The organism is Peribacillus sp. NPDC097284, assembly GCF_044761765.1.
GTDB lineage: Bacteria > Bacillota > Bacilli > Bacillales > DSM-1321 > Peribacillus.
In genome coordinates, this window is the sequence record NZ_JBIWCZ010000011.1 from 57,672 (window position 1) to 99,806 (window position 42,135).

Genomic DNA, 42,135 nt, shown 5'->3' on the forward strand with positions numbered 1-42,135 from the left:
TGATGATAAGCTAATGTGGAAACGGTTACAGATAACACATTGAGGTGAATGTATTGGCGACTATTCGGGATGTTGCGAAGGAAGCGGGATTTTCCGTAGCGACGGTTTCTAGAGTGATAAATGACAGCGGGTACGCACATGAAGATACAAGAAAAGCCGTCATGTTAGCTGTGGAAAAATTGAATTATAAGCCGAATGAGGTGGCTAGATCCCTCTATAAACGTAAATCTAAATTGGTAGGCCTTATTTTACCTGACATTACGAACCCCTTCTTTCCTGAGATGGCAAGGGGAGTAGAAGATTATCTCCAACAATATGGGTATCGGTTAATCTTTGGCAATAGTGATGAGAAGAGAAGTAAGGAAATGGAATATATAGATACTTTTTTGCAAAACAATGTAGTGGGAATGATTGCTTCTACAAGTGAGATAGGAAATGAAAGTTTTAGCAACCTGGAAATCCCCGTCGTCTTGCTGGACCGGACGGTAGAGGGACTGCCCGCGGTTTATTCCGACCAAAGGGCGGGTGGCCAACTGGCGGCCCGAATATTGATAGATAGAGGAAGTAAGGACATCGTTTTAATCAGGGGTCCTGTTGAAATAAAACCTGTGTATGACCGGTATGTAGCGGCAATGGAAGAGTTAAGGCTTGCAAAGGTGAAGTTCCATGTTGTGGACTCGCCGCTTACCATTCAAGGTGGTCAGGTCTGTGCGCAAGAATTATTTGAAAAATATCCACATGTAGATGGAGTCATTGCTTGTAATGATATAGTGGCAGCAGCGATTTTACAGGAGATCTTAAAAAGAGAAAAACGCATCCCTGATGACATCCAATTGATTGGGTACGATGATATTGCCTTCACAGCATTATTACACCCGCCTCTGTCGACTATTCGGCAGCCAGCTTATGAGATGGGAAAACAGGCAGCAGAGTTATTGATTAAAAGAATCAATCAGGAAGTAATAGAAGAGACACATAGAAAGCTTCCAGTTACATTTGTTGAAAGACTAACTACGAGAAAGAAGGCGGAGTCATGATAAAAATAGCAGTAGTCGGAAGTTCCTCGATGGACTTAGTCGTTACATCGCCTAAGCGTCCAATCGCAGGCGAAACGGTCCTTGGGGATTCTTTTGTAACAGTTCCAGGTGGAAAAGGAGCCAATCAAGCCGTTGCAGCAGCCCGTTTGGGTGCTGAAGTAACGATGGTCGGTTGTGTAGGAGATGATTTTTACGGAGAAATTATCCTCGAAAATTTAAAAAATAACGGCGTTTTTACCAATTTTGTGGAACCGGTTGCAGGTGAAGCTTCCGGAACTGCCCATATAACGCTTTCAGAGGGAGATAATAGCATTATAGTTGTTAAAGGTGCTAATGATTCCATCACCCCCGATTATGTCAAAAAGGCAATGAAAATTATAGAAGGGAGCGATATCGTCCTGGTTCAACAAGAAATACCGGAGGAAACTGTGGAGTTTCTTGCTGAATTATGTGAAAAGCTCCAGAAAAAATTACTGTTGAACCCTGCACCTGCACGTGAGATTAGTGAGCTTGTTATTCAGCGCTCATCCTTTATCACCCCGAATGAGCACGAATTCGACATTCTTTTCAAGGGAAGGGATCGGAGTGAAGTTTTGGCCGAATATCCTAATAAATTGTTTATCACAGAAGGGAAAGACGGAGTACGCTATTTCGATGGGGAACAAGAGAGAGTGGTTCCAAGTTTCGTGGTCGAGGCAGTCGATACAACAGGGGCCGGGGATACGTTTAATGCCGCCTTTGCTGTGGCTGTTGCAGAAGGGAAAGGTTTCGAAGAGTGTTTGCTCTTTGCTAACCGAGCAGCCTCTATTTCAGTAACGAAGTTTGGCGCACAGGGCGGTATGCCGACAAGGGAAGAAGTCGAAGGGAGCTTTAATTCATGAAGCGTCATGGAATCATCAATAGTTCAATCGCCAAGGTACTAGTCGATCTTGGACATACAGATTATATCGTCATTGGAGATGCAGGCCTGCCAGTTCCTGAGGGAGTGCTCAAAATAGATGTAGCATTAACACCGGGAACACCTTCTTTTCAAGATGTCGTTCGTGCCGTTCACGACGATATGGTTATTGAAAAGGTAATTGCGGCTAATGAAATCATAGAAAAAAATCCAGAACAGCATCTTTTCATGAAACAAGAATTCGGAGAATCGATTGATTATATTTCCCACGAGGAATTCAAAGTATTGACGCGTAAAGCAAAGGCAGTCATCCGTACAGGAGAAACGACGCCGTATTCCAATTGCATTTTGCAGTCTGGCGTATTCTTTTAACGAAATGAGGTGAAAAGTATGCAAATTGAAATGAGTAATATCTATAAGGCATTTGGCCAGAACAAGGTATTAGAGGGCGTACAGTTTTCTTTAGAGGCAGGGGAAGTCCACGCACTTATGGGGGAAAACGGAGCCGGAAAGTCAACCTTGATGAATATTTTGACCGGACTTCATAAACATGACCAGGGAACAATCATGATCAATGGCAAAGAGGTTTCCTTCAAGGACTCGAAGGAAGCGGAAAAAGCAGGATTGGCCTTTATCCGACAAGAGTTGAATATCTGGCCAGAAATGACGGTATTAGAAAACCTATTCATCGGTAAGGAAATGGTCAATGCTTTCGGTGTGTTGAAAAACAAACAAATGAAGGCTAAAGCCAATGAGATTTTTAAGACGCTTAATATTTCGCTTCCTTTTGATAAAGAAGCCGGTCTTTGCTCAGTTGGCGAACAGCAGATGATAGAGATTGCTAAAGCGCTGATGACGGATGCTGAGGTCATCATCATGGATGAACCAACCGCCGCCTTGACCGATCGGGAAATTGAGAAGTTGTTTGAAGTGATGAAAGGCCTAATAAAAAAAGGAGTATCACTTGTTTATATTTCTCATCGGATGGAAGAGATTTTTGCCATTTGTGACCGGATCACAGTCATGCGTGACGGTAAAACAGTGGATACCAAAAGAATCATAGATACCAATTTTGATGAAGTGGTCCAGAAGATGGTCGGTCGTGAGCTAGAGGACCGTTTCCCTCATCGTGAGGCATCCCCTGGAGAAGTGGTACTTGAAGTGAATGCACTCACTAAAAAAGGACTCTTTGAAGATATTCATTTTGCTGTCCGTCAAGGTGAAATTGTGGGTGTAGCCGGGTTAATGGGAGCAGGAAGAACGGAAATCATGCGTGCCATTTTCGGAATTGATCAAATAGGTAGTGGAGAGTTAAAGATAGAGGGTAAAAAGGTAGCCATACGTAAACCTACAGATGCAGTACGGCATGGTTTAGCCTTCATCACGGAAAATCGTAAAGAAGAAGGGTTGATCCTGGACTTTTCTATCCGCGAAAATATCGGCCTTCCAAACCTAAAGAGCTTTGCCCCTAACGGAATTGTAAAGACAGCTGATGAGAAAAAATTTGCGGAGATGATGGTCAAGCGTCTTCACGTGAAAACATCGTCTACAGAAGCGATTATTGGCAACTTATCTGGAGGAAATCAACAAAAAGTGGTCATTGCCAAATGGATTGGAACTTCTCCTAAAGTGTTGATCATGGATGAGCCGACAAGGGGAATCGATGTCGGAGCGAAACGTGAAATATATGAATTGATGAATGAATTAACAGAACGAGGCATCGCCATCATTATGGTTTCGTCAGAACTTCCTGAAATTGTGGGAATGAGTGACAGAGTTCTTGTTGTACACGAAGGTAAAATTGCCGGGGAATTGATGAAGAAGGAAGCAACACAAGAAAAAATTATGGCATTGGCAACAGGAGGAAACTAGGATGAAACTTGAGGCTGCAGGGAAAACTGGAATCTGGCAGAAATTTGGTCCATTACTTGCTTTGATTCTTTTATTTATCGTAATAACCGTTTTAAACCCATCATTCATGGAACCGAGTAACATCTTGAATCTATTGCGTCAAACCTCCATTAATGCATTGATTGCGTTTGGGATGACCTTCATTATTTTGACTGGCGGAATTGATCTGTCGGTCGGCTCCATTCTAGCACTATCCAGTGCACTTATGGCTGGCATGATGGTTTCAGGATTGGACCCTATTTTAGCTATATTAGTAGGCGTTTTATTAGGTACCATAATGGGTGTGATTAATGGGATTCTTATCTCGAAAGGAAAAATGGCGCCTTTCATTGTCACATTGGCAACGATGACCATTTTCCGTGGATTAACGCTTGTGTATACAGATGGTAAGCCGATTACGGGTATTGGTGACTCTTTGATGTTCCAATTGTTTGGTAGGGGATATTTCTTTGGAATTCCTGTTCCAGCGGTTGTGATGATCATCGCTTTCATCATTCTCTGGTTCTTGCTCCATAAAACATCATTTGGACGTAAGACGTATGCAATAGGTGGAAATGAGAAGGCTTCACGTATCTCTGGAATTAAAGTGGACCGGGTCAAGGTAGCTATTTATGGGCTTGCAGGCACAATGGCAGCGCTTGCCGGTGCCATTCTAACATCTCGTTTGAATTCAGCACAGCCGACTGCCGGTCAATCCTACGAAATGGATGCCATTGCTGCCGTTGTATTAGGCGGGACAAGCCTATCAGGAGGAAAGGGCCGGATGTTCGGTACGCTAGTCGGTGTCTTGATTATCGGTACATTGAACAACGGAATGAATTTACTTGGTGTGTCCTCTTTCTACCAGCAAGTCGTAAAGGGCGCAGTTATATTGGTTGCTGTTTTACTTGATCGTAAAAAATCATAAGTAGAGGTGTATCAAAATGAAAAAGGTTCTTTCGTTATTCATGGTTCTGTCTTTAGTGGTATTAGCAGCATGTTCAATGGAATCGGGATTCAATGATAATAAAAAAGAAGTAAAAGAGTCCATGAAAGACGTGAAGGTTGGAGTCAGCATATCTACATTAAATAATCCTTTCTTCGTTGCGTTGAAAGATGGGATTGAAAAAGAAGCGAAGGCAAAAGGCATGAAAGTGTCAGTGGTCGATGCACAAGATGATACAGCGAAACAAATAAGCGGGATTGAAGATTTGATTCTTCAAAACGTCGATATACTACTCGTCAACCCTACGGATTCGGCTGCGATTTCATCAGCGGTTCAATCGGCTAATGAAGCGGGCATTCCCGTCATAACAATTGACCGTTCTTCCGAGGAAGGCGACATTGAAACGTTCATTGCTTCAGATAATGTAGCCGGCGGAGAGACAGCGGCTGAATATCTTGTTAAACAACTTGGAGAACAGGCAAAAGTTGTGGAATTAGAAGGGGTTTCTGGAGCATCTGCAACGCGTGAGCGGGGGAAAGGGTTCCATAACATCGCAGATGAGCAATTAGATGTTCTGACAAGCCAAACGGCTGAATTTGACCGTACAAAAGGGCTTAACGTTATGGAAAACATCCTGCAAGGGAAAAAAGACATCCAAGCGGTCTTTGCTCATAATGATGAAATGGCATTAGGAGCAGTAGAGGCAATCAAAGCGGCCGGAAAAGACGTCATTGTCGTTGGTTTTGATGGAAACGAGGATGCTCTAAAAGCGGTTGAAAACGGTGAATTACAAGCAACCGTTGCTCAACAACCGGTCCTTATCGGTGAAGAAGCAGTTCATGCGGCTGAAAAAGTCCTGAAAGGCGAAAAAGTGGATAGTACGATTTCTGTTCCATTGAAGCTAGTGACTAAGGAATAAAAGTGTATGTAATAAAGGAGAGTGCCGGTATTTTGTCCGGCACTCTCCTTTGTTGTGGGATGTTACAATGAAGAGGAGGCGGTCCATTTGGACCGCCTCCTTCACTAGCTCTTAGAGTATTCCCTGAGTCATCATAGCGTCTGCTACTTTAAGGAATCCTGCAATGTTGGCACCGACAACTAAGTTGCCTGGAACACCATATGCTTCAGCTGCTTCTATACTATTTTTGTAAATATTTTTCATGATGCCATGCAGTTTTTCGTCGACTTCTTCAAACGTCCAAGGCATTCTGGCACTATTTTGTGCCATTTCAAGGGCTGAAACAGCTACGCCACCTGCATTGGCAGCTTTAGCTGGACCAAAGAGGACACCATTGTTAAGGAATACGTCAATCGCTTCAAGGGTAGAAGGCATGTTAGCACCTTCGCCGACCGCTTTTACATTGTTTTTGATCAGCAGTTTTGCTGCATCTTCATCAATTTCATTCTGTGTTGCACAAGGAAGGGCGATGTCGCATGGGATAGACCAAATTCCGTAACTGCCTTCAGTGTATTCCGCTTCAGGATGAACACTAACATAATCACATAGGCGTTTCCGTTCTACTTCTTTTAGTCGCTTAATCGTATCTAGGTTTAGACCGTTTTTATCATAAATGTATCCATTGGAATCACTGCAAGCGACTACTCTGGCACCTAATTGTGTTGCTTTTTCAATCGCATAGATGGAAACATTACCAGATCCCGAGATGACAACAGTACTGCCGTTGAATTGTAGTCCTTTATCTTTTAGCATTTCTTCAACGAAGTAAACCGTTCCATAGCCGGTTGCTTCTGTACGTGCTAGACTGCCTCCGTAACTAATGCCTTTACCGGTTAAAACGCCGGCATGGTAGCTTCCCTGCATTTTCTTATACTGACCGAACAGATACCCGATCTCTCTGGCTCCCACTCCGATATCCCCAGCCGGTACGTCGGTGTCTGGTCCTATATGTAATCCAAGTTCTGACATGAAGCTTTGGCAGAAACGCATGATTTCACCATCTGATTTTCCTTTTGGATCAAAGTCGGCGCCACCTTTACCTCCGCCGATCGGTTGACCTGTTAAAGAGTTTTTAAAGATTTGTTCAAATCCTAGAAACTTGATGATGCTTGCATTTACCGTTGGATGGAAACGTAGGCCGCCTTTATAGGGTCCGATTGCGTTATTGAATTGTACGCGGAAACCTCGATTCACGTGTACATTACCTAGGTCATCGACCCAAGGGACACGGAAGGTGATCATTCTCTCTGGTTCAACGATCCGCTCTAGTATCCCGTTTTTCATATAATCCGGATGTTGTGCAAATACCGGTACCAACGAAAGGAAGATTTCCTTTACAGCTTGTTGGAATTCACTTTCGTGGGGATTGCGTTCTTTCACTTTTGCATATACGTCGCTTACGTATTCTTTTGCAACTTGCAATTCATCTTGCTGGATTTCTTGGGATGTTATCATCTTCATTTAGCTCCCTTTTTTTTGTTATTTAGTAAAATAATTATAAGTAGTATTATCGATGGGTTCTTATGTGATAGTTTCATGATATAATTTAAATTCTAAAAGAACAATCTGAATATTAGATAAATTACATGCTGTTTTGATATGAAAGAAGGAACCAACATTGGAATTAAGACAAATCGAGTACTTCATTGAAGTGGCAAAACGAGAACATATGACTGAAGCAGCCGTGGCGTTGCATGTGGCCCAATCTGCGGTTAGTCGTCAAATATATAATTTAGAAGAAGAACTGGGTGTGCAGTTATTTATCCGTGAAGGACGGAAAATCAAGCTGACCCCCATAGGAAATACCTTTCTCATACATATGCAGAAGGCAGTCGACATGATTGAACGGGCAAAACGGGAGATGGCTGAAAGCTTGGATCCGGAAAAGGGAACGATTCGGATCGGTTTTCCGAGTAGTTTAGCTTCCTATATATTGCCAAAGGTCATTTCTGACTTCAGGGAAATATACCCGCAAGCTAAATTCACATTAAAACAAGGATCCTATCGCTACTTAATAGATTCTGTAATAAAAGGAAATATCAATATGGCCTTGATAGGTCCGTTACCACCGAATGAAAAGAAAATTCATGGAGAAACGTTATTTATTGAACAGCTAGTTGCCCTTCTATCGGAAAATCATCCATTGGCAAAGAGGAAGTCCATCAAGTTAAATGAATTACAGGGAAACCCATTCATTGTCTACCCTAAGGGATATGTTCTGCGGGAACTGGTCATGAAGGCGTGTAAGCTCAACGGCTTTGAGCCGGAGGTTGCCTTCGAAGGGAAAGACACCGATGCTATTAAAGGGTTGGTGGCAGCCGGGCTTGGCGTCACGCTGATACCCGAAATTTCTTTGATTGATAGCCTGCCTCGCTTCACGGTGAGATTGCCTTTAGAGGAACCTTCCGTAACACGTGCAGTTGGTGTTATCATTCCTACTGAAAGAGAATTAATGCCAACGGAAAAGTTATTTTATAAATTTCTTAGAGAAACCTTTGCTACCCTTGAAGGCTTTCAATAGTAGGAAAGGTAAGGACATAAACCTAAAAAAGGAGAATCCGCTGTAAAGTGGTTCTCTTTTTTGTTAGGAAAGAAAAAATCGTCTATTATAGTGAAATAACTAAGGAATCGGAGGAGTGAAGGGATTGATTATATGGATAATTTAACCATAAACCTTGTGCCAAATAGTCATGAAGATAATAAGTGGAAGCGAAATGGTTAGCGCTAAATGAAGAAATCATTCCTTTTTGTAAGCGTTTTTATTTTATTAGAATATAAATCCTGTTTACATTGTCAGAATATTCGTGTTACTATACGAACAAGCTCAATTAATGAAGGAGAAAATCAATTGTCTAACCTCTATCTTACGATGGATAGTTTGGGGTATATTCTACCTTTTATATAGGCTTAGCGTAGTCAGTTTTTTATTTGATATTTAATATTAGAATATTTAAAAAATAGGAGTGGAATCCAGTGAGCAGAAAAGAATACATCACAGAACGAATGTATAAGGCTTCAACGGGAATCGCTAATGCTGTATTGGTAACATTAGGGATCGGTTTATTGTTTGAATCAATAGGAGGGTATTTAGACTGGGAAGTCTTCCTTGCAATCGGCGGGGCTACTAAGGTCTTGTTGGCACCAGCTTTAGGAGCTGGAATAGCATACCAACTCGGGGGTAATTCGTTGGTCATCTTTAGTGCGATGGCTTCAAGTGCGGTCGGTGGAGCTGCAATTAACCGAACGGCAGAGGGGGCTTTTACGATTGTCACCGGTCAGCCGATCAGTGCTGTTCTGGCTGCATTGATTGCCACGTATGTCGGTAAACGTTTGATAGGGAAAACCAAGTTGGATATCATGGCCATCCCGTTGGCTGCTGTCCTTGTCGGAGGGGTGTCAGGTTATGGACTTGCGCTTGTTACGACACCGTTACTGACTTGGTTAAGCGGTCAAATTACCGCCGCTGTTTCCGGTTCTCCTTTAATTGGTTCCATGGTCATTGCGTTAGTCTTTAGCATTTTATTGATGACACCGGCTTCTTCCGCTGCTTTAGCAATTGCGCTCCAGTTGGATCCCGTTTCTAGTGCGGCAGCGTTAATTGGGTGCACTGTTCAGTTTGTTGGCTTTACTGTTATGTCTTATAAAGATAATGATATGGGCGGTTTTCTAGCCCAGATGGTCGTGACTCCAAAGGTTCAATTTCCCAACTTAATAAAGAATCCGTTATACGTCATTCCGCCATTCGTGGCAGCTATTGTCTGTGCTCCAATTGCCACGATGGTCTTTGATTTTCAAGTGTCTTATGAGCTTGGAGGAATGGGGCTAAGCTCCTTAATCGCTCCGATTGCCGTACTGACGGGTCAAGGGTTGTATACGTTTCTTATCTATGTGGCAGTAGGGATGGTGCTGCCCGCCTTAATTACCATCGTTTTACACCGGGCCTTGAAAGTGATGGGGAAAGCCCATGCCGGGGACCTTCACTTGAAAATCTCATGAATCGATAGAGTTTTAGAAACCAGCTTGGTCAGGGAACCAAGCTGGTTTTTATTTATGTGGGGATTAGGGTAAAATGGGGAGGAAAGCAATACCAAAGATAGGATGATATATTTGATAAAAGAAATAGATGTAAAAGTTAAAACTAAATTCGTAAGTAAAATCGCAAAAGGCTATCCTCTGATTGCCAAGGAGGCGATTGGCAACCTCAATGACCTTCAGGAAGAAGGATGCTTGTTGCGATTGGTCGACGAAAACAATCGCTTTCTTGCCAAGGGCTATTATGGAAGACAGAATAAAGGCTATGGATGGGTGTTGACGCACAAAGAGGGCGAAAACATTGACCAGGAGTTTTTTAATCAAAAAATCCAGGCTGCTTATGACTATCGAAAGCCTTTCTTCAAAGATAACGAAACGACGGCATTCCGCTTCTTCAATGGTGAGGGAGATGGAGTTGGTGGGATAATCATTGATCACTACGAGGGCAACTATGTCATCAACTGGTATAGCAAGGGAATCTATTCATTTAAAGACTATATTATTAAAGCCTTGCAGAATACGGTCAATGTCAAATCCATCTATCAGAAGAAACGCTTTGATACAAAGGGACAATATGTAGAGGAAGATGACTTTGTCATGGGTGTGCAGCCGGAATTTCCACTTATCGTCAAGGAAAATGGTGTTCAATTTGCGGTTTACCTGAACGATGGAGCAATGGTAGGCGTTTTCCTCGATCAACGTGATGTTAGAAGGACCATCAGGGATAAGTATGCAAAAGGGAAAACTGTCTTGAATATGTTCTCTTACACCGGTGCCTTCTCTGTATTTGCAGCTTTAGGCGGTGCCATTAAAACGACAAGTGTGGACTTGGCTAACCGCAGTTTGCCTAAAACGATTGAACAATTTAACGTGAATGGAATTGATCCAGAAGCGCAGAACATCGTCGTAATGGATGTATTTAATTACTTTAAGTATGCGATGAAGAAAGCTCTGAAATTTGATATAGTCATCCTGGATCCGCCGAGTTTTGCCAAATCAAAGAAGTTTACCTTTAGTGCTGGTAAAGACTATACGAACTTATTGAAAGATGCTATTGCCATTACAGAGGACAATGGAGTGATTATTGCATCTACGAACTGTAGCACCTTTGATATGAAAAAATTCAAAAGCTTCATTGACGCGGCATTTAGAGAAATGAATGGAAAATATGAATTGATGGAAGAGTTCACGCTCCCCACCGATTTTAGAACAAATTCGAACTTCAAAGAGGGCAATTATTTAAAAGTGGCATTTATCAAGAAAATCAAAGGATGAAATCCCTATGTAGGTATGCAACGGTCTGGAATAAGACTGTGCATACCTTTTTTATGTATCGAATAGGAATGAAATTAGTCGTATATAGTCGGTTCATCATACTTTCTGTTTATCAATGAAGGATAAGCATATTTTGGCCGAATGCTAGAAGCGATGAAGAATTGAGCTGTATAGTAGGTAAGCATGATCAGGGGACCGGCAAAGGTAATATCTTCGACGAATTTATTCCAGGATAAAATGGAGTCTGAAATGACAAACAGCAAACCACCGATAATGGCGGCTGCCTTCCCAGTCATGAATGCGGTCCAGCCCATGATGGAAATCACGGTTATATAGCAAATGACGGGAATGATCAAACTGCTCTCCCCCTTCTCAGTCAAAGAAAGAACTATTTCCCGGCCAATCCAAGTGGAATAGACCCCAATGGGAAGAATGCTTGCCATGCGCAGCCATGAAAAATTCCACTGGTTCAAGAATGCGGCAATATAGAAGATGTGTCCAATCAAGAAAGCCGTTAGGCCAATAACAAACCAGATTAATAAGCCGTCACCTAGCATGCAAAAGAATAGACCAAGTAATACAAGTTGTTGATAGCGGGTCATACGATCCATATTTTTGGTGTAGGCATAAAACAGGATCAATATCATGGGGATAATCTTGAATAGAATCTTTATAGCTAACGGTTCTTCAGGTATGAAAAATATATAGAGTAAGCCCATGATAAGAATTCCAGCAGGCAGCCACTTATTCAATATTCTACCCCTCCTCGCGTTCTTTCTCCTTTAATTCGATTTAAGGAAGGGAAAATCCTTTTCTGCTGAAAACTTGTTAGAAGACAATTAAGGAATAAAAAAATAGACTCCAAATCTCTTGGAGTCTATTTCATACGAAGCTTATATAGTAGGATCCTCTTTTACAAAGGCCTGTTTTACCCAGTTCTTACCCTCGACAAGCCGTGTGACAAGCATAGCGCACACGGTATTCCCTGTTGAGTTTAGAAGTGTAGCGGGTGCATCGATAATGGTAGAGATGACAGCAATAATTGGTAAGACTTCGATAGGGAAGCCAAACACGCTTAGAATCAACATTTCCCCAATCATGCCACCTCCAGGAATGGCGCCCATGACCGCACCGACTAAAAAGGCCACGGCAAGGATGCTTAGAATGCTGGAAATACTCGTCATATCTTTGCCGAATAGGGTGAAAAGGAAAACAATCTTCAAGACACCACCAAATACAGAACCATCTTTATGTGTGTTGGCCCCAAGTGGGATGATTGTTTCGGCAATATCCTTTGGTACACCCATTTTTCGGACGTATTCCAAGTTGACTGGAATCGAAGCCGCACTCGAGCAGGTAGCGATGGCTGTAATGGAAGGCGTGAATGCGTTTTTCCAGAACAATTTAATACCCTCTTTGCCACCAGCAAGAAAGGCATATAGAGTGAAGAACCCAAAATAATAGATCACGGTCAAAATGAGATAAAGAACGAATGTACGTGCATAACCTTCTAAAATTTGTGGTCCAAGCTGACCGATGATGGAAGCGAAGTAAGCGCCTAGACCAATCGGTGCATAATACATGACAATTTTAACGACTTTCATCATCACAGCCGTACCAGCTGATAAAAACACAGTAATCGGTTTGGCTTTTTCGCCGACTAATGCGGTGGAAAGTCCAATTAAAACAGAGAAGACAATTAACTGTAGCATATTGCTTCTTGAGAACAGTTCGGGAAAGTCGGAGACCGTAACCGTTTGAACGAGCTGGCTAAGTAATGAAACCTCTTCAACAGGCTCCTGTGAACCACCATTTTCCATTAGTTCTTTAATCGCAGTGGTATCTGTGCCTTCCAATGGATTGATGATAGTTGTCCCAACGAAGCCAATTACGGCAGCCAGCGCAGCTGTTGCTAAGAAAACGAAGACGATGCTGCCCATGATTTTCCCTAGACGATTCATCCCATTCATATTGGCGATGGCCGAAGAGATACTGAAAAATACCAGTGGCACAATTATTGTGAACATTAAATTTAGAAATAAGTCCCCCAGCGGCTGGATGATGGAGGTCTTCTCTCCAAATATCAGACCAGCTATACCGCCAATAATAATTGCCGTCAGCAATATTAAAGAGGATCGATAGTTTTTAAAGAAGCTTTTCATGAAATATTCCTTCCTTTCAGGATGTGGCTAACAATAATTACACGCTCAATTATCAACTTTAGAGCGTAGTTTGACAATAATTAATTAAAGGAAGTTTAGTTAAAAGAATAATCAGATAAAAATAGTGCGGTGAGTTAGCAGTTTGCATTTGAGAAATCTCTCATGTGTTATGCAACAATGAATATCAGAATCTTTGGAAAAATCGGTAGGACTAGGGGGCAATTTGGTTGACCATGACGGATTAGAAAAGGTGAATTCGATAAAATTACTGAAATAAGAGACATGTTCAATTGGCCAACGAGGTGGATATGCCTGTTACCAAGTACCGTGGATGTTGGGGCAGTTGAAAGTTTAGTGGGATTCCAGTCTTTAAGAACCAGCCCTTGCAGGATGTAGAAGGCTTGATGAGGTTACTAGGTGGAAAAGGGGGTACCCGTCGATTAGCGTAATGAGGAATATAAATAATAGGGAGCGATATGTTAGAATAATCGGCTTATTTAGGAAGGGTTAGCTATATCCTTTTTTCGAAAATTAGGCTATCATGGAATGAATTTGGAAGGGTTAGTTTTTACTTATAAAGCAAGCATTTCCTATATAGGAAGTAATGGAGAGGATACGATGGAAAGTCAGTTTCAGACGAATGAAATTATAGATGTTTGTTTGCTTGCAGGGAAAATCATGCTCCAAAACGGCGCGGAAACCTCCAGGGTGGAAGATACGATGGTTAGGATAGCGGCCGCTTTTGGTTGTGATGAATCGCATAGCTTTTCAACGCCGACAGGAATTATCTTCTCCTTGGATGGGGAACACCCCGCCTCTAAGCTAATCAGGGTTTCCCAAAGGTCCACTGATTTACACAAGGTGACGTTAGTGAACAGCATTTCCCGTAGCATATCAAGTCGGGAAATGACGCCACGGCAAGCTTATTCCCGTCTGAAGGAAATAGAAAAGGAAGGCATGGGGTATTCCGTGTGGGTACAGATTTTTGCAGCCTTCATATCAAGTGGTTGTTTTTTAATTATGTTCCAAGGACAGTGGAGTGATTTTATCTGGTCGTGTATCGCCGGAGGGTTAGGGTTTTCTTGCCTGCTGTATTTGCATTGGTTATTGGAGGTCCGTTTTTTTGCCGAGTTTATCGCTTCGTTAGTTGTGGGCATGGCCGCTATGTTATTTGTGCAATTCGGTTTGGGTAGTCAATTGGATAAGATTATTATTGGAGCCGTGATGCCACTTGTGCCGGGATTATTAATTACGAATGCAGCAAGGGATTTAATTGCAGGGCATTTAGTTTCAGGGCTGTCCAAAGGAGCAGATGCAGGTTTGACCGCCTTGGCCATTGGTACTGGGATTGCGGTTGCCTTTGTTTTCCTATGATGTTGGGGAGGTAGAAAAATGATTGCACAGTTAATTACAAGTTTTATTGCCTCTGCTGCATTTGGAGTCATTTTCAATGTGCCAAAAAAATCGTTGATTCAATGTGGTACGGTTGGAATGGTAGGTTGGTTTCTCTATTATTATCTGGTCGAAAATGAGATAAATAGCATTGCTGCTACATTGGCAGCGGCATTCCTCGTAGCAGTTATCAGCCAATATTTTGCGAAGAGGTATAAAACACCGATTACAATCTTTAATGTGTCAGGGATTATCCCACTCGTGCCTGGGGGACTATCCTATGATGCGATGAAGCATTTTGTGGAAAATGATTTCAATATGGCCGTCCAACTGGCAGCAAAAGCATTTATGCTAGCGGGAGCGATTGCCATGGGTTTGATTTTTGCTGAGGTTATGAATCAGTTAGTGAATAAATACAATAAAAGAAAATTAAAGAGGCTAAACAAGATATAGAAATAGCTGGAATGTTACCAAATCGAAAAGAGGGGGAAGATGATCCCCTCTTTTTCAATTTGGGTTAAATTGAATCCTTCATCCCCGTATTAGCCTTGACTAATATTTCATCATATTTCTTGGCATCCGCTTTTTTACTGGACAACAAGGTTCCTACGATTGCAGCGATAAAGCCAATCGGGATGGAGATGATTCCTGGATTTTCAAGAGGAAAGAGCGGATTCCCTACAAAGATGGCATTCCCATCCGGAGACCAGACATTCGGGCTTAAGAACACGAGCAACAGGGAGCTGATTAGGCCGACAAGCATGCCTGTGACTGCTCCGGCTGTGTTGAAGCGTTTCCAGAATACCGTAAAGAGAATGATGGGAAGATTGGCGCTAGCGGCAACGGCAAAGGCAAGGGATACAAGGAAGGCAACATTCATATTTTGGGCAAATAGAGCAAGGATGATGGAAAGGATGGACACCCCGATGGATGCCCAACGAGCGGCCACGACTTGTTCTTTATCAGTGGCTTCACCTTTACGAATGATATGACCATAAAAGTCATGGGCAAAGGCGGAGGCGGCAGATAGAACAAGACCGGCCACAACCGCTAAGATGGTAGCAAAAGCAACGGCTGATACAAAGGCGAAAAGGAAATCCCCGCCTAGGGCTTCAGCAAGCAAGGGAGCAGCCATATTGCCAGCAGAATTCGCTCCAACGATTTTGTCATATCCTACGAAGGCTGCTGCCCCGAATCCAAGGAATATGGTCATGATATAGAAAATTCCAATGATCCATGTAGCATAGACCACGGACTTTCGCGCAGTGATGGCATCTTTCACTGTAAAGAATCGAATGAGTATATGCGGAAGTCCAGCCGTTCCTAGCACGAGGGCCAGATTGAGTGATAAAGTGTCCAATGGATCTTTAAACTTGTTTCCTGGGTTCAGGAAATCACCTCCGAGAGGAGTGGCTGTTTTCATCTGCCGGAACATCTCCAACACACTGAAGTCGAATTTTGCCAGTACGATAATGGAGATGATGAATGTCCCGGCCATCAATAAAACGGCTTTGACGATTTGCACCCAGCTAGTTGCGGTCATCCCACCAAATACGACGTATACGGTCATTAAAACCCCAACAATGATAACGGAGTATAAGTAATCGATTCCAAGTAATAATTTTATGAGGGCGCCTGCACCGACAAGTTGGGCAATCATATAAAAGGTAGAAATGGAAATCGTATTTAAAGCAGCCACGCCGCGTACCTTCTTTTCATTGAAGCGTGCAGCAATCATGTCGGCAAGAGTGTATTTCCCAAGATTACGAAGGGGCTCGGCTACAATATAGAGTACGACGAGGTAAGCGACTAGAAAACCGATGCTATAGAAGAAACCATCGAATCCAGAGAGTGCGACCATCCCCGCAATTCCCAGAAATGAAGCGGCGGACATATAGTCCCCGGCTATTGCCCAGCCATTTTGCCAACCGGTTAGACTGCTATCCGCCGTATAGAAGTCAGCTGTCGTTTTGGTGCGGCGTGAGGCAAAGAAGGTTATGACCAAGGTTAGACCGACTATGAGAAGAAATAAGACAAAAGCAAGTACATTCATGCCCTCTTCACCCCCTTCCTTTCGCTTCTTTTAAAATATGTTCGACAAGCTTGTCGAAAGTTGCAGCCTTTTTGGAGTAAAGCACACATAGGGTCCATGTCATGATGAATTGTGCGAAGGCAAGCACCCAGGCCCAACTGATAGCGCCGAAAGCATTTGAATTCAGGACTGTAGAATAGGAAGTGAGAATGGGTAAGGAGAAATAAAAGACCATGAAAAAGATGGAAAGTGGAACGATGAACTTACGTTTTTTTCTAAGGAGATCTTGAAATGATGGTGATTGGACAATTTCGGTGTAATTTGTGGAAGCGCTTACTTTTTGATCTTCAGCCATTGATTCATTTGATGGCAATGTGGTTCCCCCTTTATAAATCAAGATAATTTACCTAGTGGAGCCCGATAACACTCTCAGTATATATTTATTGGAATATTTTGTAAATTTAATTTTAAAAAAATCCCCTTTTTTTGTTCGACATAGAATTTAGTAAAGCGAAGAAAAGAAATCTTCGTTCATTTTTTGTTACATATAAAGGCAGCCATCATTAAGGAAAAGTTAAGCTTCTTTCGTAATACTGATTTCATCATACATCTTTAAAAAAGCAGGCTGATGTTGTCAGGTTTTCTTTTATATATATAAAGGGGTAGGATTACAATATATTTACAGGAGAATTTTGTCGGGAGGGAGACTTTTGATGAAGGTATTAGTGGTAGAGGATAATGCTTCATTATTAGAGTCAATGAGGCAAATTTTAGAGGATGAATATGAAGTGGATACAGCTGATAACGGGGAAGATGGGCTTTTTTTGGCCCAGCAACGTATATACGATATCATTCTTTTGGATGTAATGCTTCCGGGTATGGATGGATTCGAGATCATCCGCCAAATGAGGAACGCCAAAATTGATACGAGTGTTTTATTTTTAACCGCAAAAGATTCCCTGGAGGATCGGGTAAAGGGCCTGGAACTTGGAGGGGATGATTACTTGGTCAAGCCATTTCAGGCAGCCGAGCTTAAGGCAAGAATACGGGCTCTTCTGCGTAGGAGTGGAATTCTTTCGCTTGAGCAAGGTTGGAAGTACCGAGGAATTCAATTGTTGGAGAAGGAAAAGGGTATTTTGGTAGAGGGTGAGGCGGTAAGACTAACGCTGAAGCAATATGAATTGCTCGAATACCTCATTCAAAACAAAGGAAAAATCCTTACCCGTGAACAGATTTTTGACCGCATCTGGGGGTTTGACTCCGATACGACGATCGCAATCGTTGAAGTGTTTGTGCACCATTTAAGAAAGAAATTGGAACCCTTTCAATACCATAAGGACATACAGACTATCCGAGGAATTGGCTATATGTTAAAACAACCTTAAGGGGGGGTTAGCATGTTTCAAAAAACGAGGCTTCAGTTGACATTATTGAATTCAATCGTCTTCATAGTTCTTATTGCGATATTAAGCAGAACAATTTATTTCTATACGGAAAATCAGATTTATAAAGAAGTGAATGACTCCTTACGTGAGCAAAGGATTGGGGGAATGCCGGGGGGAATTCGTCCCCCAGGTGAATTTCAGTTAGGCCCAGGTCCGAGTGTGATCGTTTGGGGTCCGAATGAAACAATCATTGAGCCAAGGTTAAACGAAAACAGTTTCTTCAAGGTCAATGAACCAGAGTTTTTCCCGAAAACGTTTGATGAGATTGAAGAAATTTCTGTCGATGGTGCTACATACCGGGCGGTTTCCACACAGGTAGAAACAGAATACGGAAAAATGACGTGGCAATTCATTCGGAATGTAGATTCGGAAAAAGCTATGCTCAATCGCTTATTGCTCATATTGCTCATGGGTGGAGGCATCGGAAGCCTTTTGGCCATTGGAGCTGGGTACCTTTTAGCGGGGAGGGCCCTCATCCCGATAAAAAAATCATGGGAGCAACAGCAGCAGTTCGTTTCCGATGCTTCCCATGAAATCAGGACACCTCTTGCTGTCATTCAATCGAAAGCTGATTTGTTGTTTCAATCACCTTCCGCGACAATCGAGGAAAAAGCGGTTGATATATCGATCATTTCCAAAGAAGTGCGACGTTTGAATAAGTTAGTTACAAACCTTTTAACCTTGACACGAACGGATTCCAATCAAGTGGAGGTTACAAAAGGAAAGTTTTTCTTAGATGAAGTCATTAGCGAAGTTGTTGAACAGTATATTGATATAGCTTCTTTTCAGAATAAAACAATGGTTAGCTTAGTACCGGAGCAGGTTGAGTTTTTTGGTGACAAAGAAAGAATTCATCAATTATTGGTGATATTAGTGGATAATGCATTGAAGTTTACGGAAAAAGGCGGGAAGATTTCGATAACCTGCGTCAAGAGCGCTTCGTCCATCATTCTATCTGTAGAAGATGATGGGAAGGGGATTCCTCAAGAGGAACTATCGAAAATCTTTGATCGATTTTATCAAGTGGAACAATCCCGTTCCTTAAACGAAGGGTCAGGGCTTGGTCTCTCTATTGCCAAGTGGATTGTCCAAATGCATCAAGGGATTATTAAAGTGACGAGTGAAGAGAGAAAACGCACGCGTTTCGAAATTACCTTTCCCAAAAAACCAAAGATATAAATAAAAAGATAGGCTCTAATTTCCCCTTTTATCTTAAGGGAAAGTTAAGGGTCTTTTTTAACCCTAAGTTTTTTTTGATCGTTGCTGTTTCGTTAGATGTGGATATAGAGAAACCAGTTGGGGAAACTTTTAATAAAATGGGTTTGTCAGTTACCAAATATTGTATTGTTCTTATAGAAAAAAATTAATTGCACTACAAAAAATATTAGTATAGTATATAAAATTGAAGAGGTACGGACAAGGTATTTTGGCTAAAAGAGAAAACGCTTGCATAATTCTTTTAAGGTACCAGTTAAAATAAATTAAATTCACCTAAGTGGAGGCCGCATAATGAAATTTCTTATAGCAATTTTAGGGCTGATCGTCGTTTTTGGACTTGCTGTATTAGTGAGCAGTGACCGTAAGAAAATCAAAGTTAAACCAATCATCATAATGATCCTGATTCAGCTTATCTTGACGTATATATTATTAAATACGAAGTTTGGTCTTGTCATCATCAATGCTATTGCTGACGCATTTGGAATGCTTTTGAAATGGGCCAATGAAGGGGTAACATTCGTCTTCGGCGGAATCGTCAATGAAGGCGCATCACCGTTCTTTTTAAATGTTCTTCTTCCGATTGTCTTTATATCCGCCTTAATTGGTATTTTACAGTATTTAAGAATCCTTCCATTCATTATGAAGTGGATTGGTTTACTAATCAGTAAAATAAATGGGATGGGTAAGCTTGAATCCTATAATGCGGTTGCTTCGGCTATCGTTGGTCAATCAGAAGTATTCATTACTTTGAAGAAACAGCTGGGTGCCATACCGCCTTCACGTATGTACACGCTTTGTGCATCGGCCATGTCCACTGTATCCATGTCGATTGTAGGAGCTTACATGACTATGGTTGAGCCAAGGTATGTGGTGACAGCCATTGTTATTAACATGTTTGGTGGATTTATTATCGCTTCTATCATCAATCCATATACAGTTTCCGAGGAAGAAGATATTCTCGCTGTTGAAGAAGGGGCAGAAAAGCAATCCTTCTTCGAGATGCTCGGAGAATATATCATGGATGGATTCAAAGTGGCGATAACTGTTGCTGCCATGTTAATTGGTTTTGTCGCATTAATCGCTGGTATAAACAGCTTATTCGACTTGATTCTAGGTATTAGCTTCCAAGAAATCCTAGGATATATCTTTGCTCCATTTGCCTTCATCATGGGTGTTCCGGCATCTGAAATTGTATCTGCTGGTGGAATCATGGCCACTAAATTAGTGACGAATGAATTCGTTGCCATGTTGAGCTTAGCGGATGCTGGATTCAGTGAGAGAACTTTAGGTATTGTATCGGTGTTCTTGGTATCTTTTGCAAACTTCTCATCAATCGGGATTATCGCTGGTGCAGTTAAAGGACTAAATGAAAAGCAAGGGAACGTTGTGGCACGATTTGGCTTGAAGTTACTTTATGGTGCGACGCTTGTCAGCATTCTATCAGCCATCATTGTAAGTGTCATCCTTTAATGGATTCCATGGCAATAATTAATTAATGATCATGTAAGGCACTTAGGTTGATTCCTAAGTGCCTCTTTTTATAGAATGGCATGAAATGAAAGAGTTAGTTTGTTGTTTGGGTCTGTAATAATATAACAAAGTAAATAGTAGGAAAGGGTGCCATGTGTGACAGTGAATGATAGAGAGATCGCGACCTTTGCAGGGGGATGCTTTTGGTGTATGGTAGCTCCCTTTGATGAAATGGATGGAATGATTGAAGTGACTTCGGGTTATACGGGCGGGAAGGTTCCCAACCCCCGTTACAAGCAGGTGATTTCAGGTCAGACCGATCATGTAGAAGCGGTTCAGCTTGTGTTTGATCCTCGCCTCATTTCTTATAAAGATTTACTTCGGATATTCTGGCAGCAGATTGACCCTACCGATGTTGGTGGACAATTTTCTGATAGGGGTAATCAATATAAATCTGCGATATTTTATCATAATGATCGTCAACGATTAGAAGCCGAGGAGTCTAAGAAAGAATTAATGGAGAATAATCTGTTCGATGACCCCATCGTAACGGATATTTTACCGGCCATGGAGTTTCATCCTGCCGAGGAATATCACCAGGGTTTCCATAAAAAGAATCAATTTAGGTACGCCTTGTATCGTAAGGGTTCAGGCCGCGATGCTTTCTTAAAAGAAAACTGGCCTAAGGATCAATCCCACCTTAAGGAAATCTTGACTGAGAGGCAATTTTTCGTTACACAGGAAAATGGGACAGAGCCACCTTTTGACAATGAGTACTGGGATCATTTTAAAGAAGGCATCTATGTGGATGTCGTTTCTGGAGAGCCCCTATTCAGCTCCAGGAATAAGTATGATAGTGGATGTGGATGGCCAAGCTTTACAAAGCCGATCATGTCTACCAGTGTTCATGAAAAGATTGACGTAAGCTATCGATCTACCCGTACTGAGGTGCGGAGCAGGGAAGGCGATTCCCATCTAGGACATGTGTTTTCGGATGGTCCTGCCCCCAAGGGAACTCGTTATTGCATCAATTCGGCTGCACTTCGGTTCATCCCTAGAAATGAAATGGAAGAGGAAGGATACGGCGACCTATTATTGCTATTTCAAATGAAGTGATGTTGTTGAGGGATGGAAGATGCAAGATAATTCATAAGCATATGAAAAGGACCAAACTCCATTATGGAATTTGGTCCTTATCATTAGTTTTTATAATTTAAATGAACTCTTCAAGCTAACGATTTGATTGAAGACGAGCTGATCGGATGACGTAAGTTTAGGATCGACATTGTAATAGCCATGTCTGAAAAACTGGAATTTATCCTGTGGCTTGACGTCTTTCATATTAGGCTCAACAAATCCTTGTAAGACTTCTATGGAATCAGGGTTAACCCGCTCTAAAAATGATTTTTCTTCTTCTTCATTTTGCTCATTATCCAAGATTAAAGGTTGGAAGTTACGGAATTCTGCTGAAATAGCTTGTGTAGCTTCGACCCAGTGAAGTGTCCCTTTCACCTTACGGCCGGTGAAACCAGATCCGCTCTTTGTTTCAACATCATATGTGCAATGAAGCTCAATGACATTTCCAGCCTCATCTTTTATCACGTCTTCGCATTTAATGAAATAAGCGTGTTTCAAACGGACTTCATTACCCGGGAAAAGACGGAAGTACTTTTTCGGTGGATTCTCCATGAAATCATCTTGCTCGATGTATATTTCACGTGAAAATGGAATTTGTCGAGTACCCATCTCAGGTACTTCGGGATTGATTTCAGCTTCAAGCATTTCAACTTCACCTTCTGGATAGTTGGTGATGACGACTTTAAGTGGCTTTAAAACACCCATGGTACGTGGAGCCTTCAGCTTCAAATCCTCACGGACAAAGTGATCAAGCATTTGGGAATCGACGACACCACTCGTTTTAGCAACACCTATTTCCTGGCAGAAAGCACGAATCGCTTCCGGTGTATATCCCCGTCTCCGTAAACCGGAGATGGTAGGCATACGTGGATCATCCCAGCCGTCGACAAATTTCTCATCGACAAGCTGTTTCAATTTACGCTTGCTCATCACCGTATTCGTCAGGTTTAAACGGCCAAATTCATATTGTTGTGGTTTGCTTTCCATTTCACAATTATCAACGATCCAGTCATAAAGCGGACGTTGATCTTCAAACTCCAACGTACAGATGGAATGAGTGACGCCTTCAATGGCATCCTCAATTGGGTGAGCAAATGCATACATCGGATAGATGCACCATTTATCTCCTGTATTGTGGTGTTCCGTATGGGAAATACGGTAAATAACAGGATCCCGCAGGTTAATATTTGGCGAGCTCATATCGATTTTTGCACGCAATACCTTTTGGCCATTCTCAAATTCGCCGTTACGCATCTTTTCAAATAGCTCAAGGTTTTCCTCAACCGTTCTATTGCGGTAAGGGCTATCTTTTCCAGGTTCCGTTAATGTTCCACGATATTCACGGATTTGGTCTGCATTTAGGTCATCCACATAGGCTAGACCTTTAGTGATTAGCAATACAGCCTTTTGATACATCTTATCAAAGTAATCGGAAGCAAAGAAAAGGTTATCCCAGTCATAACCAAGCCATTTGACATCTTCCTTGATGGAATTGACATACTCAATATCTTCCTTCAATGGATTCGTGTCATCGAAACGCAGGTTCGTTTTCCCATTGAATTCATCAGCCACACCAAAATTCAGTATGATGGATTTTGCGTGCCCGATGTGTAAGTAACCATTTGGCTCAGGAGGGAAACGGGTGACGATATGCTTATGTTTTCCGGACTCTAGATCATCGTTTATAATATTTTTAATAAAATTTGAAGAGTTATGTTCCAACAGAATTCGACCTCTTTCATTTATATACTTCTTTTAATTTTACCTGTATATATACCATAAATACAGACATTTTTCCATGTTCGAGCCGGAATGGGGGGAGTGAGGATATATTCTGAAACAATTCATCTAGTATTTAGTTTGCACATTTGGGAAGAATATATCCCTGAAACTTTGGTGGCAACTGATAAATCTATATATCTAGTATTGTTCAGAAAAGAAGCAATGCAGAGTTCTCTGCATTGCTTCGGATGATGTCATTTAAAATACAGTCGTTTGTAAAAATTCCTTCGTCCGTTCTTCTTTTGGATTGGAGAAAAATTCCGTAGGTGGGCCGCTTTCTATCACACGTCCGTTGTGCATGAAGACAATCCAGTCTCCTACTTCACGGGCAAAGCTCATCTCATGGGTCACGACGACCATTGTCATGCCTTCAATGGCCAGTTCCTTCATTGTCGCTAATACTTCACCGACAAGTTCCGGGTCGAGAGCGGAAGTGGGTTCGTCAAAGAGTAGGATATCCGGTTTCATGGCTAGTGCCCGAGCTATGGCAACCCGTTGTTTTTGCCCACCCGATAGTTTGCTTGGGTAGACATCCGCTTTATCCGAGAGTCCCACTTTAACCAATAACTCTTTTGCTTCCTTAATGGCTTGGGCCTTAGGGACCTTCTTGACGTGAGTAGGTGCTTCTATAATATTCTCAAGCACTGTCATATGTGGGAAAAGGTAAAAATGCTGAAAAACCATGCCCACTTTTTCCCGAATCTTATTAATATCATGTTTTCCAGGCTGAATCTCTGTTCCCTCGATCAGGATCTGTCCACTGTCCTTTTTCTCTAAATAGTTCAAGCAACGGAGCAATGTACTTTTACCAGAGCCACTAGGGCCTATCAGGCAGACTACATCGCTATCCAGCACCTTCATATCGATATCCTTAAGCACATGAAGATCTCCATATGATTTATTCAAGTTTCTTATGCGAATCATTTCTTTTTGTTCCATGTTCATTTCCCCCTATCGATCGCTAATGGACAGTTTCTTTTCGAATGCATTGACGGCTATGGTTAAGATTGCTACAAGTATCAAGTAATAGACGGCTACAATCAGAAGGTAAGTCATTTCATCAAAGTTATTAGATCCTAACGTAGTGGCAACGTTAAAGAGCTCATTCATTGAGATGAATGCGGCTAATGAGGAATCCTTAAGGCCGATGATGAATTGATTGCCTAGTGGTGGCAGTGCACGGCGGAAAGCCTGTGGCAGGATGATTCTTCTTAATGTGAGAGACTTGCTCATTCCTAGCGAGCGACCAGCTTCCACCTGTCCTTTGTCGATGGATTGAATCGTTCCACGAAGTATTTCCGAAATATAAGCACCGTTATGGAAGGCGAGTGCAAGAGATGCTGCCCAAAAATCAGGAAGCAGGAAGATGTTACTAATACCAAAGTAAAGGATGAATATTTGTACGATCAATGGTGTACCCCGGACTAGGAATACATAAGCATCTGAAATCCATGCGAGGATCTTAATATTAGAAATTTTTAAGAGTGCAAAAAGTAATCCGATGACGGTCCCCACTAAAATGGATACGACAGTAAGCTCCAAGGTGAGGAGCATGGCTCGGATGAACACATCCGAAGAGCTAAATAATGTATCAAAGAAATGTGAAAAACTTGGCAATGGAACAACTCCCTTTCTATCTATCTTTATTCAGGTTTGGTCGTGATATCTTCACCAAAGTACTTTTTGCTGATTTCAGCAAGCGTTCCGTCTTCACGGAGATTGTCGAGTGCTGCATTGACACGTGCGAGCAACTCAGGGTTATCTTGTGGCAGTACAATCGCCTGCTCACTCCGTTCAATCAATTGTCGTCCTTCAATTTCAAAGCCTTCTTTCACGGCTTCTTTTCCGGTGACAAAATCCGTTATGACAGCATCATGACGCCCCCCGCTCAACGCTTTAAGGGCCGTGATGTCGCTATCATAGGTTTTTACATTGGTTGTATATTCTTCAGCGGTGTTTGCGTATGTAGAACCTTTAGACGCGGCTACCTCTTTTCCTTTTAAATCCTCGATTGTCTCGATATCACTATCAGGGCGCACAAAGATTTGAGGACCAGAGTAGTAATAGGGAGTAGAGAAGGAAACGTGTTTACTACGCTGTTCATTGATGGTATGACTGGCAACAGCTGCATCTGCCCGACCAGTCTTGACCCCTTCAACAATTCCTTTGAATTTTATTCGCTTAGGAACTGCTTCAAGTCCTAATTCTTTGGCAATGGCCGTTCCCACCTCGACATCAAATCCAGTTACAGTCATGTCATCATTGACATAGCTGAATGGTTTGAATTCACCTGAGGAAGCGAAGATAAACTGATCCTCATTAATCAGCTTACTACCATCTTCAAGCTGATCCTTCTCAGCACAGCCGGACATGAGACCAAGAATGACCAATAATGCAAGAATGAATTTTACTGATAATTTCATGATTATTTCTAATCCCCCTTTTAGGTACTGATAAAGTGTTTTATACCCAACATGTCTTCTGTCATAACCTCCAATTTTGGGAAGAACGTCCCAAAATGTCCAAATATCAAAAAAAATCGTCCTTAATCAGGCCGACTCTTCTCTTTTAATCTCTTTTACTATGCAATTCTTAAAGGTTCTGGGACTTTGCATTTACTTCTTCTACATTTCCCGTTATGTTCAAGTCACTGGATAGCTGGGCGTCTATCAAGTCATTGAAAATCCAATCGAAAAAAATCCCCCTTATTAAAACGGTACGCAAGTGGAAACCGCCGAAGAAATAATAAAAAAACCGGTATACGGGGATGTATTACCTTCCAATCCGGAGTGGGTGTTGAAATCAGTGCAGGTTTCAGACAAGGATTATCGTGCTTATTAATCGGGGAGTAATGGACTGACTTTAACATTGCTGACGAAATAAAGTATAATAGAGCCAAAAAGACGAAGGGCAGTTGGGATAATGGTGAACAACTTTGTGCAAGAGCAATTACAGGCATACCGTGAAAAAAATGAAGATAGAGGACGTTTGATAATAAAATGTCCGGATCAACCAGGCATAGTCGCAACGGTAACGGCTTTTTTAAAAGAATATGAAGCGAATATTGTTGAATTGAGTCAGTATTCCATGAATCCAAATGGCGGGACTTTTTTTACTAGAATTGAATTTGATTGCCCCAACTTAAAAGCGAAATCAGGAGACATGGAAAAAGATTTTCAAGAAATTTCAGAAAAGTTTTCCATGCAATGGACGTTCAATTACGTTAGTGATTTAAAGAGGACGGCGATTTTCGTTTCGAAAGAACCACATTGTCTACTTGAGTTGTTATGGGAGTGGCAAAGCGGCAATCTACTGGCAGATATAGCGATGGTCATCAGTAATCATGAAGATACTAGGGAAATTGTCGAATCCATGAATATTCCTTTTTATTATATTCCGGCAAATAAAGAGATTCGTAAAGAAGTGGAAGCGCAGCAGCTTAAATTGCTGGAGGACTTTAAGATTGATTTAATCGTATTGGCTCGATATATGCAGATTTTGACACCCGATTTCGTGGCAGCCCATCCGAATAAAATCATCAACATCCATCATTCATTCCTACCTGCATTCATAGGGGCTCGACCTTATGAACGCGCATATACCCGCGGTGTTAAGTTGATAGGGGCAACATCCCACTATGTGACAAATGATTTAGATGAAGGTCCCATCATCGAGCAGGACATAGAACGTGTCGATCACCGTGACTCTGCAGAAGAGATGAAGAAAATTGGTCGTTCTGCAGAACGCAGGGTACTTGCTCATGCTGTGAAGTGGCATTTGGAAGACCGCGTTCTTGTTCATGAAAACAAAACAGTCGTCTTTTAAAAACAAAAACCCTCTATTGGCAAGTAGCCTTGCCAATAGAGGGTTTTACTTTGGAAACCGGCAACTTAGTAAGTATATTCCACTCTTACTGTAGCGGTAATGTTCAATTCACCAGGTTGGATGGGGGTAGTGGCTGCTTTGGTGTAGGAACTGGTTTGGAAAAGAACAGGAGGAGTCGTTTCCGACATTTCTTCAACGAGAGTGGGAATGGGGTTCAAGGTAACTCCTATCGTTCTCGCCATGGAGAGTGCTTTTTCATAAGCATTCTTTAAAGCTAGTGAAAGGGCTTGATTGTAATAGACCTCTGGAGTGGACAAGGAAAAACGGATATTGGAGATGGAATTGGCCCCATTGCTGACAGCCGTGTCAATTATGATGCCAATGGCCTCAATCTCAGTTGTTTGGACTTGGATTATATAATGGACCTTATAATTTTTAAACTGTTCTTTTCCACCAACATAATCATATTGCGGGTCAATCCTATATTCACTCGTTTTCAATTGATCTTCGGAAATGCCAATGGACTTCAGTCCAGCAATGACTCGTGCAATGCTTTGTGAATTGGCTTGTTGAGCCTTCCGGGGGTCCTCATCCTCTGTTATGACCCCCAGGGTAATGGTCGCCTGATCAGGGGCAGCCTGAAGCGTCTCAGAGCCGGACACCTTTAAAGCGTGAGGGTTATCAAGATAATTTCGATTGGGGGTGCTAAATTCCTGATTCATAAGACACCAACCTTTTATAAAAGTGAGTTTATCCTATTGTACGGGACCGTAAGGGAAAACATGCTCCCTTTTGTTGAAGGATTGATCGAAAGAATAAGGATATAAAAAAACACTCGGTTTCAAACCGAGTGCATGTTATTTATGAATGACCTGGACCCTGCCAACTTGGCCGTCTGTCAACCGTACTTTTATTCCATGTGGGTGACTGCTAGAGTTTGTTAAGATGTCCTTTACTGTACCACTTGTTAGTTTTCCGCTTCGTTGATCTGCTTTCAGTACAATGTCTACAGAGGTTCCTGGAGTGATATCTTTTCGGTTTTTACCGTTCATTTTACTTCAATCCCTTTTAGAGGTATTTGCAAGTTACTGCAGTCCCTTCAGTATAAGGAAAACAGTTGTTATAGTCGAGAATAATAGGGCAATGTACGCTAGGTATCCGTTATTACCGAATTTTCTTGAGGGGCTCGACTGCAGGACCTTCCATAACTTCTCCAGTAATAGAGTAACGTGAGCCATGGCACGGACAATCCCAAGTCCTATCCCCACTGTTCCACGCGACTTCACATCCCATATGGGTACATGTCGAGTCCACGATGAATAGTTGACCTTCTTTATCTCGGTAACACCCGGCCTTATCCCCATTCACTTTGACAATGGCCCCTTCATCCAATCCTAGGTCGTCTGGCTTTTTATGAAGGATGGAAAGCTTGCCCTGAATCATATGCTTCGCGACATCCGCATTATCTTTCACCATGTTTTTCATTCCATCTAATCTGGCGGGATCATACAAGTCCGCATATCGGTTATCCTTTTGTAAAATGCGGTCAGTCAAGATTTTTGCGGCAATGGTTCCATTTGTCATGCCCCATTTTGCATAACCGGTTGCAATGAGCACCCGGGGATGATTGGGGGTTGCCGGGCCAACGAATGGCAGGTCATCAGGCGTCACGATATCCTGAGCCGACCAACGGTAAGGGATGTCCTCCACTTTGAAATAGTGGGAGCCAAAATCCTGTAAAGCCTCATAATGGTTTATTGTTGATATACCTTGCCCGGTTTTATGCCCTTCTCCGCCTACAAGAATCAGCTTTTCACCATTGTCGTTTTCCGTATAGCGAAGGGAACGGGAAGGGCTATCCGCGCTATAAAACATGCCTCCCGGATATTCCTGTTTCATCCTAATGCCAAGGACATAGGATCTTTTTACATGGACCCGTGCAAAGTATAAACCCATCTCATCATTAAAAGGAAAATGAGAAGCGACGATGACATGGTTGCATTTAATTTTATGACCATCCTCAGTCAGAACGGTCGGATTCTCTCCATCTTCAATCTTCATGGCTGTCGTATGTTCAAAGATTTTCCCGCCACCATCCAGAATGGGGGAGGTAAGTCCCAGTAAATATTTCAATGGATGGAACTGTGCCTGGTCCTTCATGATTACCGCGGCTTTGCATGGAATGGAGAAGGGTATAGTGTCGGTATAATCACCGGGAATACCGAGTTTACGATAGGCCCTCAATTCTTTTTGAATCTTACTAACATATTCTTCAGTATTTGCATACACATAAGCATCTTGTTTAGATAAATTACATTCTATAGAATGTTCCTCGACCAATTCCTTGATTAAATTCATTGCTTCAGTATTTGCTTCATAGTATAGTTTTGCCTTTTCCTCGCCATGCGCTGCAATTAGCTTGTCATAAACCAGTCCATGCTGGGCGGTAATCTTGGCTGTTGTATGTCCTGTGGTTCCGTTTAGGATCTCGCTCGCCTCAATGAGTGTGACTTGAACTCCTTGCTTGGCTAATAGATAAGCGGAAGTTATGCCTGTGATCCCGCCCCCAACAATCAAGACATCTGTTTTAATATCTTCTTCTACCTTGGGGAATGAAGGAAAAGTCAATGTACTTCTCCAGAAGGGTTCAGGATACTGTGGGAGTTCTGTATTTTTTTCAGTCATTTTTAAATTCCTCCAGACGTTTAGGAATGGTTTCCGTTTATTACCATTCCCTTTCACCTAGCTTTTTATCCTCTTTTTGGTAGATGGATGTTATAAAAAGGAAATGGTTTGCATTGTATACAAAAATGTATACATGTAAACAAAATAAGATAGTTTGTAAACAATATAGTAAACATGTTTACAAACACGTATACATGGCTATATACAAGGTGTGTACACACTTGTTACTAATGTATACAAAATGAATACATATTTTAGGAAAAGGTATATCTATCGAATCATTGACTATTATGGTATTTTTTTCTATTCTTATTAAAGTACACTGTCTGGCATTTTTTTAAAAAAAGGGGATGTTTTAAGATGAGTTCTAGAATCGCAGCAGTAGATGTAGGTAATGATGCTATCAAAGCTATTTTTGGAAAACTAGAGTCTGAACTATATATACCGAATGTCATTGCAAAAGATATTGAGGACCGGCCGGTCATCGGGATAGAGGAACTGGATGAGAATAACCCATTGGATGGAATTCATATAAGAGTTCACTCACCAGCACTTCAAGATAATAATGCTATTTACCGTGTTGGGAATTTAGCGACAAAAAGTGATAACCCTACAGAATTGGATTTAGGCAGCAGTAAATCGGAAGAAGACCAAACGTTGATCATGCTTTTTGCGGCACTGGCATTGGATGCGGCTAAACAGGGGAACAATGATCGCTTCAAAAAGGTTAATAATGTCGTCGAAGCGAACTATACGTTGGGTACGGGCCTTCCGCTCCGTGAAGTGAAGGAAGGGAAAGATGTCGGATATCGCTCGAAATTAGTGGGTTCGGTTCACCAAGTGGAATTTTTAATCACGCCTAAATATCAGGGATTGAAAGTGAATATTAAATTTGATGAAGTGAAGGTCTATCCTGAAGGGTTTGCAGCTTATATCAATCTAGTAATGGACAATGATTTGAACATCATTAACCGTGAGCTGATCGACAAAAGAATTCTTATTCAAGATATCGGCGGACTTTCGACAGATATCGCGGTCATTAAGAACCGTAAAGTGGATGATGATAAAGCACAAGGGTTTAACCTTGGTGTGGCTGAAGCACTCGAATCAATTCGTGAGGAAATCAGGAAGAAACATGGTGTCGAATTGGACAGCAGACGTGACGTGGTGGAGATTATCACGAAAAAAAACGACCGGAACCATATAATGGTCCGTGGAAGTCGGACAAGTGTGCATGATATTGTCGACCGCATTTTAGGGGAGCTTGCAAAAAAACAATATCGTCATCTTCGCAACGTTTGGAAAAAGAATTCACAGACGGAGATTTGCTACTTCGTAGGTGGGGGTTCAATTGTACTGAAGGATTACTTGAAAACACTCAATCAAAACTTTGATGGGTACAATATCGACTTTTTTGAAGATGAAAGAGAAAGCGTTTGGATGATGGCCAACGCCTATTACAAGCTGATTTCCGACTTTAAACGCCGGAATTCAAAGGAAGAGCAACAATCTCAACATAAGAAGAAAGAACAACGTACAGGTTCAGTTAAATAGGTGAGAAAATGAAAAAAACAGCTTCTTCTGAAATCAAAAGAGGACAGGCCATCACTTTTCGTATCCCTTCAGATGTATCCGATTATACGTTAAGGCAGCTGCAGAAATTAAAGGAAACGGAAAGAAGAAATTTTTCCAGTAAAATTGCTGAGTATGTTCTTGATGGCGTTGGGCAATCCTCTCATCAGGAACGGGAGATGGTTGCCTTGCCCATGCCGAATAAGCTTAGTAAATCTCAGCGTGACTGGCTAAAGCATTCCCACTCAGAAGCAATGCTTGGAACGATTTTGTACCATCTTTTATCCGATCCTTTACGGGCTACGGCCTTGTTGGCCTCACTAAACAGCAATGGAATCAATGAGGATGTCTATGTAAAGGAAGAGGAAGAATTGGTGGAGAGGAGTTTGGAAGAAGAACCGAAGGAATTACCCGAAATGGATCTGGATGATTTTGATTGGAGTTTCGATGAGACTTCAGAACAGTCAGAGCAACCGGAACCAGAAGAGGAAAATCTGGATGATCTTCTTGGCGACTTTCTTGATCAAATGAATCAGTAAAAGAGGAAGGGTATCTGACAACATGTTGGATATCCTTTTTTTTGATAGGATTCGAAGGGGGTTAAAGGCGAGGATAAGACATGAAAAGAGGAACCGTGATGTCACGGTTCCTCTCTTTTATGCTAAGAAAATGAGTTGGTAAAGAAAAAGAACGGCAAAGATGTATACTAACGGATGGACTTCTTTGAATTTCCCTCTTGCGATTTTTAGTATTGGATATGAGATGAATCCAAGTGCTATACCATTGGCGATACTTGAAGTAAGAGGCATCGTAACAATGACCAAAAAGGCTGGGAAAGATTCGTCGAAATGGGTCCATTCAATCTCATTGATGCTTTTGATCATCATGCTACCAACTATGATCAAGCTAGGTGCAGTGATGGCCGCAATATCTGATACTGCCCCGATAAGTGGGCTGAAGAAAGCAGTGACCAAGAAAAGAATGGCTACGACAAGAGCGGTTAACCCTGTTTTACCACCTGAACCTACACCGGCCGAGGACTCCACGGAGGCGGCAGTAGGGCTTGTACCGAACATGGCTCCGATTGTTGTCCCAACGGAATCCGCGAAGAAAGCACTTCCTGCTTTCTCCAACTTTCCGTCTTTCAATAACCCTGCTTGGCGCACAATCCCGATTAGGGCTCCGGTGGTGTCGAATAGCATAACGAGAAGGATGGAAAACACTACACCATATAGGCCGTAGTTTACAACATCCGCAAAAGAAGTGATTGGATTAGCAACAATGATGCCCTCGGGTAACGATGGCACCGAAACAAAATGTTCAATTTTAAGTTGTCCAGTAAATAGGGCAATGATCGCTGTAATGATCATCCCGATGAAAATGGAACCCTGAATCTTACGGACCATTAAAATGATGGTTATTACCAAACCGATTAAGGTAAGTGCCACTCCTGGGTCTCTGAAGCTCCCTAGGGTCACCAGGTTCGATTCATGACTCGTTACGACCCCAGATAAACGAAGCCCGATAAAGGTGATGAATAGACCAATCCCGGCGCTGATAGCATGTTTCAGATTATTGGGGATCGCTTCAATCAGTTTAGACCGGAAAGAAGTAAGCGATAATATGACGAAGATAATCCCTGTAACAAAGACTGCCGAAAAGGCAACCGTGTACGAGATATCATGCGTGCCTAGGACAGAGTACGCGAAATAGGCATTCAATCCCATCGCAGGAGCAATGACAATCGGATAATTGGCTAGAAAAGCCATGAAAAGAGTACCGACTAAGGTAGCGATGATGGTTGCTGTAAAAGCCTGTTCAAAGGGAACACCAGCATCAGAAAGAATTTTGGGGTTTACAACGATGATATAAGCTAATGTTAAAAAGGTTGTAAGCCCTGCAAGGACTTCTGTCTTAATATTCGTTTTCCGTTCTTTTAATTTAAACATGCGGCCACTCCTTCTTTTTATATACAAAAACTCCTTGTACGGACATTTACAAGGAGGAGACGCCCACCTTTTTCCAGGCAAGTAGCTCAAATAGTATAGTTAGTCAGAAATTTAAAATCTTATAAATTATATTAGAAAAACATCTAAAGCACAATACCATGAAAAATTTTCTCTCAAAAATAGATAATGATATACTAACAAAGAACTTGGAGTAAAGGAAATTGCCTTAGTGTAGAATCAATAATAGACAATGGATGTAATGATGATTTAAATAAGATATCACAAATATAGAGAGTAGGCCGATACATGACAAATTTCATCGAGCTTGGCATAAGCCCAGAAATTAACACGATATTGAAGCAAACTGGCATAACCAGCCCAACCCCGATACAGGAAAAATCGATACCTGACATAATGGCGGGACGGGATGTCATCGCGAAAGCACAGACAGGAACAGGGAAGACATTGGCATTTTTGCTTCCAATATTAGAAAAAGTCGACCCAAAAGCTTCCCACGTTCAATCATTAATCGTCACACCGACTAGGGAGTTAGCGTTACAGATAACGGCTGAGCTGAAAAAGTTCGCCAATGAGATCGAGGAATTGCAAGTGCTAGCCGTGTATGGTGGACAAGATGTGGAGCAGCAAATGAAAAAGCTGACACGGAATATTTCTGTCGTGGTAGCTACACCGGGCCGATTATTAGACCATTTACGAAGGGGAACCATTGATTTATCCCAAACCGAAACGCTTGTTTTGGATGAAGCGGACCAAATGCTCCATATTGGATTTTTACCGGAAGTGGAAGAAATCATGGGACAATTGCCAGAGACAAGACAAACGCTGCTCTTTTCCGCGACGATGCCAGAACAAGTCCATCAGTTGGCGAAGCGTTATATGGATAGACCATTGACAGCTGCTGTTAAAGCTGAGCAAGTGACGGTCGAGCAGATCCGTCAACTTGTCATTGAAACGACGGATAGGGCCAAACAGTCCTCACTGATCAGCATCATAAAGGAAGAACAGCCATATCTGGCGATTGTTTTTTGCCGGACAAAGCGCCGTGTTTCTGTTTTGAACGATGCTTTAAAGGCGGCTGGTTTCAACTCGGATGAACTTCATGGAGATCTGTCGCAGGCAAAACGAGAGCGTGTCATGAAAAACTTCCGGGATGCGAAGCTTCAATATTTAGTGGCCACGGATGTTGCTGCGCGTGGGCTGGATGTTGAAGGCGTGACACATGTTTTTAACTACGATGTTCCTGAAGATGCCGAAAGCTATATCCATAGGATAGGACGTACAGGAAGGGCCGGTGAGCATGGATTAGCCGTAACCTTTATTGCTACGAAGGATCTTCAGCTTTTGAGTGATATTGAAAAAGGTATTTCCATGAAAATTGAACGGAGAAAGATCGAAGGGGTTAAGATGTTCCAGCCGGGCGAAGTCGAGAATAAACGGAAGCGTCATGACCGCGACTTATCTGAAGGGGAAGCACGTCATCCACGTTCGGGTGGTGGACGCCGTCATAGAGAAAGAATCGATACGCGAGGTCCGAACCGAGGAAGTCACCGCTCCGCTAATCAGGCCGACAATCGTGAGTTGAGTCTAGAGAATACACGTGAGGGCTTTGCAAACCGAGGTCCTAAACGCGAGAACACACGAGGAGATCAAAGGGATGAAAGTCGGGGACGTAGTCGCGACAATGCCCGAGGAGAACGACAAGGAGGGAGTCAAGGCAGAAGGGGGAATACCCATAGTCCGAATGGGAACCGTCGCAATGATTCAGGAGGTTCACCTAGCAGGGGCAGAAACCGATAAAGGGGGAAGGAGAATTGGACAAACCATGGTTGGCAGAATATCCAGTTTCCTTAGAACTTGCAAAGAATTTGATAAAGCATCAGTTTCCCGATGTTGGCTTGGAAAAGGTGAGGCAAATCGGGGAAGGGTTTGACAATACGGTCATTCAGTTGAATGAGGAGTATGTATTCAGATTTCCCCGAAGACCCATTGCTGTTACCTTAATTCAAGTGGAAAACAAGCTTTTGCCTTCATTGGCCGGAAATCTTCCGCTAGCCATTCCTGAACCGGTCTTTTTTGGAGAGCCGAGCAGTAGTTATCCATATCCCTTTACTGGCTACAAAATGGTGAAGGGACACTTACCTGTGAAGGAAACCATGGAAAGTAAGATTTCCTCGGCAATAAAGTTTGCCCACTTCCTGAAAGTGCTTCACGGGTTTCCTGTGCCAACGGCGAAACAATTGGGTGTACAGCCTGATGGAATGCGGAGACTTGATGTTTCTTTCCGGCAGGACAGCCTTGATGAGCAACTCTTAGCATTAGTGGGACTAGGTTATTCTGAACAGGCCCATGCCGTTTCGACGTATTTGAAAGACCTGGATGCATCGTATGAAGGGACATGCGACACCCTTGTCCATGGTGATATTCATGTCCGGAACGTCTTGCTCGATGCCCAAGGTGTACTAATGGGCATCATTGACTGGGGGGACGTTCATATCGGGCATCCAGCTATCGATTTTTCTTTTTTATACAGCTACTTTCCAAAAGAGGCGAGACGGTCCTTTTTTGAAATCTATGGTGAAATTGAAACCGAAGTCAAAAACCTGGCAAGATTTAGGGCGATTTACATGCTCGTCAGGCTGCTTGTGTATGGAATCGATCGAGGTGACAAAGAACTGATCTCCCTCACGCGCACAGGTTTGTCGTTGGCTATGGAAGATTGATTCTACTGATTTTTACTGATCTAGGAGGTTCGCATGAACGGAAACTATTTACATACAATTACATGGATAGGGGAATTGCTTGAGGATGGAAACATTCCCTATCAATTTACGGGACCCTCCGCTTTATTTATACAAGGGGTTGAAATAAAGGGTACTATAAATGTCACGGTCGACGTGCAGTGGGATGTTTTTGATGAAACATTTGCCCTTTTCATAGATCATGCTCCTTCACAGCCTGAAAAGAATCCTGAAACAGCCTTTTTCCAGGTTGAAAAGGATGGAATACTGATTACGGTCCGCTGTTTATTCAATAGGACAATTAAAACGGATCCTTACCGATTACTCATACCAGTAGGGGAAACCGAGCTTTGGTGCCAATCCCTATACAGCTACCTTTACAATGCTGAAATGCAGAGTAATCGTGATGAAATCCATGCGTATCTATTATCGGCACAAAAGGGCTTTACAGCTGAAAATGAACAGGCATGGAATCAAAATAATTATCTAGCCCTTGTGAACCGTTACGGGAAACCGGATGAATTGGCAGGGAAGATCAAGCACAACCCGCGATGGAGATTGCATCCATTTTATAAATATATGGGAGACATAGTGGGTCGGAAAGTCACACATTTAATGGGATCGAATGGGGTCAAGGCAGTCGCCATGGCGATGTTGGGAGCTGACGTTAAGGTCGTGGATTTCTCTCGGGAAAATGCTGCTTTCGCGAACGAACTGGCTGAATCAGCCGATGTCAGCATTGAATATATTGTCTCGGATGTGCTGTCCTTGCCGCCCGAACATGCATTAGGAGACCGGGACTTGGTCTTGATGGAACTGGGTGTCCTTCACTACCTCATAGATCTGCAGCCATTATTCGAAACGGTAAAAAGGATGTTGAAGCCGGGGGGACGATTCGTGCTGCATGAGTTCCATCCAATTTCGACGAAACTCATAACCTCTTCTGGCAAAAAACATAAGGTGACAGGCAATTATTTTGCTCCTGCCATTGAAAATAACGAGGTGGCTTTCTCCAAACATATGCCTGATGAAGATAAACAAAGCCTTTCGAAAGTGGTCCAACGCAAATGGACCATGGGTGAACTCATAACGGCAGTCGGAGAATCCGGTTTGATCATCAAAGTCCTTGAAGAAGAACCAAACCACAAAATCCATGACATTGGGATACCTAAAACGTATACGTTAGTAGCTGAACGTAGTGGGGGCATGCATTAATCATTGAGCATGACCACTCCCGTTCAAAAATAAAGAGGGTGCCCACAACGTATGCGGCACCCTCTTTGACCGTTCATTTAGTTGTTGTTCGACCATTCTTCGACGTCCCATACTTTCGTGACCCAATCTTCGTAGAAATCGGGTTCATGGCAGACAATCAGAACCGTTCCTTTATATTCTTTCAATGCACGTTTCAATTCTTCCTTGGCCACCACGTCTAAATGGTTTGTTGGTTCATCGAACAGAAGCCAGTTGCTTTCTGTAAGCATCAACTTACACAAGCGGACCTTGGACTGTTCCCCACCACTTAAATGGGCCATCGGACGAGTGATATGTTCATTTTTTAAGCCAACCCGCGCGAGGATAGCCCGTACTTGAGGTTGATCGAGATGAGGGAATGCGTTCCACACTTCATCGATCGGTGTCGTGTTGCCTGCTTGTACCTCTTGTTCAAAATAAGAAGGGAAGAGGAAATCACCAAGTGATCTTTTCCCGCTTAGTGGCTCGATTTTACCAAGAATCGTTTTTAACAGTGTGGATTTCCCCACTCCGTTACATCCCACAATGGCAATTTTCTCCCCACGCTCTATGTTCATTGAAAGTTTTGGAAGTAATGGACGGTCATAGCCGATTTCAATATCTTCCCCTTCAAATACATATCGGCTGCTCGCACGTGACTCTTTGAAATCGAAAGTCGGTTTCATCGCCGTTTCCGGACGGTCGATACGTTCTATGCGATTCAATTGCTTCTCCCGACTTTTTGCCCGGCCAGAAGTTGAATAACGGGCTTTATTTTTTGCGATGAAGTCTTCCTGCTTTTTAATGAAGTCCCGCTGTTTTTCGTATGCATTAATATGTTGGTTCTTATTCAGTTCAGCAAGTTCAAGGAATTTTTCGTATGTCGCCGTATAACGGGTCAATTTCGAGAATTCTAGATGGAAGATGACATCAACTACGCCGTTCATGAACTCGGTATCATGTGAAATCAATAGGAATGCGTTAGGATATTCCTTTAAGTAGCTGCTCAACCAACGGATATGCTCCACATCCAAGTAGTTTGTCGGCTCATCCAACAGTAGTACTTGGGGTTGTTCCAATAGTAGTTTCGCCAGCAATACTTTTGTCCGCTGTCCACCACTCAGAGCAGAAACGTCACGCTCAAGGCCAATCGCATCCAAGCCCAACCCACGTGCCGCATCTTCGATTTTCATATCTAAATTATAAAAATCCCCAGCTTCGAGTTTATCTTGGATTTCCCCCATTTGTTCCAAAAGTTCTTCAAGTTCCTCTGGTGTCGCTGAACCCATTTTCTCGGTCACTTCATTCAAAGCTTTTTCCTGCTCGAATAAAGGTAAGTAGGCATCTCTTAACACATCGCGTATCGTTTTGCCTTTAGTCAGGACGGTGTGCTGGTCAAGGTAGCCATATTCAACACCAGGTGTCCAATCAACTCGGCCTTCATCGTGAATCAGTTGCCCGGTAATAATGTTCATCATTGTTGATTTACCTACGCCGTTAGCGCCGACGAGGCCTACATGTTCCCCAGCCATCAATCGGAACGTAACATCTCTGAATAATGTCCGATCACCAAAGCTGTGTGCCAAATTATCTATAGAAAGTAAGCTCATTTATGTTGAACCTCCCAATTATTTTGAAAAAATCTCTACGTTTCATCATACTAAAATCTGTACTAGATTGCTATCTAATCTAGTAATTTACATATTGTGCATGAATAAGGTGGGGTTCACCGATAAATGGTTCACCAACTAGACGGTCTGCCTAAGTCACTTCGACATTAGTTGTTAGTCCCTAGTCCTTTATCGCCCTGACTAAAAATATATGAGATAATGAGAGAATCAGTTTAAAAGGGAAAGGATGTATTTTTATGAGTAAAACAGTCGTACTGGCCGAGAAACCATCGGTCGGAAGAGATATAGCAAAAGTGCTGAATTGCGAAAAAAAAGGCAACGGTTATTTGGAAGGAAGTCAGTATATCGTCACCTGGGCGCTTGGTCATTTAGTTACCCATGCAGATCCGGAAACGTATGACGAAAAATACAAAACATGGCGGCTCGAAGACCTCCCTATGTTGCCTCCATCCTTGAAATTGGTCGTAATCAAGCAATCCGGAAAGCAGTTTCAAGCGGTAAAAACGCAATTGAACCGCAGTGATGTCAAGGACGTCATCATCGCAACCGATGCAGGACGGGAAGGGGAGCTCGTTGCACGTTGGATTCTGGAAAAAGCGAATGTTAAAAAACCAATCAAGCGGCTCTGGATATCATCGGTAACTGATAAGGCGATTAAGGATGGATTTAACAAGCTGAAGGATGGGAAAGAGTACGAGAATCTATTTGCCTCTGCAGTTGCTCGGGCCGAGGCGGATTGGTTTGTCGGTATGAATGCTACAAGGGCACTGACAACGAAGCATAATGCCCAGTTATCGTGCGGAAGGGTTCAAACGCCTACACTAGCGATGATAGCTGCCAAGGAAAAGGAAATCAAACAATTTCAGCCGAGGAAATTTTATGGCGTTACGGCAACGGCAGAATCTCAACTACGCCTTGTCTGGCAAGACGTCCATTCGAAAGATATACGCACATTCGAAAAGGCAAAGGCAGACAAAGTCCTTGCTGATGTGAAAAACAAAAAGGCTGAAGTGGTGGAAGTGAAAAAAGCCCATAAGAAGAATTTTGCACCCCAGTTATATGACCTAACTGAGCTACAAAGGGATGCCAATAAGAAATTCGGTTATTCGGCGAAAGAGACACTTTCCATCATGCAACGTTTATATGAAGGACATAAAGTCCTGACCTATCCAAGAACGGACTCGCGTTTCTTAACCTCGGATTTGGTCGAGACGCTGAAAGAAAGATTACAGGCAGTCAGCATCAAGCCATATGCCCAATATGCATCGAGAATCTTGCGTAGCCCGATCAAGGCTAATAAATCATTCGTGGATGACAGCAAGGTTAGTGATCATCATGCCATCATACCTACTGAGCAAACGCCACTACCGGGTAAATTGAGTGACAAGGAATCGAAAATTTACGACCTTGTCGTCAAACGGTTCCTTGCGGTTCTGATGCCACCATTTGAATATGAGCAAACGACCGTTACCGCAAAAGTGGGCAGTGAAACATTCGTCGCTAAAGGAAAAGTCATCTTGAAATCAGGTTGGAAGGAAGTCTATGATCATCAGTTCGAGGAAGAAGAGGCAAGTGATGGCCTTACAGAGCAATTGCTTCCGACACTCGAGAATGGTGACATCTTAGACATCACGGCAGTGAAACAAACAGAGGGAGAAACAAGACCACCGGAGCCATTCAATGAGGGCACCTTGTTATCTGCAATGGAAAATCCCGCTCGTTTCATGGCTGGGGAAAGCAAGGAACTCATTAAGACGTTGGGGGAAACCGGGGGAATCGGCACCGTTGCGACCCGGGCCGATGTTATTGAAAAATTGTTCAATAGTTTCCTGATTGAAAAACGTGGAAAAGGTCTTCATGTTACCTCAAAAGGTAAACAGCTCCTTGAGTTGGCTCCCGAAGATCTACGTTCGCCAGCGTTGACCGCACAATGGGAACAGAAGCTAACCGCCATTGCTAACGGAACGCTTGATAAGCGTACATTCATTGGGGATATGCGCACCTATGCGAAAAATATCGTTCACGAAATCAAGACGAGTGATCAAAAATTCAAGCATGATAACATTTCCGGCACAAAATGCCCGGATTGCGGCAAGTTGATGCTTGAAGTAAACAGTAAAAAAGGGAAAATGCTCGTTTGCCAAGACCGAGAATGCGGGCATAAAAAAGGTGTTTCACGTGTAACAAATGCAAGATGCCCACAATGCCATAAGAAAATGGAAATGAGAGGGCAAGGAGAAGCACAGACGTTCACATGTAAATGTGGCTTTCATGAAAAGCTTTCTTCATATAACAAACGAAAAGGTCAAAACAAGAATAAGAAAGTGTCTAAAAATGAAGTCTCGAATTATATGAAAAAGCAAAACAAAGAGGAGCCAATCAATACAGCATTAGCGGATGCATTGGCGAAACTGAAATTCGATAAATAATAGGAAAAGTCCAGTATCGGAATGATGCTTCAAGAGAAACCAGGGAGAGTATGGCTAATTTTGATGCTGGACTTGTTTCGATGCAGCTTATGCTAATAGCGAAATCTAAGGGATACGACACACTTACAATGGGTGGGTATAATAAACAACAATTCATTGAAAGATTCGATGTGCCTGAACGTTATGTTCCGATTGTCTTAATTGCAATAGGGAAGGCAGCTTCACCTTCTTTCCAAACTACAAGATTGTCGTTAGATGAAGTAGCGAAGTTCATCTAAATATGAAAAAGGGGCTGTCCCAAAAGTCAGGAAAATGACTTTTAGGGCAACCCTTTTTTTATGAAATTTATGCACAAAAAAATCGCCCTTTTTAGTAAAA

37 protein-coding genes are annotated in these 42,135 nt (G+C 42.4%); 23 read left to right on the top strand and 14 right to left on the bottom strand.

Features of this window, described 5'->3' with window-relative positions; genetic code table 11:
• The first annotated feature begins 53 nt into the window (after positions 1–53).
• The 6 genes from ACIQXU_RS17010 to rbsB are packed head-to-tail and all read left to right on the top strand — an operon-like array spanning position 54 to position 5,690.
• Complete coding sequence (locus tag ACIQXU_RS17010) at positions 54–1,037, top strand: LacI family DNA-binding transcriptional regulator (protein WP_402991154.1); 984 nt, start codon at positions 54–56, stop codon at positions 1,035–1,037.
• The gene (gene rbsK, locus ACIQXU_RS17015; protein WP_402870027.1) at positions 1,034–1,918 is read left to right on the top strand and encodes a ribokinase; all 885 of its coding nucleotides are present in this window, start codon (positions 1,034–1,036) and stop codon (positions 1,916–1,918) included. Before ACIQXU_RS17010 ends, rbsK begins: the two co-directional genes overlap by 4 nt.
• Positions 1,915–2,307, top strand: coding sequence for a D-ribose pyranase (gene rbsD, locus ACIQXU_RS17020; protein ID WP_402870030.1), 393 nt, complete (start codon positions 1,915–1,917; stop codon positions 2,305–2,307). Before rbsK ends, rbsD begins: the two co-directional genes overlap by 4 nt.
• Before the next feature lie 18 nt (positions 2,308–2,325).
• Complete coding sequence (locus tag ACIQXU_RS17025) at positions 2,326–3,807, top strand: sugar ABC transporter ATP-binding protein (protein ID WP_402955036.1); 1,482 nt, start codon at positions 2,326–2,328, stop codon at positions 3,805–3,807.
• A 1-nt stretch (position 3,808) separates the two neighbouring features.
• Complete coding sequence (locus ACIQXU_RS17030; RefSeq protein WP_402870036.1) at positions 3,809–4,753, top strand: ABC transporter permease; 945 nt, start codon at positions 3,809–3,811, stop codon at positions 4,751–4,753.
• Between the two features lie 16 nt (positions 4,754–4,769).
• Positions 4,770–5,690, top strand: coding sequence for a ribose ABC transporter substrate-binding protein RbsB (rbsB, locus tag ACIQXU_RS17035; RefSeq protein ID WP_402870039.1), 921 nt, complete (start codon positions 4,770–4,772; stop codon positions 5,688–5,690).
• 111 nt (positions 5,691–5,801) lie between these two features.
• Here the strand turns inward: rbsB and gdhA are convergent, their stop codons facing one another.
• Complete coding sequence (gene gdhA, locus ACIQXU_RS17040) at positions 5,802–7,184, bottom strand: NADP-specific glutamate dehydrogenase (protein ID WP_402870042.1); 1,383 nt, start codon at positions 7,182–7,184, stop codon at positions 5,802–5,804.
• Positions 7,185–7,347: 163 nt separating this feature from the next.
• On the opposite strand from gdhA, the gene gltC reads away from it, so the two are divergent.
• The 3 genes from gltC (at position 7,348) to ACIQXU_RS17055 (ending at position 11,036) form a co-directional block, all read left to right on the top strand.
• Complete coding sequence (gene gltC / locus ACIQXU_RS17045; RefSeq protein WP_402870044.1) at positions 7,348–8,250, top strand: glutamate biosynthesis transcriptional regulator GltC; 903 nt, start codon at positions 7,348–7,350, stop codon at positions 8,248–8,250.
• A 482-nt stretch (positions 8,251–8,732) separates the two neighbouring features.
• A complete protein-coding gene (locus ACIQXU_RS17050) occupies positions 8,733–9,725 on the top strand; it encodes a PTS sugar transporter subunit IIC (RefSeq protein ID WP_402871292.1) in 993 nt (330 codons plus the stop codon).
• 102 nt (positions 9,726–9,827) lie between these two features.
• Positions 9,828–11,036 (top strand): class I SAM-dependent rRNA methyltransferase, encoded by a 1,209-nt coding sequence (locus tag ACIQXU_RS17055; protein ID WP_402991156.1) that lies wholly within the window; start codon positions 9,828–9,830, stop codon positions 11,034–11,036.
• 74 nt (positions 11,037–11,110) lie between these two features.
• Here the strand turns inward: ACIQXU_RS17055 and ACIQXU_RS17060 are convergent, their stop codons facing one another.
• Positions 11,111–11,788 carry a lysoplasmalogenase gene (locus tag ACIQXU_RS17060; protein WP_402870050.1) on the bottom strand — a complete coding sequence of 226 codons (678 nt, stop codon included), beginning with the start codon at positions 11,786–11,788 and terminating at the stop codon, positions 11,111–11,113.
• A 141-nt stretch (positions 11,789–11,929) separates the two neighbouring features.
• Positions 11,930–13,198, bottom strand: coding sequence for a dicarboxylate/amino acid:cation symporter (locus tag ACIQXU_RS17065; protein WP_402870052.1), 1,269 nt, complete (start codon positions 13,196–13,198; stop codon positions 11,930–11,932).
• A gap of 618 nt (positions 13,199–13,816) precedes the next feature.
• On the opposite strand from ACIQXU_RS17065, the gene ACIQXU_RS17070 reads away from it, so the two are divergent.
• Together ACIQXU_RS17070 and ACIQXU_RS17075 are read left to right on the top strand one after the other, a co-directional pair.
• The gene (locus tag ACIQXU_RS17070; RefSeq protein ID WP_402991159.1) at positions 13,817–14,572 is read left to right on the top strand and encodes a threonine/serine exporter family protein; all 756 of its coding nucleotides are present in this window, start codon (positions 13,817–13,819) and stop codon (positions 14,570–14,572) included.
• A gap of 18 nt (positions 14,573–14,590) precedes the next feature.
• Positions 14,591–15,043, top strand: a complete 453-nt coding sequence (locus tag ACIQXU_RS17075) for a threonine/serine exporter family protein (protein ID WP_402870056.1) — start codon at positions 14,591–14,593, stop codon at positions 15,041–15,043.
• 64 nt (positions 15,044–15,107) lie between these two features.
• On the opposite strand, the gene ACIQXU_RS17080 is transcribed toward ACIQXU_RS17075, so the two are convergent.
• Both ACIQXU_RS17080 and ACIQXU_RS17085 read right to left on the bottom strand, forming a co-directional pair.
• Complete coding sequence (locus ACIQXU_RS17080; RefSeq protein ID WP_402870058.1) at positions 15,108–16,643, bottom strand: solute symporter family protein; 1,536 nt, start codon at positions 16,641–16,643, stop codon at positions 15,108–15,110.
• 7 nt (positions 16,644–16,650) lie between these two features.
• The gene (locus ACIQXU_RS17085; RefSeq protein ID WP_402991185.1) at positions 16,651–16,977 is read right to left on the bottom strand and encodes a DUF485 domain-containing protein; all 327 of its coding nucleotides are present in this window, start codon (positions 16,975–16,977) and stop codon (positions 16,651–16,653) included.
• A 358-nt stretch (positions 16,978–17,335) separates the two neighbouring features.
• Between ACIQXU_RS17085 and ACIQXU_RS17090 the strand changes: the two genes are divergently transcribed.
• The 4 genes from ACIQXU_RS17090 to msrB all read left to right on the top strand — a co-directional run bounded on the left by ACIQXU_RS17090 (position 17,336) and on the right by msrB (position 21,871).
• Complete coding sequence (locus ACIQXU_RS17090) at positions 17,336–18,007, top strand: response regulator transcription factor (RefSeq protein ID WP_402870061.1); 672 nt, start codon at positions 17,336–17,338, stop codon at positions 18,005–18,007.
• A gap of 12 nt (positions 18,008–18,019) precedes the next feature.
• Positions 18,020–19,246, top strand: coding sequence for a sensor histidine kinase (locus tag ACIQXU_RS17095; protein ID WP_402955027.1), 1,227 nt, complete (start codon positions 18,020–18,022; stop codon positions 19,244–19,246).
• A gap of 330 nt (positions 19,247–19,576) precedes the next feature.
• A complete protein-coding gene (locus tag ACIQXU_RS17100; protein ID WP_402870067.1) occupies positions 19,577–20,755 on the top strand; it encodes a NupC/NupG family nucleoside CNT transporter in 1,179 nt (392 codons plus the stop codon).
• A gap of 156 nt (positions 20,756–20,911) precedes the next feature.
• Positions 20,912–21,871 carry a peptide-methionine (R)-S-oxide reductase MsrB gene (msrB, locus tag ACIQXU_RS17105; protein WP_402991162.1) on the top strand — a complete coding sequence of 320 codons (960 nt, stop codon included), beginning with the start codon at positions 20,912–20,914 and terminating at the stop codon, positions 21,869–21,871.
• Positions 21,872–21,961: 90 nt separating this feature from the next.
• Here the strand turns inward: msrB and ACIQXU_RS17110 are convergent, their stop codons facing one another.
• The 4 genes from ACIQXU_RS17110 to ACIQXU_RS17125 form a co-directional block, all read right to left on the bottom strand.
• Positions 21,962–23,614 (bottom strand): glutamine--tRNA ligase/YqeY domain fusion protein, encoded by a 1,653-nt coding sequence (locus tag ACIQXU_RS17110; RefSeq protein ID WP_402991165.1) that lies wholly within the window; start codon positions 23,612–23,614, stop codon positions 21,962–21,964.
• A 258-nt stretch (positions 23,615–23,872) separates the two neighbouring features.
• On the bottom strand, positions 23,873–24,613 hold the full coding sequence (locus ACIQXU_RS17115) for an amino acid ABC transporter ATP-binding protein (protein WP_402870075.1): 741 nt from the start codon (positions 24,611–24,613) through the stop codon (positions 23,873–23,875).
• A gap of 12 nt (positions 24,614–24,625) precedes the next feature.
• The gene (locus ACIQXU_RS17120) at positions 24,626–25,291 is read right to left on the bottom strand and encodes an amino acid ABC transporter permease (RefSeq protein WP_402870078.1); all 666 of its coding nucleotides are present in this window, start codon (positions 25,289–25,291) and stop codon (positions 24,626–24,628) included.
• A gap of 26 nt (positions 25,292–25,317) precedes the next feature.
• Complete coding sequence (locus tag ACIQXU_RS17125; RefSeq protein WP_402870080.1) at positions 25,318–26,097, bottom strand: transporter substrate-binding domain-containing protein; 780 nt, start codon at positions 26,095–26,097, stop codon at positions 25,318–25,320.
• A gap of 499 nt (positions 26,098–26,596) precedes the next feature.
• Between ACIQXU_RS17125 and purU the strand changes: the two genes are divergently transcribed.
• Positions 26,597–27,499 (top strand): formyltetrahydrofolate deformylase, encoded by a 903-nt coding sequence (purU, locus tag ACIQXU_RS17130; protein ID WP_402870082.1) that lies wholly within the window; start codon positions 26,597–26,599, stop codon positions 27,497–27,499.
• A 65-nt stretch (positions 27,500–27,564) separates the two neighbouring features.
• On the opposite strand, the gene ACIQXU_RS17135 is transcribed toward purU, so the two are convergent.
• The 3 genes from ACIQXU_RS17135 to ACIQXU_RS17145 form a co-directional block, all read right to left on the bottom strand.
• The gene (locus ACIQXU_RS17135) at positions 27,565–28,221 is read right to left on the bottom strand and encodes an SIMPL domain-containing protein (RefSeq protein ID WP_402991168.1); all 657 of its coding nucleotides are present in this window, start codon (positions 28,219–28,221) and stop codon (positions 27,565–27,567) included.
• A gap of 135 nt (positions 28,222–28,356) precedes the next feature.
• On the bottom strand, positions 28,357–28,551 hold the full coding sequence (locus tag ACIQXU_RS17140; RefSeq protein WP_057914066.1) for a YwbE family protein: 195 nt from the start codon (positions 28,549–28,551) through the stop codon (positions 28,357–28,359).
• 112 nt (positions 28,552–28,663) lie between these two features.
• A complete protein-coding gene (locus tag ACIQXU_RS17145) occupies positions 28,664–30,184 on the bottom strand; it encodes an FAD-dependent oxidoreductase (RefSeq protein ID WP_402991171.1) in 1,521 nt (506 codons plus the stop codon).
• A 360-nt stretch (positions 30,185–30,544) separates the two neighbouring features.
• Between ACIQXU_RS17145 and ACIQXU_RS17150 the strand changes: the two genes are divergently transcribed.
• The gene (locus ACIQXU_RS17150) at positions 30,545–31,738 is read left to right on the top strand and encodes an Alp7A family actin-like protein (protein WP_402870090.1); all 1,194 of its coding nucleotides are present in this window, start codon (positions 30,545–30,547) and stop codon (positions 31,736–31,738) included.
• 8 nt (positions 31,739–31,746) lie between these two features.
• The gene (locus ACIQXU_RS17155; protein WP_402870092.1) at positions 31,747–32,295 is read left to right on the top strand and encodes a hypothetical protein; all 549 of its coding nucleotides are present in this window, start codon (positions 31,747–31,749) and stop codon (positions 32,293–32,295) included.
• Between the two features lie 117 nt (positions 32,296–32,412).
• On the opposite strand, the gene ACIQXU_RS17160 is transcribed toward ACIQXU_RS17155, so the two are convergent.
• A complete protein-coding gene (locus ACIQXU_RS17160; protein WP_402870094.1) occupies positions 32,413–33,705 on the bottom strand; it encodes an NCS2 family permease in 1,293 nt (430 codons plus the stop codon).
• Between the two features lie 306 nt (positions 33,706–34,011).
• Here ACIQXU_RS17160 and ACIQXU_RS17165 point away from each other — a divergent pair, with 306 nt between their 5' ends.
• Genes ACIQXU_RS17165 through ACIQXU_RS17175 form a run of 3 tightly spaced genes read left to right on the top strand, consistent with a single transcriptional unit; the run spans position 34,012 to position 37,679 of the window.
• Positions 34,012–35,523: a DEAD/DEAH box helicase gene (locus tag ACIQXU_RS17165; RefSeq protein ID WP_402991174.1), complete on the top strand. Its 1,512-nt coding sequence runs from the start codon at positions 34,012–34,014 to the stop codon at positions 35,521–35,523.
• A gap of 14 nt (positions 35,524–35,537) precedes the next feature.
• Positions 35,538–36,446: a phosphotransferase gene (locus ACIQXU_RS17170; protein ID WP_402991177.1), complete on the top strand. Its 909-nt coding sequence runs from the start codon at positions 35,538–35,540 to the stop codon at positions 36,444–36,446.
• Positions 36,447–36,479: 33 nt separating this feature from the next.
• On the top strand, positions 36,480–37,679 hold the full coding sequence (locus ACIQXU_RS17175) for a class I SAM-dependent methyltransferase (RefSeq protein WP_402991180.1): 1,200 nt from the start codon (positions 36,480–36,482) through the stop codon (positions 37,677–37,679).
• A gap of 77 nt (positions 37,680–37,756) precedes the next feature.
• On the opposite strand, the gene abc-f is transcribed toward ACIQXU_RS17175, so the two are convergent.
• Positions 37,757–39,307, bottom strand: coding sequence for a ribosomal protection-like ABC-F family protein (gene abc-f / locus ACIQXU_RS17180; RefSeq protein ID WP_402870105.1), 1,551 nt, complete (start codon positions 39,305–39,307; stop codon positions 37,757–37,759).
• Positions 39,308–39,564: 257 nt separating this feature from the next.
• On the opposite strand from abc-f, the gene ACIQXU_RS17185 reads away from it, so the two are divergent.
• Together ACIQXU_RS17185 and ACIQXU_RS17190 are read left to right on the top strand one after the other, a co-directional pair.
• Complete coding sequence (locus tag ACIQXU_RS17185) at positions 39,565–41,757, top strand: DNA topoisomerase III (RefSeq protein WP_402991182.1); 2,193 nt, start codon at positions 39,565–39,567, stop codon at positions 41,755–41,757.
• Positions 41,757–42,035, top strand: a complete 279-nt coding sequence (locus ACIQXU_RS17190) for a nitroreductase family protein (protein ID WP_402991188.1) — start codon at positions 41,757–41,759, stop codon at positions 42,033–42,035. The genes ACIQXU_RS17185 and ACIQXU_RS17190 overlap by 1 nt, the downstream gene beginning before the upstream one ends.
• The last annotated feature ends 100 nt before the right edge of the window (positions 42,036–42,135 follow it).

Excerpts from the sequence above, each read along its gene's own strand:
- ACIQXU_RS17050 (WP_402871292.1), top strand. The coding sequence starts at position 8,733 with ATGTATAAGGCTTCAACGGGAATCGCTAATGCTGTATTGGTAACATTA.
- gdhA (WP_402870042.1), bottom strand. The coding sequence starts at position 7,184 with ATGATAACATCCCAAGAAATCCAGCAAGATGAATTGCAAGTTGCAAAA.
- ACIQXU_RS17165 (WP_402991174.1), top strand. The coding sequence starts at position 34,012 with ATGACAAATTTCATCGAGCTTGGCATAAGCCCAGAAATTAACACGATA.
- ACIQXU_RS17030 (WP_402870036.1), top strand. The coding sequence starts at position 3,809 with ATGAAACTTGAGGCTGCAGGGAAAACTGGAATCTGGCAGAAATTTGGT.
- ACIQXU_RS17070 (WP_402991159.1), top strand. The coding sequence starts at position 13,817 with ATGGAAAGTCAGTTTCAGACGAATGAAATTATAGATGTTTGTTTGCTT.
- ACIQXU_RS17055 (WP_402991156.1), top strand. The coding sequence starts at position 9,828 with ATGATATATTTGATAAAAGAAATAGATGTAAAAGTTAAAACTAAATTC.
- ACIQXU_RS17065 (WP_402870052.1), bottom strand. The coding sequence starts at position 13,198 with ATGAAAAGCTTCTTTAAAAACTATCGATCCTCTTTAATATTGCTGACG.
- abc-f (WP_402870105.1), bottom strand. The coding sequence starts at position 39,307 with ATGAGCTTACTTTCTATAGATAATTTGGCACACAGCTTTGGTGATCGG.
- ACIQXU_RS17085 (WP_402991185.1), bottom strand. The coding sequence starts at position 16,977 with ATGGCTGAAGATCAAAAAGTAAGCGCTTCCACAAATTACACCGAAATT.
- ACIQXU_RS17115 (WP_402870075.1), bottom strand. The coding sequence starts at position 24,613 with ATGGAACAAAAAGAAATGATTCGCATAAGAAACTTGAATAAATCATAT.
- ACIQXU_RS17090 (WP_402870061.1), top strand. The coding sequence starts at position 17,336 with ATGAAGGTATTAGTGGTAGAGGATAATGCTTCATTATTAGAGTCAATG.
- ACIQXU_RS17155 (WP_402870092.1), top strand. The coding sequence starts at position 31,747 with ATGAAAAAAACAGCTTCTTCTGAAATCAAAAGAGGACAGGCCATCACT.
- ACIQXU_RS17140 (WP_057914066.1), bottom strand. The coding sequence starts at position 28,551 with ATGAACGGTAAAAACCGAAAAGATATCACTCCAGGAACCTCTGTAGAC.
- ACIQXU_RS17125 (WP_402870080.1), bottom strand. The coding sequence starts at position 26,097 with ATGAAATTATCAGTAAAATTCATTCTTGCATTATTGGTCATTCTTGGT.
- ACIQXU_RS17175 (WP_402991180.1), top strand. The coding sequence starts at position 36,480 with ATGAACGGAAACTATTTACATACAATTACATGGATAGGGGAATTGCTT.
- rbsB (WP_402870039.1), top strand. The coding sequence starts at position 4,770 with ATGAAAAAGGTTCTTTCGTTATTCATGGTTCTGTCTTTAGTGGTATTA.
- ACIQXU_RS17160 (WP_402870094.1), bottom strand. The coding sequence starts at position 33,705 with ATGTTTAAATTAAAAGAACGGAAAACGAATATTAAGACAGAAGTCCTT.
- rbsK (WP_402870027.1), top strand. The coding sequence starts at position 1,034 with ATGATAAAAATAGCAGTAGTCGGAAGTTCCTCGATGGACTTAGTCGTT.
- ACIQXU_RS17145 (WP_402991171.1), bottom strand. The coding sequence starts at position 30,184 with ATGACTGAAAAAAATACAGAACTCCCACAGTATCCTGAACCCTTCTGG.
- ACIQXU_RS17150 (WP_402870090.1), top strand. The coding sequence starts at position 30,545 with ATGAGTTCTAGAATCGCAGCAGTAGATGTAGGTAATGATGCTATCAAA.
- ACIQXU_RS17095 (WP_402955027.1), top strand. The coding sequence starts at position 18,020 with ATGTTTCAAAAAACGAGGCTTCAGTTGACATTATTGAATTCAATCGTC.
- rbsD (WP_402870030.1), top strand. The coding sequence starts at position 1,915 with ATGAAGCGTCATGGAATCATCAATAGTTCAATCGCCAAGGTACTAGTC.
- ACIQXU_RS17080 (WP_402870058.1), bottom strand. The coding sequence starts at position 16,643 with ATGAATGTACTTGCTTTTGTCTTATTTCTTCTCATAGTCGGTCTAACC.
- purU (WP_402870082.1), top strand. The coding sequence starts at position 26,597 with ATGGTGAACAACTTTGTGCAAGAGCAATTACAGGCATACCGTGAAAAA.
- ACIQXU_RS17025 (WP_402955036.1), top strand. The coding sequence starts at position 2,326 with ATGCAAATTGAAATGAGTAATATCTATAAGGCATTTGGCCAGAACAAG.
- ACIQXU_RS17185 (WP_402991182.1), top strand. The coding sequence starts at position 39,565 with ATGAGTAAAACAGTCGTACTGGCCGAGAAACCATCGGTCGGAAGAGAT.
- ACIQXU_RS17100 (WP_402870067.1), top strand. The coding sequence starts at position 19,577 with ATGAAATTTCTTATAGCAATTTTAGGGCTGATCGTCGTTTTTGGACTT.
- ACIQXU_RS17135 (WP_402991168.1), bottom strand. The coding sequence starts at position 28,221 with ATGAATCAGGAATTTAGCACCCCCAATCGAAATTATCTTGATAACCCT.
- ACIQXU_RS17075 (WP_402870056.1), top strand. The coding sequence starts at position 14,591 with ATGATTGCACAGTTAATTACAAGTTTTATTGCCTCTGCTGCATTTGGA.